At 70.7% G+C, this 56,451-nt stretch carries 48 protein-coding genes and 2 tRNA genes (1 of these 50 only partly in view); 20 read left to right on the top strand and 30 right to left on the bottom strand.

Annotation, left to right across the window (positions count from 1 at the left end; genetic code table 11):
• Together EGM46_RS09250 and EGM46_RS09245 are read right to left on the bottom strand one after the other, a co-directional pair.
• A protein-coding gene (locus tag EGM46_RS09250; protein WP_125099869.1) for an ABC transporter ATP-binding protein crosses the window boundary here: on the bottom strand, positions 1–361 show its start. Its footprint begins 449 nt before the window's first position; the window shows 361 of its 810 coding nt (coding positions 1–361); it begins with the start codon at positions 359–361; its stop codon lies off the left edge, out of view.
• Complete coding sequence (locus tag EGM46_RS09245) at positions 358–1,065, bottom strand: FadR/GntR family transcriptional regulator (RefSeq protein WP_125099868.1); 708 nt, start codon at positions 1,063–1,065, stop codon at positions 358–360. The genes EGM46_RS09250 and EGM46_RS09245 overlap by 4 nt, the downstream gene beginning before the upstream one ends.
• Positions 1,066–1,347: 282 nt before the next feature.
• Here EGM46_RS09245 and EGM46_RS09240 point away from each other — a divergent pair, with 282 nt between their 5' ends.
• The gene (locus EGM46_RS09240; protein WP_125099883.1) at positions 1,348–3,051 is read left to right on the top strand and encodes a 2-isopropylmalate synthase; all 1,704 of its coding nucleotides are present in this window, start codon (positions 1,348–1,350) and stop codon (positions 3,049–3,051) included.
• A gap of 17 nt (positions 3,052–3,068) precedes the next feature.
• Here the strand turns inward: EGM46_RS09240 and EGM46_RS09235 are convergent, their stop codons facing one another.
• A complete protein-coding gene (locus tag EGM46_RS09235; RefSeq protein WP_125099867.1) occupies positions 3,069–3,428 on the bottom strand; it encodes an META domain-containing protein in 360 nt (119 codons plus the stop codon).
• Positions 3,429–3,582: 154 nt separating this feature from the next.
• Here EGM46_RS09235 and EGM46_RS09230 point away from each other — a divergent pair, with 154 nt between their 5' ends.
• Positions 3,583–4,044 carry a VOC family protein gene (locus tag EGM46_RS09230; RefSeq protein WP_125099866.1) on the top strand — a complete coding sequence of 154 codons (462 nt, stop codon included), beginning with the start codon at positions 3,583–3,585 and terminating at the stop codon, positions 4,042–4,044.
• Between the two features lie 68 nt (positions 4,045–4,112).
• On the opposite strand, the gene EGM46_RS09225 is transcribed toward EGM46_RS09230, so the two are convergent.
• Both EGM46_RS09225 and EGM46_RS09220 read right to left on the bottom strand, forming a co-directional pair.
• A tRNA-Cys gene (locus EGM46_RS09225) sits at positions 4,113–4,183 on the bottom strand.
• A gap of 6 nt (positions 4,184–4,189) precedes the next feature.
• Entirely contained in the window at positions 4,190–5,566 is a 1,377-nt protein-coding gene (locus EGM46_RS09220) for an aminotransferase class I/II-fold pyridoxal phosphate-dependent enzyme (RefSeq protein ID WP_241156265.1), read from the bottom strand.
• 70 nt (positions 5,567–5,636) lie between these two features.
• On the opposite strand from EGM46_RS09220, the gene EGM46_RS09215 reads away from it, so the two are divergent.
• Positions 5,637–6,416: a YggS family pyridoxal phosphate-dependent enzyme gene (locus tag EGM46_RS09215; protein WP_125099865.1), complete on the top strand. Its 780-nt coding sequence runs from the start codon at positions 5,637–5,639 to the stop codon at positions 6,414–6,416.
• Between the two features lie 154 nt (positions 6,417–6,570).
• Positions 6,571–6,840 (top strand): GlsB/YeaQ/YmgE family stress response membrane protein, encoded by a 270-nt coding sequence (locus tag EGM46_RS09210; RefSeq protein ID WP_125099864.1) that lies wholly within the window; start codon positions 6,571–6,573, stop codon positions 6,838–6,840.
• 150 nt (positions 6,841–6,990) lie between these two features.
• Here EGM46_RS09210 and EGM46_RS09205 read toward each other — a convergent pair whose 3' ends face one another.
• The 4 genes from EGM46_RS09205 to EGM46_RS09190 form a co-directional block, all read right to left on the bottom strand.
• Positions 6,991–7,308: a hypothetical protein gene (locus EGM46_RS09205; protein WP_241156264.1), complete on the bottom strand. Its 318-nt coding sequence runs from the start codon at positions 7,306–7,308 to the stop codon at positions 6,991–6,993.
• 127 nt (positions 7,309–7,435) lie between these two features.
• Positions 7,436–8,392 carry a restriction endonuclease gene (locus tag EGM46_RS09200; protein ID WP_125099862.1) on the bottom strand — a complete coding sequence of 319 codons (957 nt, stop codon included), beginning with the start codon at positions 8,390–8,392 and terminating at the stop codon, positions 7,436–7,438.
• Positions 8,393–8,508: 116 nt separating this feature from the next.
• Positions 8,509–9,441 (bottom strand): diacylglycerol/lipid kinase family protein, encoded by a 933-nt coding sequence (locus tag EGM46_RS09195; RefSeq protein WP_125099861.1) that lies wholly within the window; start codon positions 9,439–9,441, stop codon positions 8,509–8,511.
• 126 nt (positions 9,442–9,567) lie between these two features.
• On the bottom strand, positions 9,568–9,864 hold the full coding sequence (locus tag EGM46_RS09190; RefSeq protein WP_125099860.1) for a hypothetical protein: 297 nt from the start codon (positions 9,862–9,864) through the stop codon (positions 9,568–9,570).
• A gap of 52 nt (positions 9,865–9,916) precedes the next feature.
• Here EGM46_RS09190 and EGM46_RS09185 point away from each other — a divergent pair, with 52 nt between their 5' ends.
• Positions 9,917–10,375: a MarR family winged helix-turn-helix transcriptional regulator gene (locus EGM46_RS09185; protein WP_125099859.1), complete on the top strand. Its 459-nt coding sequence runs from the start codon at positions 9,917–9,919 to the stop codon at positions 10,373–10,375.
• A gap of 240 nt (positions 10,376–10,615) precedes the next feature.
• Positions 10,616–11,542, top strand: a complete 927-nt coding sequence (locus EGM46_RS09180) for a ribonuclease HI (RefSeq protein ID WP_164512854.1) — start codon at positions 10,616–10,618, stop codon at positions 11,540–11,542.
• Between the two features lie 209 nt (positions 11,543–11,751).
• On the opposite strand, the gene EGM46_RS09175 is transcribed toward EGM46_RS09180, so the two are convergent.
• The 4 genes from EGM46_RS09175 to EGM46_RS09160 all read right to left on the bottom strand — a co-directional run bounded on the left by EGM46_RS09175 (position 11,752) and on the right by EGM46_RS09160 (position 16,259).
• Positions 11,752–11,826, bottom strand: a tRNA-Gln gene (locus tag EGM46_RS09175).
• A gap of 128 nt (positions 11,827–11,954) precedes the next feature.
• Complete coding sequence (locus tag EGM46_RS09170; protein WP_125099857.1) at positions 11,955–12,893, bottom strand: universal stress protein; 939 nt, start codon at positions 12,891–12,893, stop codon at positions 11,955–11,957.
• Positions 12,890–14,446: an amino acid permease gene (locus EGM46_RS09165; RefSeq protein ID WP_241156263.1), complete on the bottom strand. Its 1,557-nt coding sequence runs from the start codon at positions 14,444–14,446 to the stop codon at positions 12,890–12,892. The genes EGM46_RS09170 and EGM46_RS09165 overlap by 4 nt, the downstream gene beginning before the upstream one ends.
• A 184-nt stretch (positions 14,447–14,630) precedes the next feature.
• Positions 14,631–16,259, bottom strand: coding sequence for an aminotransferase class I/II-fold pyridoxal phosphate-dependent enzyme (locus EGM46_RS09160; RefSeq protein ID WP_125099856.1), 1,629 nt, complete (start codon positions 16,257–16,259; stop codon positions 14,631–14,633).
• A 122-nt stretch (positions 16,260–16,381) separates the two neighbouring features.
• On the opposite strand from EGM46_RS09160, the gene EGM46_RS09155 reads away from it, so the two are divergent.
• The gene (locus EGM46_RS09155; RefSeq protein WP_125099855.1) at positions 16,382–17,302 is read left to right on the top strand and encodes a LysR family transcriptional regulator; all 921 of its coding nucleotides are present in this window, start codon (positions 16,382–16,384) and stop codon (positions 17,300–17,302) included.
• 41 nt (positions 17,303–17,343) lie between these two features.
• Here EGM46_RS09155 and EGM46_RS09150 read toward each other — a convergent pair whose 3' ends face one another.
• The 4 genes from EGM46_RS09150 to EGM46_RS09135 all read right to left on the bottom strand — a co-directional run bounded on the left by EGM46_RS09150 (position 17,344) and on the right by EGM46_RS09135 (position 23,250).
• Positions 17,344–18,294, bottom strand: coding sequence for a Ppx/GppA phosphatase family protein (locus EGM46_RS09150; RefSeq protein ID WP_125099854.1), 951 nt, complete (start codon positions 18,292–18,294; stop codon positions 17,344–17,346).
• Positions 18,295–18,312: 18 nt separating this feature from the next.
• Positions 18,313–19,074: a deoxyribose-phosphate aldolase gene (gene deoC, locus EGM46_RS09145; protein ID WP_125099853.1), complete on the bottom strand. Its 762-nt coding sequence runs from the start codon at positions 19,072–19,074 to the stop codon at positions 18,313–18,315.
• A gap of 130 nt (positions 19,075–19,204) precedes the next feature.
• On the bottom strand, positions 19,205–21,817 hold the full coding sequence (locus EGM46_RS09140) for a DEAD/DEAH box helicase (RefSeq protein WP_125099852.1): 2,613 nt from the start codon (positions 21,815–21,817) through the stop codon (positions 19,205–19,207).
• Entirely contained in the window at positions 21,814–23,250 is a 1,437-nt protein-coding gene (locus tag EGM46_RS09135) for a DUF2130 domain-containing protein (protein WP_125099851.1), read from the bottom strand. The genes EGM46_RS09140 and EGM46_RS09135 overlap by 4 nt, the downstream gene beginning before the upstream one ends.
• Before the next feature lie 102 nt (positions 23,251–23,352).
• Here EGM46_RS09135 and EGM46_RS09130 point away from each other — a divergent pair, with 102 nt between their 5' ends.
• From EGM46_RS09130 to EGM46_RS09120, 3 genes are read left to right on the top strand one after another with little or no spacing between them, the layout of a single operon-like run.
• Entirely contained in the window at positions 23,353–24,444 is a 1,092-nt protein-coding gene (locus EGM46_RS09130; protein ID WP_125099850.1) for an NADH:flavin oxidoreductase/NADH oxidase, read from the top strand.
• A 41-nt stretch (positions 24,445–24,485) separates the two neighbouring features.
• The gene (locus EGM46_RS09125) at positions 24,486–25,736 is read left to right on the top strand and encodes a winged helix DNA-binding domain-containing protein (protein WP_125099849.1); all 1,251 of its coding nucleotides are present in this window, start codon (positions 24,486–24,488) and stop codon (positions 25,734–25,736) included.
• 12 nt (positions 25,737–25,748) lie between these two features.
• Positions 25,749–27,479, top strand: coding sequence for a cation:proton antiporter (locus EGM46_RS09120; protein WP_125099848.1), 1,731 nt, complete (start codon positions 25,749–25,751; stop codon positions 27,477–27,479).
• Between the two features lie 157 nt (positions 27,480–27,636).
• Here EGM46_RS09120 and EGM46_RS09115 read toward each other — a convergent pair whose 3' ends face one another.
• Both EGM46_RS09115 and EGM46_RS09110 read right to left on the bottom strand, forming a co-directional pair.
• Complete coding sequence (locus EGM46_RS09115; RefSeq protein WP_125099847.1) at positions 27,637–28,212, bottom strand: isochorismatase family protein; 576 nt, start codon at positions 28,210–28,212, stop codon at positions 27,637–27,639.
• Between the two features lie 66 nt (positions 28,213–28,278).
• Complete coding sequence (locus tag EGM46_RS09110; protein ID WP_125099846.1) at positions 28,279–28,767, bottom strand: Lrp/AsnC family transcriptional regulator; 489 nt, start codon at positions 28,765–28,767, stop codon at positions 28,279–28,281.
• 190 nt (positions 28,768–28,957) lie between these two features.
• Between EGM46_RS09110 and ald the strand changes: the two genes are divergently transcribed.
• The 7 genes from ald (at position 28,958) to EGM46_RS09075 (ending at position 36,396) form a co-directional block, all read left to right on the top strand.
• Positions 28,958–30,085 carry an alanine dehydrogenase gene (gene ald, locus EGM46_RS09105; RefSeq protein WP_125099845.1) on the top strand — a complete coding sequence of 376 codons (1,128 nt, stop codon included), beginning with the start codon at positions 28,958–28,960 and terminating at the stop codon, positions 30,083–30,085.
• A gap of 23 nt (positions 30,086–30,108) precedes the next feature.
• A complete protein-coding gene (locus tag EGM46_RS09100) occupies positions 30,109–30,567 on the top strand; it encodes a hypothetical protein (RefSeq protein ID WP_125099844.1) in 459 nt (152 codons plus the stop codon).
• 49 nt (positions 30,568–30,616) lie between these two features.
• Positions 30,617–32,233 carry a helix-turn-helix domain-containing protein gene (locus tag EGM46_RS09095; protein WP_125099843.1) on the top strand — a complete coding sequence of 539 codons (1,617 nt, stop codon included), beginning with the start codon at positions 30,617–30,619 and terminating at the stop codon, positions 32,231–32,233.
• A 149-nt stretch (positions 32,234–32,382) separates the two neighbouring features.
• Positions 32,383–33,786, top strand: coding sequence for an APC family permease (locus EGM46_RS09090; RefSeq protein ID WP_125099842.1), 1,404 nt, complete (start codon positions 32,383–32,385; stop codon positions 33,784–33,786).
• Positions 33,783–34,349, top strand: a complete 567-nt coding sequence (locus tag EGM46_RS09085; protein WP_125099841.1) for a hypothetical protein — start codon at positions 33,783–33,785, stop codon at positions 34,347–34,349. The genes EGM46_RS09090 and EGM46_RS09085 overlap by 4 nt, the downstream gene beginning before the upstream one ends.
• Positions 34,350–34,370: 21 nt before the next feature.
• On the top strand, positions 34,371–35,486 hold the full coding sequence (locus EGM46_RS09080) for a Zn-dependent alcohol dehydrogenase (protein ID WP_125099840.1): 1,116 nt from the start codon (positions 34,371–34,373) through the stop codon (positions 35,484–35,486).
• 181 nt (positions 35,487–35,667) lie between these two features.
• A complete protein-coding gene (locus EGM46_RS09075; protein WP_125099839.1) occupies positions 35,668–36,396 on the top strand; it encodes an SDR family NAD(P)-dependent oxidoreductase in 729 nt (242 codons plus the stop codon).
• Here EGM46_RS09075 and EGM46_RS14710 read toward each other — a convergent pair.
• The 8 genes from EGM46_RS14710 to EGM46_RS09035 form a co-directional block, all read right to left on the bottom strand.
• On the bottom strand, positions 36,386–37,525 hold the full coding sequence (locus EGM46_RS14710; protein WP_164512853.1) for a branched-chain amino acid ABC transporter permease: 1,140 nt from the start codon (positions 37,523–37,525) through the stop codon (positions 36,386–36,388). The genes EGM46_RS09075 and EGM46_RS14710 overlap by 11 nt on opposite strands.
• Entirely contained in the window at positions 37,522–38,409 is an 888-nt protein-coding gene (locus EGM46_RS09065; protein WP_125099838.1) for a branched-chain amino acid ABC transporter permease, read from the bottom strand. Before EGM46_RS09065 ends, EGM46_RS14710 begins: the two co-directional genes overlap by 4 nt.
• Positions 38,406–39,116 (bottom strand): ABC transporter ATP-binding protein, encoded by a 711-nt coding sequence (locus EGM46_RS09060; protein WP_125099837.1) that lies wholly within the window; start codon positions 39,114–39,116, stop codon positions 38,406–38,408. The genes EGM46_RS09065 and EGM46_RS09060 overlap by 4 nt, the downstream gene beginning before the upstream one ends.
• Complete coding sequence (locus EGM46_RS09055) at positions 39,116–39,925, bottom strand: ABC transporter ATP-binding protein (protein WP_125099836.1); 810 nt, start codon at positions 39,923–39,925, stop codon at positions 39,116–39,118. Before EGM46_RS09055 ends, EGM46_RS09060 begins: the two co-directional genes overlap by 1 nt.
• Positions 39,926–39,933: 8 nt before the next feature.
• A complete protein-coding gene (locus EGM46_RS09050) occupies positions 39,934–41,262 on the bottom strand; it encodes an ABC transporter substrate-binding protein (RefSeq protein WP_125099835.1) in 1,329 nt (442 codons plus the stop codon).
• 104 nt (positions 41,263–41,366) lie between these two features.
• Positions 41,367–43,118, bottom strand: coding sequence for an ABC transporter substrate-binding protein (locus EGM46_RS09045; RefSeq protein ID WP_164512852.1), 1,752 nt, complete (start codon positions 43,116–43,118; stop codon positions 41,367–41,369).
• A gap of 37 nt (positions 43,119–43,155) precedes the next feature.
• Complete coding sequence (locus EGM46_RS09040; RefSeq protein WP_125099833.1) at positions 43,156–43,887, bottom strand: SDR family NAD(P)-dependent oxidoreductase; 732 nt, start codon at positions 43,885–43,887, stop codon at positions 43,156–43,158.
• On the bottom strand, positions 43,884–44,720 hold the full coding sequence (locus EGM46_RS09035) for an SDR family NAD(P)-dependent oxidoreductase (protein WP_125099832.1): 837 nt from the start codon (positions 44,718–44,720) through the stop codon (positions 43,884–43,886). The genes EGM46_RS09040 and EGM46_RS09035 overlap by 4 nt, the downstream gene beginning before the upstream one ends.
• A gap of 198 nt (positions 44,721–44,918) precedes the next feature.
• Here EGM46_RS09035 and EGM46_RS09030 point away from each other — a divergent pair, with 198 nt between their 5' ends.
• Both EGM46_RS09030 and EGM46_RS09025 read left to right on the top strand, forming a co-directional pair.
• A complete protein-coding gene (locus EGM46_RS09030) occupies positions 44,919–46,982 on the top strand; it encodes a hydantoinase/oxoprolinase family protein (RefSeq protein WP_125099831.1) in 2,064 nt (687 codons plus the stop codon).
• Entirely contained in the window at positions 46,979–48,649 is a 1,671-nt protein-coding gene (locus EGM46_RS09025; protein ID WP_125099830.1) for a hydantoinase B/oxoprolinase family protein, read from the top strand. Before EGM46_RS09030 ends, EGM46_RS09025 begins: the two co-directional genes overlap by 4 nt.
• Positions 48,650–48,721: 72 nt before the next feature.
• On the opposite strand, the gene EGM46_RS09020 is transcribed toward EGM46_RS09025, so the two are convergent.
• Genes EGM46_RS09020 through EGM46_RS09010 form a run of 3 tightly spaced genes read right to left on the bottom strand, consistent with a single transcriptional unit; the run spans position 48,722 to position 54,758 of the window.
• On the bottom strand, positions 48,722–49,951 hold the full coding sequence (locus EGM46_RS09020) for a pyridoxal phosphate-dependent aminotransferase (protein WP_125099829.1): 1,230 nt from the start codon (positions 49,949–49,951) through the stop codon (positions 48,722–48,724).
• A 9-nt stretch (positions 49,952–49,960) separates the two neighbouring features.
• Positions 49,961–51,106, bottom strand: a complete 1,146-nt coding sequence (locus EGM46_RS09015) for a hypothetical protein (RefSeq protein WP_125099828.1) — start codon at positions 51,104–51,106, stop codon at positions 49,961–49,963.
• Positions 51,107–51,110: 4 nt separating this feature from the next.
• Positions 51,111–54,758, bottom strand: coding sequence for a TM0106 family RecB-like putative nuclease (locus EGM46_RS09010; RefSeq protein WP_241156262.1), 3,648 nt, complete (start codon positions 54,756–54,758; stop codon positions 51,111–51,113).
• A gap of 309 nt (positions 54,759–55,067) precedes the next feature.
• Here EGM46_RS09010 and EGM46_RS09005 point away from each other — a divergent pair.
• Positions 55,068–56,451 (top strand): DEAD/DEAH box helicase (locus EGM46_RS09005; RefSeq protein WP_431194073.1); only part of this gene is annotated, 1,384 nt, incomplete at its 3' end.

Genomic DNA, 56,451 nt, shown 5'->3' with positions numbered 1-56,451 from the left:
CGTCGTCGCTGCTCGGCTCCCAGCGCAGCGGGAGCTCGATGGTTGCGGTGAGCCCGGTGAGCACGACCTCGCGCATGGTGAGCGGGGTGGTGAGCGGGTGACGCGGATTCACGTGCCCGATCTCGTGTCGCAGCGCCTGCAGGTCGACGCGACCGAGCCGGCGCCCGAGCACGGTCGCGGTGCCCGAGGTGGGGTGCGTCTGCGCGCCGCAGAACCCCAGGATGGTGCTCTTGCCCGCACCGTTCGGGCCGAGCAGGGCCCAGCGCTCACCGGCGCGGACCGTGAGCGTGATCCCTCGCAGAATGTCGGTGCCGCGCCTGCGGAACACCACGTCGTCGAGGTCGAGTACCGGGTCGGTCATGCGAGTCCCTCCTGCAGGGAGTTCAGGTGGTTTCGGCTGAGGCTGGCGGCTCGATCGGGATCGCGGCCGGCAACGGCGTCGGCGAGCTCGGCGTGGACGTCGTGGTCGGCGTCGCTGCCGAACGAGACGCGGATGCGCAGCATGTCGATCATCGCCTGGCGCACGCGCGGGGTGAAGCCGTCGAAGAGTTCGAGCAGGATCGGGTTGTGCGCGGCGGCAACGATCGCCCGGTGAAAGGCGGTGTCGGCGTCCACGTGGTCGGGGATCTCCGCGCGCCGTTCCGCGCGCTGCTCGAGCGCGCGCCGGATGGCGCGCAGATCTGCCGGGGTGCGGCGCTGGGCGGCGAGCGCAGCGGCCTCCGTCTCGATCGCGGCGCGCGCCTCGATGACGGAGACGATGCCGGCGCGTGCGAGCACGGTGTCCCAGTCCTCGCGGGCGTCGAGCGCGGTGACGAACACCCCGGCGCCCTGGCGGGAGGCGAGCACTCCGCGGCCGGCGAGCTGGCGGATCGCCTCGCGGACCGTCGAGCGGCCGACGCCGAGCTGCGGCGCGAGCGTGGTCTCGCCTGGCAGCTTCGCCCCGAGTTCCCACTCGCCGGCGCGGATGCGCGAGAGCAGCAGCTCCGCGGCTTGGTCGGCGAGCGGTGCGCGGCTGAGGGCGGGTGCGACCGCGCGTCCCGTCGCGGCAGCATCAGAGGATGACATGCGCACAGCGTAGCACTCCTCAACTTGTCTGAGGAGTTGTGCTACCGTGATGCCATGCGAAAACGCAGCCTCCTCCTTCGTCGCCACGACGGGGCCTGACCGACCGGCTCCCCGTCGTGGTGTCGACTGCGCCGGTCACCACCCGATCCGCACCCGAGGAGTTCTCCCGTGTCCACCACACACGACGCAGCAGCGTCCACACGCCCCTTCCCCACGATCGCAACGCCGGCCGGCCCCGTCCCCGCCGACGCCCCACCCTGGAACCGGCAGCGCGGCTCGCAGATGCCGAGCCACCGCTACCGCTCCGCGTACGACCGCGTCGAGATCCCGCTCACCGACCGGCACTGGCCGAACGCGCGGCTCACCCGAGCCCCGCTCTGGGTGCCCGTCGACCTGCGCGACGGCAATCAGGCGCTCGCCGAGCCCATGGATCCCGCGCGCAAGCGCCGCTTCTTCGAACTCATGGTGGCGATGGGCTACACCGAGATCGAGGTGGGCTACCCCTCCGCATCGCAGACCGACTACGACTTCGTGCGGCTCATCGCGGAGAGCGAGATCGCGCCCGAGCACGTCACGATCGTGGTGTTCACGCCAGCACGCCGCGACCTCATCGAGCGCACCGTCACGTCGATCCGCGGCATCCGCAACCCGGTCGTCATCCACCTGTACACCGCGACCGCGCCGACCTGGCGCGACACCGTACTCGGGAAGGATCGGCGCGCCCTCGCCGAGCTCATCCTCGCCGGCGGCCGCGACGTGCTCGAACTCGCCGGCGACGCACCGAACGTGCGCTTCGAGTTCTCCCCGGAGGTGTTCACCCTCACCGAACCCGACTACGCGCTGGAGGTGTGCGACGCGATGACCACACTGTGGGACGCCGTGCCCGAGCGCCCGGTGATCCTCAACCTCCCCGCCACCGTCGAGATCGCGAGCCCCAACGTGTATGCCGACCAGATCGAGTACATGCATCGCAACCTGGCGCGGCGCGACAGCGTGATCCTCTCCGTGCACCCGCACAACGACCGCGGCACCGGCATCGCGTGCGCCGAGCTCGCGATCCTCGCGGGGGCGCAGCGCGTGGAGGGGTGCATCTTCGGCAACGGCGAGCGCACCGGCAATGTCGACATCGCGACGCTCGCACTCAACCTCCACGCGCAGGGCGTCGACCCGATGATCGACTTCTCCGACATCGACGAGATCCGGCGCACCGTCGAGCACGCCAATCGCATCGAAATCCACCCTCGGCACCCGTACGTCGGGGACCTCGTGCACACGGCGTTCAGCGGCACCCACCAGGACGCGATCAGGAAGGGGTTCGCGGAGCACCGATCCCGCGCGGCGTCATCCGGCATGCCGGAATCAGAGCTCGAGTGGCGGGTCCCCTACCTGCCGATCGACCCGGCGGATCTCGGCCGCAGCTACGACGCGGTGATCCGCGTCAACTCGCAGTCGGGCAAGGGCGGCATTGCGTACCTGCTGGAGGCCGAGCTCGGCGTCGCGCTCCCCCGCCGCTTCCAGATCGAGTTCGCCCGGCGGGTGCAGCGGCACACCGACGCGAGCGGCTCGGAGGTGGGCGCGGCGGAGCTCTGGGAGCTGTTCGCGCGAGAGTACCTCGCCGACGGGCCAGCGCACTTCGCGCTCATCGCGCACGAGACCGTCGGGGACGGCGCGACGTCGCGGAGCCGGATCGTCCTCCGCGCCGGTGCCGCCGAGCACACGCATGAGCCGGACGGCGATCCCGGAGCCGACGGGGATCACGGGCCGGTTGCCGTCTTGGCCAGCGCCCTCGCCGCGCACGGCACGGCGATCGACGTGCTGGCGTTGCATCAGACGAGCGTCGGCGCGGGGAGCGACAGCGCAGCGCTCACGCTGCTCGAGTACCGCGCGAGGGACGGCCACTCAGCCTGGGCGGCCGGCACCTCCTCGTCGGTACTGGAGGCGAGCCTCGCCGCGGTGATCCGTGCGGCGAACGCGGTGCACGACTGAGGACCGCGCCGGGCGAGCTAGTCCTGTGCGCGCGTGAGCGTGCCGAGCTCGGCGCCGTCGCGATCCACCACGGTGAGCGTGTCGCCGTCCACCGTTGCGGTACCGGCGAGCGAGAGCCAGGTGTCCACGCCCTCGCAGAACTTCCTGGTCGTGGCGAAGCGGCCGAAGTCGAACGTGCCAGCGTCCACCGTGCCAGCGCCCACCATGGTGTTGCAGCCGTCGGAGCCGTTGAACGCGCTGTCCTCGGTGATCTCGAGCGTCGGCGCGTTCTCACCGGTTCCCACCCAGGAACCGGTGAACGAGGGTCCGGCGGCGCAGCCGCTCAGGGCAAGCGCTGCGACAGACACGGCGGCGGCGGTCAGGAGTGCTCGGCGCATGGACAGACTCTTCTCTCGGAGTGGGTTCGGGCTGACGCTCGGGGCGCGGTGTGTACGCCTGTGCATAGTGTATCCACCGCCCCCGACATCGGTGCCGCGGCACGGGCCGCAGGTGCGATTTCCCCTTCTCGTCCGCGCTGCGTACCCTGAGGGCATGGCACTCACCTGGAAGATCGTCATCGACTGCGCGGATCCGCACGCCCTCGCAGACTTCTGGGCTGCGGCCCTCGACTACACCGTGGAGGATCCCGGGGCGCTCGTCACCGAGCTCCGCGAGTCCGGCAGAATCCCGGCGAGCGAGGTCACCACGCACCTCGGGAGCGAGCGCTTCGCGCGGTTCGCCGCGATCCGCCATCCGGACGATCCGTTTACCGAGTTCACGGGCATCGGCGCTGGCAGGCGCATCCTGTTCCAGCAGGTGCCCGAGCCGAAGCAGGTCAAGAACCGGCTGCACCTCGATCTGCACGACGACGGCGGCGATGTTGAGGCGCTGGTGACGCGGCTCGAGGCGTTCGGCGCGCGCCGGATCGAGTTCGTCGACGAGGGCCCTGCCGGTAGCTGGTGGGTGATGGCCGACCCCGAGGGCAACGAGTTCTGCGCCGCCGCGGTGGGCTGATCCGGGGGGGCTGCTGATCCGGCGCGCCTGCGCGCTGCGCGGCTCCGCCCGGGAGTCCGCGCACATCGAGGTGGGGGCAGGATTCGAACCTGCGTGCACGACCTTGCGGGCCGCGACCTCTCCTCTCGGTCACCCCACCGTGTTCTTACGCCGTGCGCGGCACCTCGCGTGCGCCGGCCGCCCAGGCCAGGTCCTCGGCGAGTTGCCGCTGCTCCGGATCACTCAGCGTGTGTACGGTGAGCCGCACCCAGCGCTCGTGGCCGCCCGCGAGCGCGAACTCGCTGCCGGCGCGCGCGTGCCAGCCGCGCGCCCGCAGGCGCGGCAGCACGGTGGCGGCGTCGACCCCGGCGTCCGCCCACACGTTGAGCCCATCGCGCCCCGCGCCGCGGAGGCCCACCCGCGCGAGCTGCGCGGTAAACGCTGCCGCGCGCTCCGAGTAGTGTGCGGCAGCTGCCGCGGCGCGCGCGTCGGCGCCCGGCGCGGTGAGGAGCGCGTGACTCGCCCGCTGCAGGAGGTGACTCACCCAGGTGTTCCCCCCGTTGAGCCGGAGCGCGAGCTGCTCGGCGGTGGCGGGATCGCTCGCGACGATCGCGAGGCGCAGATCGGGCCCCAGCACTTTGGACACCGAGCGGACCAGGGCCCACCGCCACTGCGACGCCGGGACAATCGTCTCCGGACTCGACGTGGACAGCAGCGCGAAGTGGTCGTCCTCGATCACCAGGACACCGGGGAAGTCCACCAGCACCTCCCGGAGTTCGGCGGCGCGCCCCGGGGTGAGGCTCGCGCCCGTCGGGTTGTGCGCGCGGGGGGTGCATACGATCGCCCGCGCTCCGCCGGCCAGGGCCGCGCGCAGGCTCTCGGGGCGCATGCCGGCCTCGTCCATCGCCACGGGCAGCGGGCGATAGCCGGCGTGCCGCACGGTGCTGATGCTCGTGAGGAAGCAGGGATCCTCGAGCGCGACGGCGTCACCCGGCAGGAGCGCCTGCGAGAGGAGGCGCTCCACGGCGTCCACCGCGCCAGCCGTCACGGTCACCGCGAACGGCCGCGGCTGGTCCGCCGCGATCCACTCGGTGGCCCAGGCCGCGAGATCCGGATCGATAGGCTCCTCGCCGTAGAGCCGCGGCCGCGCTACCGCGAGCGTCACCGATGCTGGATCAGGCAGCAGCGCCGGATCGGGGTTGCCGTCCCCGACGTCGCGGAGCGGCGCGCCAGCGCCTCCGTCCGTGCGCCCCTCGGCGGGAAGGACGCGGAGCGGATCGATCAGGATCGTGCCGCCGCCCCTGCGCGTCTCCGCGAGGCCCGCGCGCACGAGCACCCGATACGCCGCGAGCGCGGTGTTGCGGTTCACGCCGAGCTGCTCGGCGAGCGCGCGCACCGGCGGCAGCGTGTCGCCCGGCGCGAGCGCGCCACGATCCAGCTCGGCCCGAACGCTCGCCGCGATCTCCTCGGCCGTGGTGCCGCGCAGCCCGGCCGAGGAGATCGCTGCGAGCCCGGGTGCCGCGCTGCGTCGCTCGTGTGGCACTGGTACTCCTCTCGGCCGGCGTGATCCTCGGTTCTGTACGACGAACACGAGCCATGCTACGGTTTGACCTATGACAAGTCAACCGGGCGCGGAGCCGCCGATCCACGACTTCCCCATCGCGACCGGGGTGGCCGACTTCGTGCACAACATCGCCGCGGTGCGCAGCAAGATCGCGGCCGCCGCGGAGCGCGTCGGGCGGTCGCCGCACGACGTGCGACTCCTTCCCGTTAGCAAGACCGTGCCGGAGGAGCGCATCCGCCTCGCCGTGCAGGCCGGCTGCCGGGAGCTCGGCGAGAACAAAGTGCAGGAGGCCGCGCGCAAGGCGACCGCGCTCGCCGAGCTGGGCGTGAAGTGGTCGGTCATCGGCCACCTGCAAACAAACAAGGCGCGCGACGTCGCCGCGTTCGCGCACGAGTTCCAGGCGCTCGACAGCGAGCGCGCCGCGGCCGCGCTCGACCGCCGCCTCCAGGCCGCTGGCCGATCGCTCGACGTGTTTGTGCAGGTGAACACCTCGGACGAGCCCCAGAAGTACGGGCTCCCGCCCGAGGAGGTCGGAGCATTCCTCCGCGCGCTCCCCCACTACTCGGCACTGCGGGTGCGCGGACTCATGACCCTCGCGATCTTCAGCTCGGACACGGAGCGCGTACGCGCGTGCTTCTCCCGGCTGCGCACCCTGCGCGATCACCTGCGCGAGAGCGATCCCGATCTGCTGGGAGACGCCGGGCTCTCCATGGGGATGTCCGGCGACTACGAGGTCGCCATCGAGGAGGGCGCCACCTGCGTGCGCGTCGGCCAGGCCATCTTCGGGGCGCGGCAGGTTCCCGACAGCCACTACTGGCCTGGGCTCTAGATTCAGCAGGTACCGTGGATTCCCCAGAATCCAGAGATTCGGCGCAATACTCCCCGCAGCCGGAATTCACAACCCCCTGCTCAGAGGCAAAAACTGAGGGTATCGTGTGGCGCACACCCGAGCGAAGTTCGCTGGGCCGAAAGGAGCTGACATCATGAGTTTCCTCGCGTTTCTGATCCTCGGCTTGATCGCTGGAGCCATCGCAAAAGCGATCATGCCGGGCGAGCATGGCGGCGGCTGGTTCACCACGCTCATCCTCGGCGTCGTTGGCGCCATGCTTGGCGGCTGGCTGGGCGGGATGATCTTCGGGGCTGACATGAGCGCGTTCTGGTCGCTCCAGTCCTGGCTGCTCGCGATCGGCGGGTCCGTCCTCGTGCTGCTGATCTTCGGGCTCTTCAGCCGCGGCAGGGAGGCGACCCGCTAGCCCCCGCTCCGCCCGCCCGGCCCCCGCGCCCGCCCGGGCTCCGCACCCGCCCGGGATCGGGGTCACTTGGGCAGGGTGTCGCGCCAGCACGAGCGACGACACCCTGCCAGAGTGACCCCGATTCGGTGTGACAGGCGGGTCGGCGGGCGGCTAGGCGAGGTCGGGGTACTGGCGCGCGAACGCCTCGGCGTCCTCCTCGCTCAGGATCGTCAGCCCGCGCGCGGTGTGCGAACGCGCGGTCAGCACACGCACCCACGTCGGGTTGAGCTCGGGCGAGCGGCTCCCAGCGAAGCGGAAGCCGATCGGCACATGCGGTGACAGCCACAGCGAGACGCGCCCACTGCCCTGCTCGGGCGTCTTGCTCCAGTTCAGGAAGAAGCTCTCCTGCGTGCGCAGTTTCTGGCCGATGACGACCTTGAGGTGCGCAAGCAGGCGGTCCTCGAACTCGTACTCATGCGTTCCGTGCATCAGATACCCCATGCCCCGATCATTGCACGGCCGCGCCGCTTTTGCGCGGATGATCCGGACTTTCTGCGCGCACGCCGCGCCCAGCCACTTCAGCGGATCTACACGACCGAGACGTAAGTACGTGCGTCTACTGGTCTTCGAAGAAGTCTCGATCCACATGGAAAACGGTGTACTGAGTCCGGGCTTCAACGCCGACACCGTAGTTCAACATGAGTGACGTGAGCGCGATACCGTCGATCAGCACGATCTTGCCGGCAAACTGCTCGGCGGCTTCAACCGCCGCTCGAGAGAACGAGGACGTTGTAATGAAGACGCCGCGGTCCGCACCCCGCCGGTGAAGTGCCCCATAGAAACCATTGATATCGGGACTCCCAACGGTATTCCCGTCGGCATAGCGCTTTGCCTGTACATACACCTTCTGCAAGCCAAGCGGGTCCTGTCGGATGACCCCATCAATCCCACCGTCGCCAGTGCACCCCTGGTGCTCGATGCCGCCCAGCTTGCCGCCATACCCCATTGCCCAGAGTACTTCCAGCACTGCTCGCTCAAAGAACTCTGGCGAGGAGGCCTGCAGCAGCCCTCTCAGTTCAGTCTCGACTTCCGCATTCACGCCGTCCACGCGACGCGAGATCGCGTCAAGCGGATCCTCATCCGCATCGGTCGCGCGTCCTGCCAGCTCGTTTCCATCCGCATGATCTTTCCGGGAACGAGCATCGCGTTCTCGAAGCTCCGCTCGGTAGGCGGACCACTTCGGCCACTCCAGCATGTCGTTCTCGCTGTACTCAATGAGACCGCGCGCATTCACTGCGCGCCCTTCTTCGGTGATCTTGTACCAGCCTCGGCGCACCTTCTCTACGAGGCCTGCCTGATTGAACGACGAACACGCCCAGCCAACTCGGTTCTCGAGACGCCCCTGCCCCGAGCTGAGTCGCTGGGCAACGACGTGATCAGCGAGGTCCATGATCGCTGCTACGCCGGAGATGATGTCCTTCAGCTGGTGGGTCTCTCCATCCGCGAGAAAACGCAACACAACGGGCCTGCACCCATCGATTGTTGGAACACCATCGGGGGCAAACTGTGCCATTGTCGTCCTCTCAGAGATCCATGCAGGGCAGTTCGAGATTCCGCTCAAGCATGCGTGCTCACTGTACTCGACCCACGTATTGTGCATGCGAGGGCGACGGTGAGCGAGCCACGCGACTACCGCACCCGGAGGGCACCCGCCTGCACCGACACCTCGATGCGCACCACCTCGCCGAGCTCGTCGCCGTCCACCTCGAAGACCCGCGGCTCGTCGAGCGCGACCGTGAGCGCCGTGAAGCGCTCGTGCGCCGCGCTCTCGCTGCTCTCGGCGGACTCGCCACCCGTGAGCGCACGCTTCAGCCCGTTGTCCCACACCATGTTGCGGAGCGTGTCCGCCCACCCGACGACCCCGTCGGCCCGGAGCAGGAGCAGGTCGAGCTCGCCGTCCCCTGGATCCGCGTCGGGGAGCAGCGTGATGCCGCCCTGCAGCATGCCGCAGTTCCCCACGATCAGGGTGTGCGCTCGCTCGCCGGCCGCGGCTCCCCCATCACGGGCGACGCTCAGCTCGATCACTTCGCTCGCCGAGAGCGCGCGGCCGAGCGACTCGACATACGCGAGCCACCCCGCACGCGCCTTCAGCTCGTCGTCGGTCTCGGTAATCATGTTCGCGTCGATGCCGAAGCCCGCCATCACGGCGAAGGCGTGCCGCTCCGCGCTGCCGTCCGCGCGCGTGAGGTCCACCCAGCCGACGTCGATGGCGCGCCCCGCCGAGCCGAGCGCACGCTCGACCGCCGAGGCGGCATCCCCCAACGGCACACCGAGATTCCTGGCCAGCAGGTTTCCCGTACCGAGGGGAATGATCCCCAGCTCGGCCGCGCCGGACTCCGCGAGCTCCTCGGCAACCGCGCGCACGGTGCCATCGCCGCCGGCTGCCAGCACGAGGTCGGCCCCGGCCTCGATCGCCGCGCGCGTCGCCGCGCGCCCCGGGTCGTCCGGGCTGGTCTCGTGCCAGCTCAGCTGGGCCGGCTGCGAGCCGGCGAGCGCGCGCTCAAGCGCGTCGCGACTCGTCTTCGATGGATTCCATACGATCCCCACGCGCACAGCGTTCACCGCCCCATCCCTCCGCTCGTGGCGGCCGCCGCGGCACCGGGTCGCAGCAGATCACCCGCCTGATCTGAGCTTATGATGCCTGGGCTCGCACGGCAAAGCGTTCCAGCGGATGAGTCGAACGGAGTGCTACTCCCCCCGCACCCCGGAGGCGGTGGCTTCCGCCGCGACCGGATCCTTCGGGCAGCGCAGGTGAGTCGGCTTCCCTGGCCCGCCACGGTCGATGCGGTGCAACTTCATGGAGTGACTGCAGACCGGGCAGGCGGGATCAGCCGGCCGCACGTATGCCGGCTCGTCACGCTCGCCCAGCTGGGCCGGCCCTTCGAACTGGTAGAACAGCCGCTGCACGGCGGCGTAGAAGCCAGGCACCCCGTCGTAGGGAGTCTTGTGCCAGAGATGATACTTTTCCCGCTTTTGTTTGCGCACAAACAAAATGCTAGCACAGAACGTTTGTGCACGAATGAGCTAGGATTCCACCATGGCGACCGAGTCAACCCCCGAAGACCTCCTGCAGCTCGACCGGCAGGTGTGCTTCGCGCTCGCCGTGGCGAGCCGCAGCGTGATCGGCGTCTACCGGCCGATCCTCGAGCCGCTCGGCCTGACTCACCCGCAGTACCTCGTCATGCTGGCACTCTGGGAGCACGCGCCGATGCGATTCCGAGATCTGGCCGATTCGCTTCGCCTCGATCCCGCGACGCTCTCCCCGCTCGTCAAACGGCTCGAGGCGCTCGGACTCATCGCGCGCCAGCCGGTCGCCGACGACGACCGCACCTTCGCGCTCGCCCCCACCGCCGAGGGCCACGCGCTGCGCGAACGCGCCCTCGACGTGCCACCAGCGGTGATCAGCCGGCTCGGACTGCCGCTCGAACGCCTTGAGGCGCTGCGCGACGAACTCACGACCATCATCGCCGCGGTCGACGCGGGCCCGGCGCACTGACCGACTGAACGCGGGGAGCCGCCCCGCATCTCCGTGAATGTCGGTGGCATCGAGGAACCTATTCGCATGAACGATGCCCGGGCACTCGATCCCCTCCTGTTTTCTCCAATGCGGTCTTCTCCATTGCGACGCGATCTCGAGGCCACCCCACGCGTGCCAACGGCAGCCATGTCGGCAGCGCCGGTGCACGTTGCCATCGCCACATACTCTCAACCGAGGTCAGATCTCACGAGTGGCCGCGTGGTGGGGTGGACCATTGTCGTATCGCCGGAGGACGGCGAGACGAAGATTCATCTGGGCCGGACGGTGGGCTCGACACCGGTAGAACTGATCATGACGGATCTCGACCTCGCGCTGCAGACCGTTCAGGATCCGGTATGGATCTCCGTGCCGAAGAAGCGGCGCGGACTCGCCGCGTCACTGCGAAACGCCGGGTTCAGCGTGTCCGTCGGGCTGGGTGTGGGGAGCCGGGCCGAGCCCGAGCTCCGCGAACAGATCGCCCTGCAAACACGACGGTTTTTCCTTGAGGCGTCGCAGGCCGACGCGATCCCCCCTGAGAATCGCGCGCAGAAACAGGGACTGCCAGAACCGTTCTCCACGGTGTACTGGCTCCCAACGGAGCGGCGGATCGCAGCACGCGCTAACTGCGACATGGTCCAGATCGCGACCGATGCGTCAGTGGAGAGCGCGGCGTACAGCCGCCTGTTCGCTGCCGTCGCGGTCAGCGATCAGGGTGACTGCGTCTTGGATTCCGGGTTCACGCAGACGCACTCGGGCGAGATCGAATTCCTCGCGATCATCCATGCGCTCGAACTGGTAGTCGCGACGGCTCCACGGAACGCCGTCATCATGAGCGACAGCGTGCAGGCTCTCACCGTCGCCAACTGGCTCAGTCGCGGCGCACATCATCCGGCCGATATCCCCGAGGCGCGCAACATCGAGCACACTGTTCGGTCACGATTCGAGCGTGCGTGGTGGCAGGCGCACACACATACCGAAGTGACGCTTGAGCACGTCATGGGACATTCGGGGCACCCGCTCAACGAGGCCGCGGACGCGATCGCACGCACTGCCCGACGGGCGGCGACGGTGCCCGAACTGGAGAGCTCACTGGCGCTCACCGAACTCATCGAGAGAACGCTCGCAACGGCGAGCACCTGCGACTGAGTGCCCACCAGCCGTGCGTCCGGTCGAACCTGCGGTCGCCCCAACCCAAGTGATTCTGCGTAACCAAGCCCGAATCGCGGATTCCGGCTGTGATTCGCCGAATCGCTTGGGTTGGGAGGCTGTGGCAGCCGGCCTGACACCCGCACAACGCCCACTCAGCCCGCAACGCACAACGCCCCGATCTTCCGCAGAAGATCGGGGCGTTGTCGTGGCTGGGATACCAGGACTCGAACCTAGAATGACGGTACCAGAAACCGTAGTGTTGCCAATTACACCATATCCCACTGGTGGAAACCGCACTCCCGAGGAGCGCCGCACCGAGAGTTAACTTTACCCGCTTGTCCCCCGGAACACCAAACCGGGCGGCGGGAGCGGGATCCCGGGCGCGCCTCGACGCCCGGGATCCCGGCACCTACGTGATGCTCGTGTGCGCGGCGTACTCGTCGGCCGCGCCACGCGGCACGAGGATGACGGGCACGGGCGCATGCCGCACAATCTTCGCGGCGTGCGAGCCGAGCGAGATGCGCGCGAGCGCACCGACGCTGCTCGAGCCGACGAGGAGCACCTCCGCCGACCCCCACGGGATCGCGCGGAGCGCGGCGTGCCAGTCCTTGCCGGCACCGACCACGACCTCGGCGCTCCCCGGCGAGGGGTCGAGGCGCGCGATCTCGGCGTCGAGGCCTGCGGCGCGATCGCGAATCAGCGTCTCCCACTCCGCAATCACCGCGTCCTCCGCACCGAAGCCGATGGCTGCGCCCAGCAGCCCGCGCGGCCGCGGGTGGAACGACGCGATCCGGATCCCGGCGCCCGCCTGCGCGGCGACCCCGGCCGCGCCGAGCACCAGCTCGCCGGACGTCTCCGAGCCGTTGTACGCTGCGGTGATCCGATCGAGGCGCGCCCCGGCAGGAGCGGTGAAGCCGTGCGGCGCGATCCCTACTGGCAGCTCGGCGCTCTGCAGCAGGCCGATTCCCACGGAGCCGAGCACGATGCCGTCCCCTGAGGCGGCGTGCGGCTCCCCCGCCGCGCCGATCACGAGCCGCACCGCGTCCTCGGCAGCGCACACGTCGAGCAGCCCACGGCGGGCGCTCGACGCCGGGTGCACCGCGGTGCGCACGGTGAGATCGGCAAGCGCCTCGGCGCACTCGACCCGCACCGCGGCGAGCGCCTCCCCCGCGGCGCTCGCAAGGAATCGCTGGTACTCGCCGTCCACGCCGCCACCGCCAGGCGTCCACCCGGCCGGCGTGATCGCGGCGAGCACGAGCGGCTGCCCGTACGAGCGGGCGAGCAGCGCACCCAGGTGCACCGCCGCTGCCGCCGGATGCCCCGGCGCGACGCCGACGACGACGGTCATCGGGTGCCCCGATCCGGATCCCGCGGTGCGCCGTCGCGCTGCAGCCCAGCGTCGGCCGCGGCACTCGCGGCGAAGTCGTCCTCCGAGCTCTCGGTGAAGCCGTCGGCGTAGCGGTACTTGCCCGGGCCCGTGAGGACGATCATGCCGGTGTCGATGCGGCGCCCGAGCACCGAGTTCTTGCGGCCGGTGAAGTAGTACCAGACGAGCACGAGGAGCGTCCACACCGCGAACACGATGATGGTGATCGAGCGGAGGTCCTTGATGATCCAGAGGCAGCCGATGATCGAGAGGATCGGGATCACGGGGTACAGCGGCACGCGGAACTTCCGCTCCAGATCCGGCTCGCGGCGGCGCAGCACCATCACCGCGATCGAGACCACGAGGAACGCGGCGAGCGTGCCGATCGAGGTCATCTCCGCGAGGAAGTTGATGGGCAGCACGCCCGCGAGGATCGCAACGATCACCGAGACGATGATCGTGTTGGCGATCGGCGTCATCGTGCGCGGGTTGACCTTCTGGAAGATCTTGGGTGCCATGCCGTCGCGGCTCATCGCGAAGAGGATGCGGGTTTGGCCGTAGAGCACCACGAGGGTGACGCTGAAGATCGAGATCACCGCGCCGGCCGCAACGACCGTGCCCGGCCAGGTCGCGCCGACGATGTTCTCCAGGATCGCGGAGAGGCCAGCACTCTGCCCCTCGAAGTCGCCAGCGGCCTGCGCCCCCAGCGCGGTCACGGCGACGAGCACGTACACGGCGGTCACGACGATGAGTGCCGTGATGAGCGCGATCGGCAGGTTGCGGCGCGGGTTCTTCGCTTCGTCGCCCGCGGTCGCGACCGCGTCAAGCCCGACGAAGGAGAAGAAGATGATGCCGGCGCCCGTCATGATGCCGGTGAACCCGAATGGCGCGAAGTTCGCGAAGTGATCGGCGTTCCAGCCGGTGATGCCGACCGCGACGAAGAACAGCAGCACGGCGATCTTCGTGAGCACCATCAGGGTGTTCGCGATGACGGACTCCGAGGTGCCGCGAATGAGCAGCAGGCAGCAGAGGCCGATGAGGATCACGGCTGGCAGGTTGATGATGCCGCCCTCCTCCGGCGCGTAGAGTAGCGCGTGCGGCAGCTCCAGCCCGAAGAGGTTGACGAAGAGCTGGTTCACGTACTGCGACCAGCCCACCGCAACGGCTGCGGTGGAGACCCCGTACTCCAGCAGCAGACACGCGGCGACCCCCATCGCGGGGAGTTCCCCGAGCGTGCTGTATGCGTACGAGTAGGAGGAGCCGGACACCGGGACGCTGCTCGCGAGCTCCGCGTAGCAGAGCACCGAGAGTCCGGCGACGAGGCCGGCGATCACGAATGACCAGAGGACCGCCGGGCCGGCGATCGGCACCGCCTCGGAGAGGATGAAGAAGATGCCCGTGCCGATCGTGCCGCCGACGCCGATGAGCGTCAGCTGGAACAGGCCGATGCTGCGCTTCAGCTCGCTGCCGCTCTCACCGCCATCTCTCGGAACGGGCTTCACTCGGAAGAGCTGCTGTCGCAGGGTGCTCGCCATGTCAGTCTTACTCCAGACTTCGTTGTCTCACGCGGCGGGGGCCGCGATCGGTCGAACCCGACGCCGGGGTGCCGGCGCCGGTGTGATCCAGGGGGCGGATCACGCGGGGGCGGCGTGAGCGCGCCGTGACCCCGCAACGCCCCGATCCGGATCAAGCCCGGACCGGGGCGCAGGTGTGTGGGAATTAGGGGGTACGGATCACGCGGAAGCGAGAGACCGCCGGGTCGACCGCGCCGCGGACGTAGCCCGTTGGGGACGCCGCGACCGCGTGGAGGAACTCCACCGCCTCCGCGGTGATCTCCTCGCCAGGCATGACGTTCGGGATCCCCGGCGGGTACGCGGCGAGCGTGTCCGCGGAGATCCGGCCGACCGCGTCGGCGGCGGCGACGAGCTCGCTCTCACCGAAGAAGCCCTCGCGCGGCGACAGGCGGCGCGCGCCGGGTGCCGGCAGCGCAGGGAACGCCTCGACGCCGGCCTGCGCGGCGCGCTCGGCCGCCGCTTCGGGCGACTCGACCGTCGCGACGAGCGCGGCGACCACCGCGTCGACGTCCGGGCTCTTGCCCGCGCCGATCACGGCAACGATCGACGTCGCGGTGGACATCTCGAAGTAGAGCGCGTGGTCGGCGATCAGCCGGTCGCGCACCCAGTGCCCGGAGAGCCCGGTTGCCGACACGTCGATCGGCACGCGGAGCGCGTCGGTGTCCACGATGTCGGGGAACGCCCCGAAATGATCGCTCACCACGTCGAAGCGGGCATCGGCGCGGAGCAGCTCGCGCAGCCGCTCAGCGGTCGCGACGGAGCGGCTGATCGCCTCCTCCCCGGTGACGAGCGCCGCGCGCGCAATGTCCAGCGAGGCGCGCAGGATCGCGCTCGTCGAGGTCGATGCGGTCATCGAGAGGGCGCGCTCCACGAGCGGCTCCAGCTGCGCAGCGAACGGCCCATCGCCGAGGTGGAGCATCGCCGACTGCGTGAGCGATCCCGCGAGCTTGTGTGTGCTCGAGATCACGAGGTCGGCGCCGAGCCGTGCCGGCGACTCGGGCAGGGCGGGGTGGAAGCCGAAGTGCGGGCCCCACGCGCCGTCCACGATGAGCGGCGCGCCGTGCGCGTGCGCCACCTCGGAGAGCCCGCGCACGTCGGACACCGAACCGAAGTAGCTCGGGGAGATCACGTAGACGGCGGACGCCGGGCGCCCGTCGGCGGCGGCCTCGGTGAGCGCGCGATCCAGCGCCTCCGGCGTGACGCCGTGCGCCATCCCGTTCACGTGGTCCACCGCGGGGAACACGTACGAGGGGGTGATCCCGGCGAGCAGCACGCCGTCGCTGAAGCTCGAGTGCGCGCTGCGCTGCGCGAGCAGGTGCTCGCCGAGCCCGCGCGCGGCGAGCGCCGCGGTGCGGTTCGCCTGTGAGGCGCCGTTCGTGAGGAACCAGGTGCGCTTCGCGCCCCACGCGTCGGCCGCGAGCTCAAGCGCCTCATCGAGCGGGGAGTCGCTCTCGAGGTCGAGGCCGTCGAGCAGCATCGGGACGTCGAGGCGCAGCGCGCGCTCCCCGAGGAAGTCGGCGAGGCGGCCGCTGATGCCGCGTTCGCTGCCGCCGTGCCCCGGCACCATGAGCTGGGTCGGCTCGCGCGCAATGTACTGCTCGAGTGCGTCGGCGAACGGGGTGCGCTCGTGGCGGCGGATGCGGTCGGCGCTGGTGGTGTCGGCGTCGCCGGCTGCGCTGGCGGCGTGTGCGCGGTTCGCGCCGGGGGCCGCTGCGATGTCGGCGGCCTCGTGCGTGGCGAGCCGCGTGCCTGCGGTGGGGTCTTCGTGAAGCATGAGTTCCATCATGGCGGCGGCGTCCGGGCAGCAGAATCCTCAGATTCCTCGGAGCCCACATATTCAGTATGTGACAGAATTGACCTCAGTAGGAATGCACACTATATGGGCTAGGTGGCCAGATGATTGATCTTCGCCAGTTGCAGGCGCTGCGCGCGGTCCACGCCACGGGGTCGGTGACGCAGGCCGCGCGCAGCCTGGGGTGGAGCCAGCCGACCGTCGATCACCACCTGCGCAACCTCGACGCCAGCGTCGGTGCGCCGCTCCTCGAGCGCAGCTCGCGCGGCAGCACGCTCACCCCCGTCGGACATTTGGTCCTCGACCGCGCGCGCGAGATTCTCACGCTGAGCGAGCGGGCGCTGCGCGATGCGCGCGAGTTCACCCAGATCGGGCAGACCCGGCTGCGCTTCGGGACCTTCCCGACCGCGGCCGCCCGCCTCCTGCCCGCCGTCGCGGCGCAGCTCGCCGATCTCAGCATCGAGCTCGACGCGGTGCTCGAGGAGGTGTCCCCGCTCGTGCGCGACGTCAACCGGCGCGAGCTCGACGCCGCGCTGCTGTATTCGGTGCCCGGGCACGACCTGCCGTTTCGCGCCGACATCGCGACGGTCGAGGTGCTGCGCGATCCGCTGATGCTCGCCCTGCCCGTCGGTCACCCGCTCGCCGAGCAGGCATCGATCAGCATGGAGACGCTCCTCACGCTGCACCGCGAGCGCTGGCTGCTCGGCGCGACGGAGAACGATCCGATGGACGCGGTGGTGGTCGACGCCTTCGCCGACGCCGGCTACGAGCTGGAGGTGGCGATCCGCTCCGACGACTTCCAGGTGATGCTCGGCATGATCGCCGCGCGCATGGTGATCGGGCTGGTCGCGCAGCTCGCCGCAGGCCACACCCACCCCGGCGTGATCCTGAAGCCGATCGACGATCCGGCGTTCGCGCGCTCCGTGCTGCTCGCCGCTCCCACCGATCCGAGCACGGGCCGCCCGTCAGCCGCGGTGCGCCAGCTCGCGCTCGCGATCAGGCACGCCGTCGCTGAGGCGGAGTAGCCCCGCGAGGAGCTCCTGCGTCGGCTCCGCGCCGCGACGAGCTACTGCGTCGGCTCCGCGCCGCGGCCGTCGAGCGCGTCGATGTAGCGCAGCACGATGCCCTCGCGCAGCGCCCACGGCGAGATCGTGAGCGTCGACACCTCGAACACCTTCATCGCGGTGCGGAGCACGACCGCGCCGGCCATGATCTGGTACCCGCGCTCCGGGGTGATGCCGGGGAGGTACTCGCGCACGTTCGACGGCATGTCGCGGAGCGTTGGCTCCCACTCGCGCAGACCCGCGTAGTGCAGCGGGGCGAGGTCGCCCGTCTCCGGGTCGGGCGGCCCACCGATCAGCCTCGCGAGTGAGCGAATGGTCTTCGATGTTCCCACCACGCGCTTCGGCCGTGGCCGGTCGAGGAAGAGCTCCTCGCGCACCCGCGTGAACTCGGCGCGCGCGTGCGCGCGCAGCGCGGAGACCGCCTCGCGGCTCGGCGGATCCTGCGGCAGGTAGTTGATGGTCGAGCGGCCAGCGCCGAGCGGAAGCGACACCTGCACGTCCGGATACTCGTCGACGCCCTGCGCGATCTCGAACGAACCGCCGCCAATGTCAAAGAGCAGGATCTCCCCCGCCGACCAGCCGAGCCAGCGGCGCACCGCGAGCATCGTGATGCGGGCCTCGTCCTCGCCGGAGAGCACGTCGAGCACGACGCCGGTCTCGCGGGTGACACGCGCGAGCACCTCCTCGCCGTTCGGCGCCTCGCGGATCGCGCTCGTCGCGGTGCAGATCAGGTCGTCGACGCCGATCTCCTTGGCCGTGCGCACCGACTCGGCGATGGCCGCGATGATGAGCTGCACGCCCTCCTCGACGATCGCCCCGCTCGCGTCGAGGTACCGCATGAGGCGCAGGATGGATCGCTGCGAGTGGTACGGGTTCGGACTGGCCCCGGGGTGCGCGTCGACCACCAACAGGTGAACGGTGTTGGAACCGACGTCAATCACTCCGAGGCGCATGTGCTCAGTCTAGGCCGCTCAGTACGCGCTCCCCGCACCGGGGAGCCGGATCGCGCCGGTCGCCAGTGACACGCCGGCGGATCCCGCCGCGGGTGAGGCCTGGTGGCCCCAGCTCTCCAGGATGCTCGCGGTCCCCGACACGCCGAAGCGGGTCGCTCCGGCCGCGGCGAGCTCGCGCACGGCGGCCGCGGTGCGGATCCCGCCAGAAGCCTTCACGCCAAGCCTGCCGCCGACGGTCTCCGCCATGATCCGCACGGCGTGCACGGTCGCACCACCGGCGGGGTCGAAACCCGTCGAGGTCTTCACGAAGTCGGCGCCCGCGGTCTCCGCGGCGCGGCACGCGGCAACGATCTGCGCGTCGCTCAGCGCTGCGGTTTCGAGGATCACCTTCAGCACGACGCCGGGAACCGCCTCGCGCACCGCGCGGATCTCGGCCTGCACGCCGGCCCAGTCGCCCGCGCGCGCGAGGCCGCGGTTCATGACCATGTCGATCTCGGCGGCACCGTCCGCGACGGCCTGCGCCGCCTCCGCGGCCTTCACCTCCGCGGTGTGCACGCCGCTCGGGAATCCCACGACCGTGACGATCTGGATGGGGCTGCTGCGCAGGGGCCCAGCGGCGTCCTCGAGCAGCGTCGGGCTGATGCAGACGCGCCCCACCCCGAGCCCGCGCGCGTCACGGAGGAACTGCTCGAGTTCGGCCGCGGTGGTGCCGGGGGCGAGCAGCGTGTGGTCTGCGTTCGCGAGGAACGTTTCGGTCGTGAAGTCGGTGGCGGTCGTCATCAGATCTCCGTCTCTCGGGGCCGATCAGCTGGGGTGTCGAACGGCGGGTGGCTGCGTGGCCGAAGCGCCGGTGTGCCGGGTGGCCGTCGCTCGTGTGCACGATACACGACCCCGCGCAACACGCTCGGAGCTAGGCGAGCAGCGCGCCGTGCGCCTCTGCGCCGGTGAGCGGCCCGACGCGCTGCACGCGCACGGCCGGCTCGCCGTCCGCCTCGGACGCCGCGAGGTCGATGACGCCCTCGATCCCCCAGTCGCGATCCCCTGCCGGGTCGAGGAGCACCTGGCGGAAGCGCCACTCGCCGGCCGCCGCGGTGCTGCGATCGATCTCGAGCAGCGCCGCCGCGCGCGCATCGGCGTCGGTGCGGATCTCCTCGTACTCGGTGTAGTAGCCGGCGAGCGCGTCGCGCCAGCGCTGCTCACCGAAGCCACTGCCGCCGTCGAGCTCCGCCAGCTCGGCGTAGCGCTCGAAGGCCGCGGCCTGCACACGCCGGAAGAGCGCGTTGCGGAGCATGACCCCGAAGGCCCGCTCGTTGGCGAGCACGGAGCGCGCTGGCGGGGCGAGGTCCACGGTGTCGGCGTGCGCGGCCGCGTGCGCCTCGGGGTCGGGGTGCGCGAGCTCCTCCCACTCGTCGATGAGGCTCGAGTCGACCTGGCGCACGAGCTCACCGAGCCACTCGATGAGTTCCTCGAGCTCCGGGCTCTTGGCCTGCTCCGGCACGGTGCGCTCAATGGCGCGGTATGCGTCGCTCAGGTAGCGCAGCACGCCGCCCTCCGCGCGCCCCAGCTGGTAGAAGGAGACCAGATCGCGGAAGCCGAAGGCGCGCTCCACCATGTCGCGAACGATGGACTTGGGCCGCAGCTCGTAGTCGCGCGCCCACGGCACCTCGGCGACGTAGGCGTGGTACGCCTCGTCGAGCAGCTCCTTCAGCGGCTGCGGGTGGGTGATCTCTTCGAGCAGCTCCATCCGCTCCTCGTACTCGATCCCCTCGGCCTTCATCGCGGCGACCGCCTCGCCGCGCGCACGGTGCTCCTGGGCGCGCACGATGGCGCGCGGGTCCTCGAGCGTGGCCTCGATGATCGAGATGACGTCGAGCGGGTAGGTCTCGGACTCGGGGTCGAGCAGCTCGATCGCGGCGAGCGCGAACGGGGACAGCGGCTGGTTGAGCGCGAAGTTCGCCTGCAGCTCGACGGTGAGTCGGAGCAGGCGCTGCCCGCGCGCGTCCTCGTGCACCTCGACGATGCCGCCGTTGCGGAGGGTCCGGAAGATCTCGAGCGCGGTGCGCGCGTGCGCGAACTGGCGCGCACGCGGCTCGTGGCTGTCGAAGATGAGCATCTGCATCGTGTTGAGGGCCTCGCCCTCCCACTCCTCGCCGCGGCCGATGACGCCGAGCACCATGGAGTGCGTGATCCGCATCCGGCTGACGAGCGGCTCGGGCTCGGACGCGACGAGCTTGTCGAGTGTCTGCTCGCTCCACGCAACGAAGCCCTGCGGCGGCGCCTTCTTCTTCGCCGGCTTGGCCTTCTTCCCGCCTTTCCCGTCGGCAGCCTTCGCCGCCGCCTTGGCCGCGGCCTTCGCGTTCTCGATCTCGTGCTCGGGGGCGAGCGCGATGACGTCGCCCTCGGTGTCGTAGCCGGCCCGGCCAGCCCGGCCGGCGATCTGGTGGAACTCGCGCGCGGAGAGGCGACGCATCTTCTCGCCGTCGAACTTCGTGAGCGCGGTGATCACCACGGTGCGGATCGGCACGTTGATGCCGACGCCGAGCGTGTCGGTGCCGCAGATGACGCGCAGCAGCCCGCGCTGCGCGAGCTGCTCGACCAAGCGCCGGTAGCGCGGCAGCATCCCGGCGTGGTGCACCCCGATGCCGGAGCGCACGAGCCGCGACAGCGTCGTGCCGAACCCGGTGGAGAACCGGAACTCACCGATGGCCGCAGCGATCTCGTCGCGGCCGGCCCGGTCGACGATCTTGATCGAGGCGAGCGCCTGCGCCTGCTCGACCGCGTGCGACTGGTTGAAGTGCACGAGGTACGCCGGCACCTCGCGGTCGGCGATCAGCTGCTCGACGACCTCGTGCGCCGGCGCCACCTCGTAGCTGAAGCTGAGCGGCACCGGTCGCTCGACGCCCGTCACGAGCGCCGTGTCCCTGCCGGTGGCGTCGCTCAGGTCCGCCGCGAGCTCGGTCACGTCGCCGAGCGTCGCCGACATGAGCAAGAACTGCGCGTCGTGCATGAGGAGGAGCGGCACCTGCCACGCCCAGCCGCGATCCGGGTCAGCGTAGTAGTGGAACTCATCCATGATGACCTGGGTGATGCCGCCCGTCTCCGGGTTGTCCACGTTCTTGTCGCGGATCGCGAGGTTCGCGAGGATCTCCGCCGTGCAGCAGAGGATCGGCGCGTCGGGGTTGATCGAGCTGTCGCCGGTCACCATGCCGACACGCTCGGCCCCGAAGATGCCGACCAGGTCGAAGAACTTCTCGCTCACGAGCGCCTTGATCGGCGCGGTGTACACCGTCCGACGCCCCTCGGCGAGGGCGATGAAGTGCGCCCCGATCGCCACAAGCGACTTCCCCGTGCCCGTCGGGGTCGCGAGGATCACATTGCTGCCGAGCGTGATGCCGAGGATCGCCTCCTCCTGCGCCGGGTAGAGCCGCAGCCCCCGCTCCGTCTCCGCCCACTCCTCGAACGCGGCGAACGCCTCGTCTGCGCCGCCCGCGCGCGCGGCGGCGAGTGCCTTGTCGAGGCTCATCTCTCGGTGTGCTCCTTCTCGGTCGGTGCGCTGCTGCGCTCGCGTGCGGCCCCCAGCTCGGCGAACTTCGCCTGCATCGTCGGGTTGCCGCGCGTCAACTTCTTCACCGTCACCCCCTGCGCCTTGTCGTTGGCCAGGCGCAGATTGTTCTCCGACTTGAGGAGCTGCTCACGCACCTTCTCCATCTCGCGAATCGAGGTGTCGATGCGCTTGATCGCCTCGTGGAACTGCGTCGAGGCGAGCTCGAAGTTGCGACCAAACGCGCTCTTGAACGTGTCGAGTTCGCTCTCGAACTCCGTGATGTCGATGTTCTGCGACTTCACGTGCTCGAGCTCGGTCTTGAACTGCAACGCGTTCAGTGCTGCGTTGCGCAGCAGCGTGATGAGCGGGAGGAAGAACTGCGGGCGAACCACGTACATCTTGGGGTAGCGGTGCGACACGTCAACGATACCGCTGTTGTAGAGCTCGCTCTCCGGTTCGAGCAGGGACACGAGCACCGCGTACTCGCAGCCCTTCTCACGCCGATCCTTGTCGAGCTCCTTGAGGAAATCCTCGTTCTTCTTCTTCGTCGCGGTCTCGTCGGCCTCGTTCTTCATCTCGAACATGATCGAGACGACCTCGATGCCCGCGGCATCGAAGTCGCGGAAGACGTAGTCGCCCTTACTGCCGGTGCGCGCGTCGTTGTCCTTCTCGAAGTACGCGTGCGGAAACGCGGTCGCGCGGATCTGATTGAAGGTGTTCTCGCAGTGCAGCTCGAGCGTTTCGCCGATCATCTTCGTCGAGAGCTTCGCCTTCATATCGCGAATGCGCACGATCTCATCGTTGCGGTCCTTCAGCTGGATCTCGTACCGCTCCGTGAGCGAGCGCTCCGCGAGCTCCTTCTCGAGCCGCGCCTGCGCGAGCCCGCTGCGCGCCTCGTCGCGCTCCTTCTCCACGCGCCCCACCGCCTCGCTCACCGCGAGCTGCTGCGCGGTCGTGGCCGCCGCCAGCTCCGCGCGGAGCTCGGTGAGCTGCTGCGCCTGCTCCGCAACCGCGTCGCGCATGGCGGCCTCGTGACGCTCGCGAGCGAGCTCCTCAGCGGCCTGCCGCTCCCGCTTCGCGGCGGCGAGCTCGGCGGCGAGCGCGTCCCGATCCTTCTCGAGCTGGCTGCGTGCCTCGGCGACCGCGAGCCGCTGCGCGGACTCCCCCTCGGCGAGCCGCGCCTGCAACTGCTGGATCTCCGTGTCCTTCGCAGCCTCGGCCTGCCGCAGCTCGCCATCGGCCGTGACCCGCGCGAGTTCCAGCGCCGCCGCCTTGTCCTGCTCGGCGAGCTGCAGACGCTCGTGGAGCTGCGCCTCGAACTCGCTGTCGCGCACCTGCTTGAGAATGTCCGCGTACCCCGCCTCGTCAACGGTGAACGCCTTGCCGCAGTGCGGGCACTTGATTTCGCGCATCTGCGCCTCCTTCGGGAACTCGCGATCCTGATCCGCTGTGCACCAGCCTGGCACAGGCCTCCGACATTGGGTGGGCGCCTGGCCGCCGCTACACTGACCGGCATGGCTGATCCCCTGCTCTTCCGCCCATTCCGTCTCCGCGAGCTCGAGGTGCGCAACCGCCTCTGGGTGTCCCCCATGTGCCAGTACTCGGTGCGCGAGACCGACGGCGTCCCGACCGACTGGCACCTGCAGCACTACGGCGGGCTCGCGCGCGGGGGCGCCGGGCTCGTGATGGTGGAGGCGACCGCGGTGCGCCCAGAGGGTCGGATCTCCCCGTACGATCTCGGGCTGTGGAGCGACGCGCAGCTGCCGGCGTTCGCGCGCATCGCTGAGCTCGCGCACGCGCATGGCGCGCGGATCGGGGTGCAGCTCGGGCACGCCGGGCGCAAGGCGTCGACGTACCCGTGGCTGCCGGATCAGCCGACCGGCTCGGTGCCGACGAGCGACGGCGGGTGGGAGACCGTCGGCGCGTCCGCCATCGCGTTCGGCGAGCTCTCCGCCCCGCGCGCCCTCGCGCGCGAGGAGCTGCCGGGGATCACCGAGGCGTTTGTCGCTGCGGCCGGCCGCGCGGTGGCCGCAGGCTTCGACGCGGTGGAGGTGCACGCCGCGCACGGCTACCTGCTCCACTCCTTCCTCTCCCCGTTCTCGAACCACCGCGACGACGAGTACGGCGGCGGGCTGGCCGGCCGCGCCCGACTGCTCCGCGAGACCGTCCGCGCGATCCGGGCCGCGCACCCCGAACTGCCCATCGTGGTGCGCGTGTCGGCGACCGAGTGGCTGCCTGGCGGCTTCTCACTCGAGGAGTGCGCGGAGGTGGCCGCGTGGCTCGCCGCCGACGGCGCCGATCTCATCGACGCGTCGTCCGGGGCGAACGTGCCGGACGCCAGGATCCCGATCGGCCCGTCCTACCAGGTGCCGCTCGCTGCCGGGCTGCGCGGTGGCCAGCTGCCCGTCGGCACCGTCGGCATGATCACCGAGGCGGCGCAGGCCGAGTCGATTCTCCTGACCGGCCAGGCCGACATCGTGTCGCTCGGCCGGCCGCTCCTCGCGAGCCCGCACCTGCCGCTCAGCTGGGCGCGCGAGCTGCGCGCCCCGGCCGCCGATGCCCTCACGCCGGGGCCGTACCACCGCGCGCGGTTCGCGGCCAGCTGACTGCCGTCCGGACTGTCGGTGGCTCGGTTTATGCTGACCAGATGACCGAGATCCTCAGCCAGGACGACCTGCTGCGCCTCCGCATGCGCGCCCTCGGGCTCGGGGCGGAGGGGCAGGACGCTGCGCCCGGATCCGGATCGAGATCGGGAGTGGAATCCGGAGCTGGAGCGAATTCCAGATCGGGATCGGATCGCATCGCGGCCACCGCACGCCGCATGCTGGCCGTGCAGGGCCAGGACTGGCGCTCCTCGCGCTGGGCGCTCGGGGTGCGCACCCCGGGCACGACGGTCGCGGATGTGCACGAGGCCTTCGAGCGTGGGCACCTCGTGCGGTCCTGGCCGATGCGCGGCACCATCCACGTGGTCGCCGCGGAGGACATCGGCTGGCTGCAGCGCGCGACGCAGCACCGCGTGCTCGCCGGCGCTCCCAAGCGGCGCGCGTTTCTCGGGCTGAGCGACGCGACGCTCGAGCGGCTCGTGGAGCTCTCGCTCGCGGCGCTCGCCGGCGGGCGGGCGCTCAGCAGGGACGCGCTCGCCGAGACCTGGGAGGCGGCCGGGGTCGAGGTGCAGAGCGGGTGGCGCTACCACGTGATCTGGTGGCTGTGCCAGACCGGGCTCACCACCTTCGGCCCGCTGCGCGGCGGGCAGGAGCCGCTGCTGGTGCGCACCGACGAGTGGATCACGACCGCCCGCTCGCTCGCGGGCGACGACGCGCTCGCCGAGCTCACCGCCCGTTACATCTCGGCGCGCGGGCCGGTGGCCGCGAAGGATCTCGCGTGGTGGACGGGGCTCACCGTGCGCGAGGCGCGGCACGCGCTCCGGCTCGCCGAGGCGCAGGGCACCGCGCAGCCGGTGCGGCTCGGCGCGGCGGACGGTCCCGAGCTGTGGCTCGCGCCGGAGCAGCTCGGCGCGCCGCTCCCCGCCGCCGGGGTGGCGGCAGCGGCCGAACCTCGGCCCTGGCTGCTGCTGCCCGCGTTCGATGAGCACCTGCTCGGCTACACGGAGCGCGACGCGCAGCTCGATCCCGCGCACTTCGCGCAGATCGTGCCGGGGCGAAACGGGATGTTCCTCGCGACCGTCACGGAGCACGGCCGCACACGCGCCACCTGGCGGCGCAGCACGCGGGCGGCCGGCGGCCTCGAAGTGACGCCGCTGCCCGGTGAGACCGTCGATGCGGCGGCCCTCGCACCCCGGCTCGCCGAGTGGTGCGACTTTCACGGCGTCGAGCAGCTGCCGCTCACCGTGCTGGGCGCGCACGGAACATCCACACCGACACCGCACACCCGAGCATGAGAGTGTAGACGCATGGAAGTTGCCCTCGTCGCGGTCCTCGCGATCGTCATCCTGGTCGGCGTGTCCATCCTGGGCGGCCGGATCGGGATCGCGGCGCCCCTGCTGCTCGTCGTCGTCGGCATCGGGATCGGCTACCTCCCCTTCATCCCCCTCGTCGAGGTTGACCCCGAGCTCATCCTGCTCGGGGTGCTCCCGCCGCTGCTCTACGCCGCGGCGGTCAACGTGCCGCTCGTCGACTTCCGGAGAAACCTGCGCCCCGTCGTCGGTCTCTCGGTGCTCCTCGTCCTCATCACCGCCGTCGTCATCGGGGCCGTGCTGCACTTCGCCGTGCCGCAGATCCCGCTCCCGGTCGCGATCGCGCTCGGCGCGGTGATCAGCCCAACCGACGCGGTCGCCGCGACCTCGATCGGCAAGCGCCTCGGCATGCCGGACCGCGTGGTGTCGATCCTCGAGGGCGAGAGCCTCGTGAACGACGCCACCTCGCTCGTGCTCCTCAAAACGGCGGTCGCCGCGGTGGCCGGCAGCTTCGTGTTCTGGGAGGCCGCGGGGTCGTTCGCGTTCTCCGTCACGGCAGCGATCGTGGTCGGCGGCCTCATGGGCGTGCTCACCGTGTGGCTGCGCTCGAAACTGCGCAACCCCGTCTACGACACCCTCGTGTCGTTCACCGTGCCCTTCGTCGCGTTCATTCCCGCCGAGGCCATGCACGCGTCGGGGGTGCTCGCCGTGGTCATCACGGGGCTCTACACCGGCCACCACGCCTCCAAGCGGTTCAGCGCGACCGCGCGCATGAACGAGCGGCTGAACTGGCGAACGCTGCAGTTCGGGCTCGAGAACGGCGTGTTCCTCCTGATGGGGCTCCAACTGCACGCGCTCGTCGAGCACGTCGGGGAGAGCCCGATCCGGCTCGAGCACGTCGCACTGATTGCGCTCGCGCTCGTCGGCGTGCTGATCGGCTGCCGCGCACTGTTCATGTTCCCGCTCCTGTTCTCCATGCGCGGCGCGGCCAGGCGATACGAGCAGCGCAGCAACGGCTTCTCGCGGCTCGCGCGGCGGGCGCGCGCGAGCGAAGACCCCGACTCGCGGCGCGTGCAGCGCGTCGAGCTCCTCGCCGAGCGCTCGCGCGCGGACCTCGAGCACGAGCGCACCCAGCCGCTCGGGTGGCGCGACGGGGCGGCCCTGTCCTGGAGCGGCATGCGCGGCGTGGTGACACTCGCCGCGGCGCAGTCGATTCCCGTCGGCATCCCCTACCGCGCGCAGGTGATCCTCATCGCGTTCGCGGTCGCGGTCATCACCCTGCTCTTGCACGGACTATCGCTGCCCCTCGTCATCAGCAAGCTCTGGCCCAACGGCTCCGGCGCGGGAGCCAGCAAGGCCGAGCTCGTCTCGCTGAAGACGGACCTCGTCGAGGCCGCCAACGCGGCGATCGACGACGCGCTCGCGAACCAGGACGCCGAGCACCCCGAGGTGCCGGGCGACGTGGTGCAGCGCGCGCGGGCGAGCGCGAAGATCAGCCTCACCCCGATCACGCTCACGCACGGCGGCACGGGCGGGGTCATCCTGCCGAGCGAGGAAACCCCGGCGCGCGCGTACATGCGCCTCAGCAGGGTCGGGCTCGAGGCGCAGCGCGCGGCCCTCCTTGAGGAGCGCGCGATCGGCCGCTACAGCTCGCACGCGCTGCACGCCGCGGAGCTCGCGCTCGACGCGCACGAGACTAGGCTCACCCCGCCGGGCGCCCACGGCTGAGCCGGGCGTTCTCGGGCTGGGCGCGGACTACGTGGCTGGGCGCGGACGGGTTGGGCGCTCTGCCGGACCGGCCAAACTGCAACAAAGTGAGAGTACGGGCCGGTTCGGAGGCCGCGGACCGGATCAAACTCGCTGCTAACCGGCGGGACGGGGCGGGCTAGCGGAGCTCGACGCCCGCCGCCGCCAGCTCGCGCAGCGCCGCCACCGAGGTCTCCGGCGCAACGCCGGCGATCAGCTCCGTGCGCACGCGCACGCTGAGGCCCGCGGCGACCGCGTCCAGCGCGGAGGCGCGCACGCAGTAATCCGTCGCGATCCCCACGACGTCGAGCGCGTCGATCCCGCCGGCGCGCAGCACCTCGCCGAGCGTGCGACCGTCGAGGGTCACACCCTCAAACGCGGAGTAGGCCGGCTCCCCAGCGCCCTTCCGCACGTGGACATCGATGTGACCGAGGTCAAGTGCCGGATGGTAGTCGGCACCGGCGGTGCCCTGCACGCAGTGCGGCGGCCAGGTGCTCGCAAAGTCTGGCTCAGCTCCCGGCGCGGCGAAGTGCCCGCCGTTCGACGAGTCCGACTCGTGCCAATCGCGCGAGGCCGCGACCAGGGCGTACCGCTCGGCCGCTGCGGCGAGCAGCGCGGTGATGCCGGCGGCGACCGCGTTGCCGCCCGCCACGCCGAGCGCGCCGCCCTCCGTGAAGTCGTTCTGCACATCGACGATCAAGAGCGCACGGGACACGGCCCCTCCAAGATTGCGGGAGAACAGCTGACCCCCTCAGCCTACGCGGCGCGCGGGGCCAGGGCACTAGCTTGCGCGCACCGGATTCTGGTGGTGGCTGAACACGATGCTCGTGCGCGTGGACGACACCGCGGGGTCGGCCGACAGGTGCTCGGTCACGAAGTCGCGCACGTGGTCCGAGTCGCGCGCCGCGAGGTGGATGATGAAATCCTCAACGCCGCCGAGGAAGAACAGCTGCATCACCTCGGGCAGGCCGCGCAGCTCGTCGCTCAGCTCCGTGATCCGCTGGCGGGCGCCCGAGCGCACCGTGACGCTGATGAGCACCTCAAGCCCGAGCCCCATCGCGCGCGGGTCGACGGTCGCGGTGAAGCCGGTGATGATCCGGCGGGAGACGAGGCTGCGCACGCGCGCGATGCAGGTCGAGGCCGCCACGCCGACACGCTCCGCGAGCTCGGCATTCGTCATGCGTCCGTTGGACTGCAGCTCGTCGACGATCTTGCGGTCAATCTCATCCAAATCCATCTCTGGGCGCAGATTCTTCGATCCCTCAGACATTGCTCACCGCTCTCACTCGCAGAAACCTCACCGTCACGACGAATTCCGAAGAGAATTCACCTTTTTCCGACTGATTACGAATATACTGCACAATTAGTAGGTTCCACCGCATCGTACGACGTGCACCCATGTCCAAGCTGAGGCGGAACTCACCTCCCACACACATCCGCTGATTTCTATGGAGCATGTCATGCGCGTCGGTATTCCCACCGAGATCAAGAACAATGAGAACCGCGTCGCCATCACTCAGGCTGGCGTCTTCGAGCTGACCCGTCGCGGGCACGAGGTACTCGTGCAGGCCGGCGCTGGCCTCAACTCGGCCATCACCGACGCGGAGTACGCCGCGGCCGGCGCACAGATCGTGGAGGGCGCAGACCAGGTTTGGGCTGAAGCCGACATGATCCTCAAGGTCAAGGAGCCCATCGCTCCCGAGTACGCGAAGATGCGCAAGGGGCAGGTGCTCTTCACTTACCTGCACCTCGCCGCTGACCGCACGCTCACCGACGCGGTGCTCGCATCGGGCACCACGGCGATCGCGTACGAGACCGTGCAGCTCGCGAACCGCGGCCTGCCGCTGCTCGCCCCGATGTCCGAGGTCGCTGGTCGCCTCTCGGTGCAGGTCGGCGCGTACTCGCTCATGAAGGCAAACGGCGGCCGCGGCGTGCTGCTCGGCGGCGTCACCGCGACCCGTCGCGGCAAGGTCGTCGTGATCGGCGGCGGCGCTGCCGGCGAGCAGGCCGCGCGCATCGCGTACGGCATGGGCGCTGAGGTCACGATCATCGACATCGCGATCCCCCGTCTGAAGCAGCTCGAGGACGAGTTCAACGGTCGCATCCAGACCCGCACCTCGAACGCGCACAACATCACCGAGGCGCTCAAGGACGCCGACCTCGTGATCGGCTCCGTGCTGATCCCGGGTGAGAAGGCCCCGAAGCTCGTCACCGACGAGATGGTTGCGCAGATGAAGCCGGGCTCCGTGCTCGTCGACATCGCGATCGACCAGGGTGGCTGCTTCGAGAACTCGCGCCCCACCACGCACGACGACCCCACCTTCGCCGTGCACAACTCGATCTACTACTGCGTGGCGAACATGCCGGGCGCGGTCCCCGAGACCTCGACCGCAGCGCTCACGAACGCCACCCTCCCCTACGTTGTCGCACTCGCTGACAAGGGCTGGGTCACGGCACTCAAGGCTGACGAGGCGCTCGCGAAGGGCCTGAACGCGCACGACGGCGTGGTCACCTTCAAGGGTGTCGCCGACGCGTTCGACGGCCTGCCGTTCTCCACCGTCGAGGACGTGCTCGCAGCCAACGCGTAAGCACAGGGCGTACTCTGGATCCCATGGATCTGAAGTTCACTTTCGGAGGGGCGTCACCGGATCAGCACGATCACGGTGGCGCCCCTTCGGGCGTCTCCCCGCTCCCCCTGTCCGCGAAGCCGGTGTCGCTCGGCCCGACGAGCACGGTGCTCGACGTTGTGCTGCGCCGCGGGGGCGGCGAGCTCGTCGCCGAGGCGCTCTCGGGCGATGGGGTCAGCTACGGCCGCGCCGCCGTGGCGGACGCCGTCGCGAGCGACTCCGCGGCCTTCGCGAAGGCGCTCCGCTCCGCGCTCTCCCGCGTGATCGCGGAGCTCGATAGCCCGCTCTCGGACTCGGTGACGGCGCTCGTGCTGGATCTCGGCGCGGACACCGATGCGGCACGCGAGGCGCTCGGGATCGATGCCGCGGCACCCGTCGTCGACGCCGCGCTGCAGCGCCGCTGCGGAATCGCCATGGGCACCCCGGTGCGGCTCGGCGCGTAGCGCGCCCGCCATGCAGTAATCCTGGGACACGCCCCCTAGCATTGGGGGCGTGTCTCTCAGTCTCCGAAAACTGCTCCTCAACCCGTCACTGCACCTGCGCCTCGTGGTCGGCGGCGCGGAGGGCACGCCGGACGAAGCAGCGCTCGATCGCGACTTCGAGTGGCTGCACGCCACCGACATGATCGACCCCACCCCGTTCCTCGGCCCCGCCGAGGTGATTCTGACGCTCGGCTGGCAGTTCCCGGTCACCGAGGCGGCGGACCCCGCGGTTCCCGAGGTGCGCGTCGCCCCCGGGCGGCTGTCGCGCATCTACGACGATTACGCCGCGCTCGTCGCCGCGCACGGCGTCATTGGTATCGGCTTCGGCAGCGACGTGCTGCACCGCGGCGTGCCGCAGCAGCTCGCGCAGGCGTGCAGGAAGCACGGGCTCATCCTGTTCGACGTGCCGTACGAGATCTCGTTCATGGACCTCCTGCAGGAGGCCGCACGGGTCCTCAAGCGCGATCAGACCGAGCGCTATGGCCGCTCGCTCCGCGCGCAGAAAGCCATCGCGAACGCGGCGACGCGGCGTGACGGCCTGAACGCGACCCTCCGTGAGACCGCGCGGCAGCTGGGGTGCGGGGTGGCGCTCTACGATCCGCTCGGCCACCCGGTGACCGTCATCGATGCGCCGGAGGGGCGGCGCGTCGCCGAGTCGCAGCTCACCACCGCGGTGCAGGAGACCCTCGCGCAGGGGCAGCGGTTCCGATCGGTGCAGGTCACGCCGGAGGTGGAGGCGGTGCTGCAGTTGCTCGGCGAGCCGGGCGACCCGAGCGGGATGCTGGTGCTCACGCTCAGTCAGGCCTTCGACGACGTGTCGCGCAACGTGCTCTCGAGCGTGCTGGCGCTCGTGAGCGTGTCGCTCGAGCAGAACCAGGCCCTCGAGGGCCTGCACGGGACGCTGCGCGAGGCGCTCCTGCAGCTTCTGCTCTCCGGCAACGTCGGCGTGACCTCGCACATCGTCGAGAGCGTGTGGCGGCCGCTGCCGCGCCTCCCGCTCGTCACGCTCGTTGGCGTGCCGCAGCACTTCGACGCCGCGCGCGTCATGCCAGCGCTCGAGACGCTCCAGGCGCAGGAGGATCTGCGCATCTTCTTCGCGCGGTATCGGAGCGACGTGGCGATTCTGGTCAGCGAGGCCGACGCGGATCGGGTGATCGCTCACCTGCAGGGCTTCTCGCTCACCCTCGGGCGCTCACGCTGCGACCGCTGGGACGGGCTCGCGCTCGCGCTCGATGAGGCGAAGAAGGCCGCGGAGTTTGGGCTCCGCAGGGACGCCTCCGATGTCACTGCGTTCCCAGATATCTGGCGCGCCGGCGTCTCCGACCTGATCGATTCCTCCGATGCGAGCCACGTCGCACGTCGCCTCCTCGGGCCGCTGACCGAGCACGATGCCGCGCACGGCACGGAGCTGTTTCGCACGCTCAGCGTGTGGCTGCGCCATCACGGTCGGCCGCTGCCCGCGTCGCGCGAGCTCGAGGTACACCGCCACACGCTCGCGCACCGGCTCCAGCAGATCTCGCTCCTCACCGGAGCAGATCTCGAGGACTTCCAGCTCCGGGCAGAGTTCGCCCTCGCGCTCCGCTACCTCAGGGCCGAGCAAAACGTCGAGAGCAGCTCCCTCGGTTAGACGTTTTGTCACGCGCTTCCGCGCGGGCTCCCCCGACGGATCGTCGATCCCGATCAGATTCTTCGACCATCTGGTCAGTGCGCCGCTCGGCCGCAGCGCCCATGCTGGTGAGTGGCCCGTCCGCGGCCCGACACGCAAGGGAGCGATGTATGACAAAACTCAAGAGAAGCCTGGGATTCGGTGCCGCGTACGCCGCATCGACCGGGCTCGTGGTCTCCGGCACCGCAATGGTGTCGCTCGGCAACGGTTTCGGCACCGGCGGCCTCGCGTTCGCGATCCCCGCCTTCATCGGCCTCATCATCATCACGATGGTCGCGATCTCCTACGGCGAGCTCGCGTCCATGCTGCCGGGCGGCGGCATGGTGGGCGAGTACACGCTGCCGGCGCTCGGCCGGCTTCCGGCAATCCTCGCGGTGCTCGGCGGCTACCTCGTGCTCGTGTCCGCAGACGGCGGCACCCAGCTCATGGTCGCCGGCGACTCGTTCGAGAGCCTCACCGGCTTCCCCGCCGCGGCGTTCTCCTTCATCCTGCTCGCGATCCTGCTCGTCCTCAACATCTCGGGCGTCGACATCTTCGCTCGCGTGCAGATCCCCGTGGTCTTCGGGCTCATGGGCATCCTCGCCGTCATGGGGCTCGCCGGCGTCTTCGGCTTCACGAGCCAGACGCCCGTCGACAATCCGGTGCTCAACACCGACTGGGGCACGCTCGCCTCGATGGGCGCCGTCGCGATCTGGCTCTACATCGGCATGGAGTTCGTTGCCCCCCTCGCTGAGGAGGTCAAGAAGCCGTGGAAGACGATTCCCGCCGCGATGATCATCGGCGTCACCACGATCTTCGTGGTCGACGTGCTCTTCGGCTGGGGTGCGACGCGATTCGCTGACCTCGCCGAGATGGCCAGCTCCTCGATCCCCCACGTCGTCGGCGCGACCGCGATCTTCGGCGCGACCGGCGGCGTCATCATGACCGTCGTGACGATCCTCGCGTCGTTCTCGACGGGCAACTCGTACCTCGCCGCGATCCCGCGCATGCTCTACGGCCTCGCGAACGAGGGCCTGCTGCCGAAGTGGCTCGCGAAGGTGAGCCGCCGCACCCGGGTGCCGTGGGCGGGCATGCTCGTCACCGCGGCGTGCATGGCCTCCGTGCTGCTCTACTCGACCTTCGCGCAGGGCGGCATCGAGCTGATCCTGAACCTCATCAGCATCGCGTGCACCACCTGGCTGTTCAGCTACATCATCGCCCAGGTCGACGTGATCGTGCTGCGCCGTCGCTACCCGAACGCGCGCCGGCCGTTCAAGACCCCGTTCTACCCGCTGCCGCAGATCCTCGGCATCGCGTCGTGCGTCTACCTCATCGTGTTCATCGTCCCCGACATGAGCCAGCGCATCGTCATCTGGTCGAGCGCCGCCATCATCCTCGGCGCGATCGCCCTGTTCGCGGTGATCTGGCTGAAGCGCAACCGGCTTCCGCTGTTCACCCCGACGGATCTGACGCACACCCAGAACAACATCGTGGTGCGCTCGGAGAGCCTCGACGACGAGGAGGTGGCCCGGTGAGCCCGACGAAGGCGCGCACGCACCCGCTCGCGGGCAGCGGGCCCATCGTCGACCGAGCGAGGGCAGCGCTCCGCCGCACCGCCGCGGAGTTCGGCGAGATCGTGCGCAGCGAGCAGACGAGCGTGACTGTGCGCACCGACGACGGGATCGAGGTGACGCTGAGCTACGACGGCGGCAACTTCATCTTCTCCCGCGTCTACAATCTCACGCTCACCACCACCCTGCCAGCCGACTCCGACGTACCGACGGGGCTGGCGCTCTCCCACCGGGAGCGGAGCGGCCCGCGCCTCGTCCGCACGGCCGATCGCGGTGGTGCGCCCGACCCGCGCCTCGCAGCGCTGCACGAGGCCGTCGGCGCGCAGCTCGGCGCCGTCGACCTCATCTCGGCGGCCGTCGCAGGCCCGCGCAGCGCACGGCGCCTGACCCTCACCCCGATGGGGGGCTCGTACGTCTGGGTGCTCATCCCGCCGGTGTTCAAGGCCACCGCGTTCCCGGCTGGTGAGCCCGAGCGCCTGCTCGACATCGTTCGGGCGCTCCGCACCTGGTCCCCCATCTCCGCCTAGCTCCCCGAAAGGACTCACGCAATGATCACCATGAACGCGGCCGTGTTTGTCGGCCCGAACCAGCCACTCGAACTCCGCGAGCTCACCATTTCGAGCGAGCCGGGACCGCAGGAGGTCCTCGTGAAACTCGCCGCGTCCGGGGTGTGCCACAGCGACCTCCACGCGCTGGACGGCGACTGGGACACCCCGGCGCCGCTCGTGCTCGGCCACGAGGGTGCCGGTGTCGTGCAGGCCGTCGGCTCCGAGGTCACGGAGTTGTCGGTCGGCGATCACGTCATTCTGTCCTGGACGCCCTCCTGCCAGAAGTGCGAGTTCTGCGTGTCCGGCCGGCCGGTGCTCTGCCAGCTCGCCAACGAGACCGCGTACCAGCACGTGTTCTTCGACGGGCGACCGCGCCTCCACGACGGCGAGCAGGAGGTGAAGAGCTTCCTCGCGGTCGGCTCATTCGGTGAGTACGCGATGGTGCCGGCCTCCGCAGCGATCCGGATCAGGAAGGACGCCCCGCTCGCGCAGGCCGCACTCGTTGGCTGCGCCGTCACGACCGGGATCGGGGCGGTGACGAACACCGCTGGCGTTGAGCCAGGCAGCACCGTGCTCGTCGTGGGCTGCGGCGGCGTCGGCCTCAACGTGGTGCAGGGCGCGCGGCTCGCCGGCGCGAAGCAGATCATTGTCGCCGACGTCAGTGCCGACAAGCTGGAGCTCGGGCGCACGTTCGGCGCAACCCACACGATCAACAGCCGGGAGGTTGACCTGCTCGACACGGTGCGGGAGCTCACGGGCGGCCGCGGCGTCGACTACGCGTTCGAAGCGATCGGGCTCCCCTTCACGATCGAGGCCTGCTACGAGGCGATCCGGCGCGGGGGCACCGCGGTCGTGGTCGGCCAGGTCGCCGACGGCGTGAAGGTCTCCATCGACCCCTTCGTCATGAGCGACCAGGAGAAGCGCCTGATCGGCTCGAACTACGGTTCCAGCAGGCAGTCCATCGATTTCCCGAAGATCATCGATCTCTATATGGCTGGCCTGATCGACCTCGACTCGATGGTCACCGACCGGATCCAGCTCGGCGAGGTGAACGAGGCGTTCGCCGAGATGCGCAAGGGGCGCGGTATCCGCTCCGTCATCGAGTACGGCGCGTAGCGTCGCAGCGCCCACGGCCCCCGGGCATCGCCACGCGCGACGCTCGGGGGCCGAGTGCTGCCTCCGGCACTCGGTCAAATCACGGAGGCGCCGCGCCGTCGAGTCTGGTGTGATCGCAGTGCACGCAGTTTCGCCGTGCACACAGTGCACACAGCGCACGCAACACACCCCAGGGGGCAGCATGGATCTCACCGCAACACTTCCGCGCCGAGTCATCGTCACCGGCGCGATGTCCGGCATCGGCCGCGCCGTCGCCGAGGGCGTCCTCGCGAGCGGCGGGCGCGTGCTCAGCCTCGACCGCGGCGACGCGCAGTGGGCCGCAGCCGGCCTCACCGCCCGCACCGTTGACGTCACCGATCCCGCCGCCGTCGACGCCGCGCTCCGCGGCGCGGCTGCCGCGCTCGGCGGCGCCCCGGACGCCCTGGTCCACTGCGCGGGCATCTACCGCTGGGCGCCGCTCGCGGAGACCACGGTCGACGAGTGGGATCGGGTGCTGCGGATCAACGCGACCGGCGCGTTCATCGTCGCGCGCGCCGCGGCCGCCGCGATTCCGGCCGGGGCCATGGTGCTGCTCTCCTCCGTCGCGTACGCACGCGGCGACGAGCTCGAGCCGGGCGCCGCCTACTCGGCGAGCAAGGGCGCCGTGGTGAGCCTCACCCAGCAGCTCGCCGCAGAGCTCGGTCCGGCGGGGATCCGGGTGAACGCGGTGGCCCCCGGGATGATCGATACCCCCATGCTGACGCTCGGCGACGATCCGGCGGCGGTGACCGCGCTGACGGATCGCCTCCCTGCGCGACGGCTCGGCACCGCCGCCGACGTTGCAGCTGCGTGCCTGTTCCTGGCGAGCGGCTCGGCCGCGTACATCACCGGAACGACGCTGCACGTCGACGGCGGCTACCTCATCTCGTAGCGCCGGCCGCGCCCGCGGCACCCGCGGCACCCGCGGCGTCGGGCGCGTCCTCGTCGTCCTCGTCGTCCTCCGCCATCCAGGCCTCGAGCTTCGCCCACTGCGCGCTGAAGAACGGCAGGAGCCCGCGCGGCATCGTGAGGATCACGACGAGCAGCACGACGCCGAGCGCCGCGAGCCGGATCTCCGGGAGATCCTGCAGCTGCATCTGCACAAACGAGAGCAGGAGCGTGCCGATGATCGGGCCGGTCACCGTGCCGAGCCCGCCGACGACGAGCATCGTGACGATGAGCGTCATCGGGCTGAGCCCCATGAGGGTCGGCGACGCGACAGCGAACACGTGCGCGTAGAGCGCCCCGGCGACCCCGGCGAGGAATCCGGAGATCGCGAAGACGAGCATCTGGTACGTCTGCTGCCCCACGCCGCGCGCCGACGCGAGCGCCGGGTTGTCGCGCATCGCGATCATTCCGTTGCCGAGCGGCGAGCGCACCAGCACGAACACGATGAGGGTCGTCACGACCGCGGCGGCGAAGCCGATCCAGTAGTTGAGGCTCAGCGCCCCCGGTCCGGTGAACCCGAAGCCGGGAAAGCCGGAGAGCCCGTAGCTGCCGCCCGTCACGCCCGACTGATCGGCGACGATGAGGAGGCGAACCACCTCGGCGAATCCGAAGGTCAGGAGTGACACGTAGATGCCGCGCAACCGCAGGATCGGGATCGACAGGAGCAGCGCGATCCCGCCGGAGACCACCCCGGCGATCGGGATCGAGAGCCACACCGGAACGGGCAGATAGATCGTCACGAGCGCCGCAGAGTACGCGCCGAGCGCGTAGAACGCGAGCTGCCCGAAGTTCCAGACACCGCCGTAGCCGAGCACGAGATTCCAGCTCTGGGCGAGCGTGAGCGTGATCATCGCGAGGGTTGCGACGCTCAGCCAGCTCCGGTCGGGGGCGATGACCGGGAACACCGCGCCGATCAGCAGCGCGATCACGATGAGCAGCGGCCGCGGTCGCGGCCACCCCATCGCCTTCGCGTCCCACCGCGCGAGCACGGGCGAGCCGCTGTGGGCCGTTGCGACCCCGACGACCGCCGCGCCGGAGCGCAGCGGACCGGTACGTGTGGTGTGGTGCGTCATAGCCTTGCCTCCTGCGGCTTCCCCGCGATCCCGAACGGTCGCACGATCAGCACGACGACGATGAGCGCGTAGAGGACGGGCATCGCGTACGTCGAGCTCCAGAAGATGGAGACCGCCGCGAGCACGAAGCCAATGATGTATGCCGCGATGATCGTGCCGCGCGTGCTCCCGAGCCCGGCGAAGATCGCGACGATGAGCGCCTGCAGCATGGGGAGCTCCCCCATCGTCGGCGACACGAAGTACACGGGCGCGAGCAGCACCCCGGCGAGGCCAGCGAGACCGGCCGCGAGGCCCATCGCGAGGACGTACGCCCGGCGCGCAGGAATCCCCATCAGCCGTGCGGCGTCGAGGTTCTGCGCAACAGCAACGATCGCGAGACCGTACCGCGATCTGCTGAGGAACCAGCCGAGCGCGAGCAGCGTGACGATCGCGATCCCCGCGGTGAGCACCTGCTGCCAGGTGATCGAAACGCCGTCGGTGAGCTCGATGCGCCCGGGCACGAGTGCCGGGAAGTCCTTCTGGCGCGGCCCGTAGATGAGCTGCACCACGCTCTGCACGATCGACGCGATCGCGAAGGTGGAGATGAACGCCGTCATCTCGAAGTCGACGCCCGCCCGGCCGATGAGCCGGCTGATGCCCACCCCGTACGCGAGCATGCCGAGCGCAAACGTGACGAGCACGGCGAAGAGCATGCCGAGCCACGGTGAGGCGCCGGTGCCGGTGACGAGCGTCCACGCGGCGACGCCGCCCACCATCACCATCACGCCCTGCGCCATGTTGAGCACGCGGAGTGTGCCGTACACGAGGCTCATGCCGATCGTGATGAGGGCCAGCATCGACCCCTGCACGATCGCGCTGACGAGGGTCTGCAGGATGAGGTTCATTCGGTCACCCCCAGGTAGGTTTCGCGGATGCTGCGCTCGTCGAGCACCTCATCGCCTGATCCGGATCGCACGATGACCCCGTTCTCCACGAGGTGGATCTCGGTGGCGAGGCTGCGCGCGCGTGTGAGGTTCTCCTCCACGAGCAGCACCGTCATCCCCGACTCGACGACGCGGCGGATCTGGTGGTAGACCTCGTCGACGATCACGGGTGCGAGGCCGAGGCTCGGCTCGTCGATCATGATCATCTTCGCCTTGCCCATGAGCCCGCGGCCGATCGCGAGCATGCGCCGCTCGCCGCCGGAGAGGGTGCGTGCGCGCTGCGCGCGCCGCTCGAGCAGTCGCGGGAAGATGTCGTACACCTCGTCCATGCGGGCCGCCGCGCCCTTCGCCGCCGCGCGGGTGAAGGCGCCGAGCGTGAGGTTCTCCTCAACGGTCATGTCCGGGAACACGAGGTCGCCCTGCGGCATCTGGATGAGCCCGCGCTCCACGATCTTCTCGGCCTGCTCGCGGGTAATGTCCGCGCCGTCGAAGCGCACCGTGCCCGAGCGCACGCGCACGAGCCCGCTGATCGCGCGGAGCAGCGTGGTCTTGCCGTGGCCGTTCGGGCCGACAAGCGCCGCGCAGCTCCCCGCCTCGACCCGCAGCGTGATCCCCTGGACCACGGCGGATGAGCCGTACCCGGCCACCACGTCTGTGACGTCCAACATCAGCGTTCCTCCTTTCGCGCGACGCGGATCGCCGCGGTACTCGCGGCCTCCTCGGCCGAGGAGCCGAGATAGACGCGCACCACCTCTGGGTCGCTCATCACCTCGCCGGGTTCGCCCTGCCGCAGCGTGCGCCCCTGGTCCATGATGAGCACGCGATCGGCGAGCGCCATGAGCGCCCGCATCACGTGCTCGATGAGCACGATCGTGATCCCCGACTCGTTGATGCGCTCGAGGAGCACGAGCAGCGCCTCGATCTCCTCGTCGGTGAGCCCGCCGAACGGCTCGTCGAGGAAGAGCATGCTGGGCGAGCTGGCGAGCGCAGAGGCGATCATGAGCCGCTTCTTGTCGTACACCGGAAGCGGGCCGGAGAGCTCATCGGCGCGCTCGGCGAGACCAACGAACTCGAGTGCCGCCTGCGCGCGATCCCAGACCTCGGGGTCGCGGCGGAGGCTCTTCCACCACGGGGTGCCTGCGCCGAAGTGCGCGCCGACGACCGCGTTGCCCATCACCGTCTCGCTGTCGAACACGGAGGGCTTCTGGAAGGTGCGCGTGATGCCGCGGTGGCAGATCTCGTGGATCGAGGAGCGGTGAATCGGCTCGCCCTCGAAGCGCACCTCGCCGCTCGTTGCGCGCACCATCCCGGTGACGAGGTCGAAGAGCGTGGTCTTTCCCGCACCGTTCGGCCCGGCGATGCCGAAGATCTCGCCGCGGCGCACCTCGAAGCTCACGCCGTCCACCGCGGTCAGCCCGCCGTAGCGTTTCGTCGCTGCGCGCACCTCGAGCTGGATCTCGGCTGCGTTCGCGCTCATCGTCTCGCTCACAGCCACTTCGGCAGTTGGAAGTCACCCTTGCCGTAGGGGGCCGGGGAGAACAGCACCTGTTCTCCGTCCTGGATCTGGTAGGTCAGGTGCGGCATGCCGAGGCTCGGGTCGTCGGTCGCGTCGGGGTACGGGATCGCGGTGTGGTCGTTCGGGTCGAAGCGGTACGTGCCGACCACCCCGCGGAACGTGAGCGCCGAGACCGCAGCGGACACCGCCTCCGAGTCGTACGGGTCGCCGGCGCGCGAGGCAGCCTGCGCCCACAGCCGCACGATGTCGTACTGCGCGCCCGACTGGCTGAGCCCGGCCTCGGTGCCGTAGGTCTTCAGGTAGCGCTCGCGGAACGCGAGTCCGATGTCGTCCGGGAGCGTGCCGATCGTCGTCGACCAGATCACGCCGTTCGCCGCGTCGCCCGCGAGGTCGAGGTACTCGGGCACGCTCGGGCCGTACTGCTGGTAGAGCAGCGACGGCGTTGGCGAGGTGGCGAACTGCTTCGCGAAGCTCGCGAGGTCGCCGGCGAGGTAGTCGGTCACGAAGATGAGCCCTGGCGGGTTGTTGCGGATCTTCGAGAGCTGCGGACCCCAGTCGGCGTAGGGCACCGACACCTCCTCGGTGAGCGTGATCTCCCAGCCGAGTTCGCGCAGCCCCTGCTGCACCACCGACGCGATCGACAGCGAGTAGGAGTCGTTGCTCGAGATGATGGCGGCGGTCTTCGAGGAGGGCACCCAGGTGCCGTCATCGATCCAGCCCTGCATCAGCTGCAGGAACCCGCTCGCGTACCACGGCTCGGTTGGGCAGCACTGGAAGATGTTCGTGATGCCGTGCTCGACGACGTAGTCGGTGTTGGCCTGCAGCGTGTTCGTGTGGAACAGGGGAACCCCGGCCTGCGCGTACGTGTTGAACTCCACCGACGTCGCGGTCGTGTACCCGCCGGAGGCGGCGGCGACTCCCTCGCGCGACACCAGTCGCTCGGCCACCTGGATGAAGTTCTCCGGGGCCTGATCCGCGATGTCTCCGACCACGAGCTCGACCTGGCGCCCGAGCACCCCGCCAGCCGCGTTGATGTCCTCGACGGCAAGCTCGGCGCCGCGCACCATCTCCTGCCCGTCACCCGAGTAGGGGCCGGTCACGGGGGCGACGATCCCGAACTTGATCGTCTCACCGCCACCGGCCGCCGCGCTGCCGCCCGCGCGACGCGGCGAGAGGAAGTATCCCCCAGCCCCGCCGCCGAGGAGGCCGACGGCGCCCGCGATGCCGATCCCTCGCACGAGGTCGCGACGCGTGACCCGCTTGCGCGGGGTCGGCGGGCTCGCTTGCGTGTCACTCATAACCACTCCTTTGTGATGGGCCGCCGGCTCAGCAGGATCTGCGTGTGGTCGCCGGGGTGTCTCAGCACCTCACGGTAGGCGAGGCGCTGCACCAGGAGCATGCGTCATTTGACGGATTCTGGCCCCGGAGTGCTCCACGTCGGCAGCTCGAACGCGGCGATGTCGCCAAACGGCTGCGGATCGAGCAGCACGTGCGTGCCGCCGAGGATCTGGTACACCTGGTGCGCCTGGCTGAGCGCCGCGTCTGGCGTGGTGTCGGGGTACAGCTTCGGCGCCTGCCCCGTCTCCCCGAAGTAGTAGACCCCGTTGACCCCGCGATACGGCCACCGCCTGAGGTAGCGCACCACGTCGGTGGTGTTGCGCGCGTCGACCGAGGACCACGCCGCGGCGAGCATGCGCACCTGATCGTAGACGGCGCCCGCGATCGACCAGCCTGGGTCGTGGCGGAACTTCGCGCGGTACTGCGCACGGAACCTCCCGCCGAGCTCGTCGTCGTAGGTGCCCGTGGTGGTCGACCAGATCACGCCGTTCGCCCGTTCGCCGAGCTCGTGGACGAAGCTCGGGTTCGACGGCGAGTAGATCCCGTAGACGAGCGCGCGGAGCCCGCTCCGCAGGAACGCCTCGTGGAAGGCGATGAGCTCGCTGTCGATGTAGTTGGCGATGAGGATCACGTCGGGATCGTGCGCAGCGATCCCGCGCATCACGGCGTCCCAGTCGGTCTCGCCGACGGGCGAGTACACCGCATCGGTGACCCGCCAGCCCGCGGCCTCCGCCTGCTCCCGAAACGCCGGCGACGCGACGTTCATGCTCTCCGAGGGCATCTCGATCGGCACGACCGTGCGGCTGGCCGGGCGCCAGCGCTCCGCGCGCTCCAACTTGTCGAGCAGCCGGAGCATGCCGGCGCCGTAGTACGTCTCCGAGGCGCAGGTCTGGAAGATCATGCCGTACTTCCACGGCGCCTGCTCGGCGCGCTTCACGTCGGCCTCGAAGGTGGCCGTGTGCAGGAACGGCTTCCCGTACGCCGCGATCTCCTCCATGAACCCGGGGTGCTCGGCGCTCACGTAGCTCGAGATGATCGCGTCGACGTCGGCGTCGAAGAGCCGGTGCAGCGCCGCGCGCACGTCGCCCCAGTCGAAGGTGCTCACCACCTCGGTGATCGGCTCGATCTGGCGACCGCCGATCCCGCCTTGCTGGTTGATCTCCTCGACCGCGAGCAGCGCCCCGTTGAGCGTCTGCTCACTGTCCGACGGCGAGTGATTCGGCACCACGATGCCGAGGCGGATCGGGATCCGGGTGAGCACGTGCTCGCGGATCGGGAGGTAGCCGCGGTCGAGCCGGTGCTGCACGGCGCGCTCCAGTTCCGCGACCCCGATCCCGGTGCCGCCGCCATCCGGTACCCCGCCAGGCAGCGGCAGCCTGAGCAGTCCAAGGTCGACGGCGAGCGCGGCAAGCCCGCCGCGCGTGCTCTGCCCGAGCTTCTCGAGCAGGCGTTCGAGCTGACTCGACACGGTGCGCGCCGAGGTGCCCAGCCGCTCCGCAACCCCGATGTTCGTGAGCCCGAGCGCGAGCAGCGTCAGCACGTCGAGCTCGCGCACCGTGATCCCGCGCGGCATCTCCACCTGCTCGATGCGCACGTTCACGCGGTCGGGCGCGGGCTGCGGCGAGCCGAGCGTGCTCTCGCGCGCGAGCTGCACGTCGAGCCAGTGCTCCTCCGATCGCCACAGAAAGCGCAGCGCGGGGCGACCGATCAGGAGGAACGCCTTTGCGTACCCCCAGATCTCGTGCGGCACCTGCACCGGCAGGATCGCCTCCGGCGTGTCCGCCGTGATGGTGCGCTCGACTGCCCACTCTGACATGCTGACCCCCGGTCCTCGTGCCCTCACCAACGCACCATCAGGTGGCGAGGAACCCGCCATCTGCTGCGAGCGCGACGCCCGTAATGTATGAGGAGGACCTGCTGATCAGATAGTAGCAAGCCGCCGCGATCTCCTCGGGCGTGCCGGCGCGGCCGAGCGGGAGGCGCTGCGTCACGCTCGCTGGCGGCTGGCCGTCGCCGGCGACGTGCCCGACGCGCAGGAGGTTCACGCGCACGCCGTACGGGCCCCACTCCACCGCGAGCTGCCTGGTCATTCCCGCGAGTCCGGCCGCCGCGGCGCCGGGCGAGACGCGCGGCAGCCCCGCGATCCCCCGGCTGGCCGAGGCGTCACCGAGAAACAGCACGGCACCGTCGTCCACCGGCGCGCCGCCGCGGAGCCGCAGCATCTCGCGCACCCCGGCCTGCGCGAAGAGGAACGCGGCGCCCAGCTGGCGCTGCACCTCACGCCAGCCGGCGACGGACTCGGTGACCGCGGCGACGGCGTGGTCGATCTGCGTGGCGTAGACGAGGGCGTCGGGCGCGCGCCGCCACTGCGAGCTGAGCTGCGACAGCACCGACTCCACCCCGTCGGGATCCCCCGGTGGGAGCACGTGGCACTGCGCGCCGAGCGCGGCGAGCTCCGGCTCCGCCGCGTGGCCGAGGTACGCGACGCGCCAGCCGCGCTCCACCGCGAGCGCAACGAGCGCCGTCACGACGGCGTCGGCCGCCCCGGCGATGACGAGGCCCGGCGAGTCCTGGCACTCGGTCATGCGAACGTCACCCCGCCGCTCACGGAGAGCTTCTGCCCGGAGACATACCCGCTCTCCTCGCTCGCCAGCCAGGCCACCGCTGCCGCGACGTCGTCCGGGGTGCCGTGCCGGCCAACGGGCACCTCTGCGCGCAGCTCGGCGTAGCGCTCGGCGGCGGTGATTCCGCGCGCTGCCGCCTGAAACTCCACCTCCTCGGCGTGCATCGGGGTGAGGATGTAGCCGGGCGCGACCGTGTTGCACGCGATGCCGTCCAGGCCCAGCTCGAGCGTGAGCACGCGCGTGAGCGTGTGGATCGCGCCCTTGCTCACGCAGTACGGCGCTCCCCCGATCACCGGCTCATCGCCGAAGAGCGAGCCGAGCGTGATCACCCTGCCGGCTGGCGCCGCACGCAGGAGCGGGATGCACTCCTGGACGAGCGCGACGACCGCGACGACGTTGATCTCCAGCGTGCGGCGCAGCCCGGCGAGGCTGAGCCGCTCCACCTCCGCGGACTCCCCGCCCGTCGCCGCGTTGTTGACGAGCACGTCAAGCCGCCCGAACCGGGCTGCGATCTGGGCGAGCAGCTCGGATCGCGCGGCGGCATCCGTCGTATCGCCCACGACGGCGACCACCCGCCCGGCTGCGAGCTCGGCCGCGAACTCCGACGTGAGCGCCGGCGAGAGGTCGCACACCCCGAGGTCGAAGCCGTCGGCGAGGAGGCGCCGCGCGGTCGCGAGCCCGATCCCCGAGGCCGCCCCGGTCACGAGCGCGACGGGCGCGGTGTGGTGCCCGTGCGGTGCTGGTGTCCCGGCCGCCTGCCGTTCCAGGTGCGGTGCGGAATCGGTGTCGGGCATCGCGGCTCCTTCGCTCGTGCGTGTCCCCTCACTCTCTCGGGCATCCGCTCGGCGCTCATCCGTCAAATGACGGATCACCCCGCGCCGCACGGCGACTCCCCATCCGTCGAATGACGCATGCCCGGCCCGCGCGGGAGTTCGCACAATGGTGGCACCCGGGTGATCCCGCCCGGCCACCGCATTCAGTGAGGAATCCCGATGAACACGCTCCAGTGGACGCTCAGCATCGACGCGGGCGGCACGTTTACCGACGCGATCGCGCGCCGCGCAGACGGCGAGGTGCGCGAGGCAAAGGTTGCCTCCACCCCCGATGACCCGTCGCGCGGGCTCCAGAACGCCGCGACCGCGCTCGCCGCGCTCGGCGTGCCGCTCGACCGCACCGCGCTCGTCTGCCACGGCACCACCGTCGCGACGAACGCCACCCTGACGGGCGCGCTCGGCCGCGCCGCGCTCGTCACCACCGCGGGATTCCGAGACGTGCTCGGCTACCGCCAGCAGAACCGCCCGGAGGTGTACAGCCTGACCCCGGAGCGCCCAGCCGAACTGGTGCCGCGGGAGCTCCGCTTCGAGGTGACCGAACGCCTCGATTCCGCCGGCGAGGTCCTCACCCCTGTCGACGAGTCGGAGCTCGCCGCACTGATCGAGCGGATCCGTGCGGCCGAGCCCGAGGCGATCGCGGTCTCGTTCCTGTTCAGCTACCTGAACGACGCGCACGAGCGACGCGTCGGCGAGGCGCTGCGCGCCGCGTTCCCCGACCGGCCGGTGACCCTCTCCTCCGAGGTCGCGCGCGAGTTCCGCGAGTACCCGCGAACCGCGACCACCGCGATCAACGCGGCACTGCGCCCCCTCGTCGAGGACTATCTGAACCGGGCGAGCGCGGCGCTCGCGGCCGCCGGCGTGAGCTCCCCGCTGCTCGTCATGCAGTCCAACGGCGGCAGCGTCCCTGCGGCGCGCGCCGGCCAGGACGCCCACCGCCTCGTGCTCTCCGGGCCGGCTGGCGGCGTTGCCGGGCTCGCCGCCCTCGCCGAGTCGCTCGCGGAGCCGAACCTCATCAGCCTCGACATGGGCGGCACCTCCACCGACGTCTGCCTGCTCCGCGACGCGACCATCCCGTTCACCACCGTGCAGGAGATCCAGGACCACACGCTCCTCGCCCCCACCGTGGACATCCACACGATCGGCGCGGGCGGCGGCAGCATCGCCTGGCTCGATCAGACCGGCAGCCTCAAGGTGGGTCCGCTCTCCGCGAAGGCGGTGCCCGGGCCGGCGTGCTACGGCCGCGGCGGCGTCGAGCCCACGATCAGCGACGCGCACGTGGTGCTCGGCACGCTCGGTGCCGGTGAGCTCGCCGGCGGCCTCGTCATCGACCGCGAGCTGGCGGTGCAGGCCGTGCGTCGCATCGCCGAGCCCCTCGGCATGACCCCTGAGGAGGGCGCTGAGGCGATCCTCGCGATCGGCCTCGCGCACATGATCCGCGCGGTGCGCAAGGTGAGCGTGGAGCGCGGGCTCGACTCGCGCGAGTTCAGCCTCGTCCCCTTCGGCGGCGCCGGCCCGCTCCACGCCGGCATGCTCCTCCACCACATGGCGCTCAAGAACGTTATCATCCCGCTGCGGCCCGGCCTGTTCTCCGCCGATGGGCTGCTCGTCGCCGGGTTGAAGATCGACCGCTCGCAGACGGTGCTCCGCGACGCGGACGCCGACGCCGAGGCCGAGCTGAGCGCCTGGTTCGCCGCGACCGCAGCGGAGTCCGCCGCGCAGCTCGCACGCGATGGGATCGCCGCCGACGCGGTACGCACCGAGGCGTCGGTCGATTGCCGCTACCGCGGGCAGGGCTTCGAGCTCAACATCCCGATCCCCGACTGGAGCGCAGCGACCCTCGCGGAGCTGCCGAGCCGCTTCCACGCGGCGCACGCGGAACGCTACGGCCACGCCAACTCGGCCGAGCCGGTGGAGATCGTTACGGTGCGGCTCACCTCGACCGGCGAGGTGAGCCGGGACCGGCAACGCGCGGTGCCCATCGCGGCGCAGCCGCTCGACGAGGCCGCCGTGCTCGGCGTGCGCGACGTCCTCCTCCCCGGCTTCGGCTCGGTCTCCACCCCCATCCTCGATCGCGCGCGGCTCACCCCGGGCACCGAGTTCACCGGCCCCGCCATCGTGCAGCAGATGGACGCCACCTCGGTGATCCTGCCCGGCCAGCACTGCGCGGTCACCAGCACGCTCGACATCGTTGTCACGGAACCAGGAAAGCAGGAGTCACGATGACCCCCACCAGCACCACCCCTGAGACGATCGCGCTCGACGCGGTCACGTTCGAGGTTGCCGCTGCCGCGCTGCAGTCCGCGGCCGAGGAGATGGGCAGCGTTCTGAAGCGCTCCAGCTACAGCCCCATCATCCGCGACATGGACGACTTCTCCTGCGCGATCTTCTCCGCGAGCGGCGAGCTCGTCGCCCAGGCCGACTACATCCCAGCGCAGCTCGGCGCGATGTCGCTCGTCGTGAAGTCGATCCTCGCCCGCTGGGACGGGCGGATCCAGGAGCACGACGCGTACATCTGCAACCACCCCTACCAGGGCGCCATGCACCTGCCCGACGTCAACATCGTGATCCCCGTCTTCCACGACGGCGCGCTCATTGCCTGGGCGGGCACCGCGGCGCACCACATCGACGTCGGGGGCGTGAACCCCGGCAGCGAGGGCCCGGAGCTCACCGAGCTGTTCGGCGAGGGCGTCGTGTTCCCGCCCGTTCGCCTGTCCATCGCGGGCGTGGAGAACGAGGACCTCGTCGCGGTGATGTCCGAGAACTTCCGCGACCCGCTCTCGACGCTCAGCGATCTCCGCGCGCAGCGCGCCTCATGCAGACTCGGCGAGGAGCGGGTGCACGAGCTCATCGCACTGTACGGACGCGACGTGCTCCTCACCGTGATGGAGCGCATGCTCGACACCGTCGAGACCGCGGTCACCCGACTGCTCGAGCAGCTCCCCGATGGGGTCGGCGAAGCCGAGGGCTCGCTCGACGACGACGGCCGCGGCGGCGACCCGACCCGCATCCACGCGCGCATCGAGAAGCGTGGCGGCCGGCTCCACATCGATCTCTCCGGCTGCGACCCGCAGACGGCCGGGGCGATGAATATCCCGTGGGCGAGCGCGCGCGCTGGCCTCGTCTACGCGGTGCGGTGCGTGATCGCGCCGGGGCTCAGCTCGAACGATGGTCTGCTGCGCACGCTCGACATCACCGCGCCGCAGGGCAGCGTCGTGAATCCGCTGCCGCCCGCCGCAGTGTCGATCAGGCACAACTCGTGTCAGCGCCTGGCCGACACCCTGATTCGCGCGATGCAGGCGATCTGGCCGGATCGCGCCGTCGCGTCGAGCACGGTCTCCTTCTTCAGCTTCAACGTCGGATCGACGCACCCGCGCACCGGCCGCGCCTCGGTGATGGCCGACGTGGTGGGCGGCGGGACGGGCGCCACACCGACGGGCGACGGCATCGACGGCGTGGACACCTATATGTCGAACGTCGGGGTGATGCCGACCGAGGTCGTCGAGACGAACTACCGCATCCGCGTGCGGCGCACCGAGTTTCGACCGGGATCGCAGGGACGCGGCGAGTACAACGGCGGCCTGGGGCTCGTGCGCGAGTACGAGATCCTCGACCACCCGCAGCACGCCACCTTCTACGCGGAGCAGACTGACGCCCGGTTCGCGCCGGCTGGCGCCGCCGGAGGCGAGGCGGCCGCCCCGACGCGCATCACCGTCTTCGACCCCGACGGCGCGGTCGTCGATCACCCGATGAAGACGTCCAGGGTGCTGCCCGCAGGCGCGGTCGTCCGCGTGGAGACCGCTGGCGGCGGTGGCTACGGCGATCCGGCGGCTCGGAGCGGCGAGCTGCGCGCGTGGGACGCGCGCGCGGGGCGGCTCGAGCCGGGCGAGTAGCCGGGCCGGGGCGCGCAGTCCGGCCTGGGCGCGCAGTGCGCGTCGGTGGGTGCGTCCGCACCCGCCGACGCGCTACGCCTGGAAGCGGAGGATCCGATCGAGCGCCTCGGCGACCGCGCTCTCCCCCGCCGCGTATGAGAGGCGGACGGCGCGGTGCCCGGCGACCGGGTCGAAGTCGGTGCCTGGCACCACAGCGACGTCGCCGCGTTCGAGGAGCGCGCGGGCGTATGCTGACGAGTCCGCGAAGCGCTCGAGCTGCGGCCCGAGCTCGGAGTAGTAGTAGAACGCGCCGTCCGACGGCGCGGCTGCGCCCCAGTTCAGCGCGGGGGCCGCGTCGAGGATGAGGGCGCGCGCACGCGCGAAGCCGGCGACGATCGCGTCGCGCTCCGCGTAGCTCTCCGCGGTGAACGCGGTGAGCGCGAGCTCCTGCGCTGGCGCGGGTGGCGACAGCGCGAAGTTGGAGGCGAGCGCCTCGACGGGACCGATGAGCGTCTGCGGCAGCACCGCCCAGCCCAGCCGCCAGCCGGTCATCCCCCAGTACTTCGAGAACGAGTTGATCACCACCGACTCCGGGTCGAGCTCGCGCAGCGTCACACCGCGCGGATCGGGATCGCCCGCCTCGGGGAACGTGATGCCGTGGTAGATCTCGTCGCTGATGATGCGCACGCTGTTCGCAACGCACCAGTCGACGAGGCCGGTGAGCGCGCTGCGTCCGAGCATCGTACCGGTCGGGTTGGCCGGCGAGGCGAGCACGAGCCCGGCGAGCGCGCCGTGCTCCGCGGCTGCGGCCGCGAGCAGTTCGGGGGTGGGCTGGTAGCGCGTGTCCGGCCCGGTGGGGATCTCGATCACCTGGACGCCGAGGGCGGTGAGGATGTTGCGGTAGGCGGGGTACCCGGGGCTCGCGAGCGCGACGCGGTCGCCCGGATCGAACGCCGCGAGGAATACCAGTTGGAAGGCCCCGGACGAGCCGGTGGTCACGGCGACCGAGCCGGGATCGACGTCAACGCTGTACCAGGACCGGTAGTGGCCGGCGATCGCCTCGCGGAGCGGTGTGGTGCCGAGCGGACCCGTGTAGCCGGCCGGCTTGAGCGTGCCGGGCGCGGGGCGCGCGCTGGGCTCGCCGGCGCAGAGCGAGACGATGTCGTGTCCGGCCGCGCGGCGGCGCGCGACCTCGTCGGTGATCTGCATGACCTCGAAGGCGGGGATGTGCGAGCGCGCCGAGGCTGCGAGCTGCGGGCCGACGGGCGACGCGGGGAGCCGTCGCGGCGGCGGGGTCTTGAAGGGGCCACCTGGTGTCATCATGCCTCCACGTTATCCTGCATCGACCGCGCGTTCGGGGAGCTGCTGGCTGTGCGGCACGGCGGCGTCGAGGTGGCGGAGGAAGATGACGAGCCAGGCGAAGATGATGCCAGCGGCGACGAGCTCGAACGCCGCCAGGTTGTAGTAGCCGATGGGCCAGAAGAGCAGCGCCGAGAACGCGATGCCGATGAGCGTCACGTCGGAGAACAGCAGGAAGGTGCGGGAGAAACCGTCGAGGATCCAGCGCAGGCCGATGAGGAGGGCGCCGAAGACCACCGCCATGCCCGTCGCGAACGTGTTGTGCGCGATCAGGCTGACGTTCACGGGAACGAGCCCGACGCCGGCGAGCCCGATGCCCACCCCGACGAAAGCGAGCTGCACGAGACGCACATTCCGGGTGCGGCTCGGCGGCGCTGCGCTCGCCCACACGCTCAGCGAACTTGCGATGAGCGAGCCGAGCGAGGCCATGAGCATGCCGCCGACGATGAGCGTGGCGTTGAATACGGTGCTGCTCAGGCTGTCCCCGACCCCGAGCTCGCTGAAGTGCAGGCGCCACCATTCGGCGTCGCTCGTGCTGAGCATCGCGACGAGCACGCCGCCGGTCATGAACACCGCGAACAGTGTGGAGAGTCGCGAGGTGGTGAGCTCGCCCCCCGAGAGCGTGCCGGCGTACGCTGCTGCCGCGCCGAGCAGCACGGTGATCATGACGCTCGTGAACGCGTCGACCTCGAGCCCGGTGAAGCCGCGCATGAGGACCGCGATGGTGAGCCCCACCGCGAGGACCGCGATACCGGCGTGCACGAGGGCAATGGCGAGCGCGTTGACGATGGCCTGCGCGCGGACCGCGCCGCGCGGCCAACCGGGCACCGGCGGGATCGGCGCGCGGAGGGACTCGGCCACGGCGCCGCCTGCGGCGGCGCACGCGGCGAGGATCAGTCCGATGCTGCCCGGCGACACCGCGCCCCAGATCGGCACGGGGCCGTGAAACGCGATGAGGCTCGTGACCAGCCCGAGCAGCCCGGCGATCAGCGCGGCGACGAACGCGCGACCCTCGCGGCGTGTCTGCGCCGAGTCCCGAATACTCTCCTGTCCGGGGTACAGGACCTCGAACAGGGTGTCGAGGGCGCGCCGTGCGCGCTTCGTGGTGACGGAGTTCATGGGCTCAGTGTATGGCCGCCTCGGCGCGCTCGGTGAGGCGGAGATATCCCGAGAGCGCAGCGAGCCCCTCGGCAGTGCCGGGGAGGCCATCGCCGAGCCGATCCGAGGACACCAGGTGCGCGGCCCACTGCGCGCGACTGAGCGCGACGTTCAGCCGGTTGCGCATGAGCAGGAATTCCAGGCCCCGCGGCACGTCCTCGGGGCTCGACGCGGCGAGCGTGACGATCGCGAGCGCCGCTTCCATGCCCTGGAATCGGTCGACGGTGCCGACGCGCACCCCGGCGATCCCTGCAGCAGCGAGCGCGTCGGACACGCACTCGACCTGCGCGTTGTAGGCGGCCACCACGATGATGTCGCTCGTGCTGAGCTGGCGCGGCTGGGCGGCGCCCTCGGTGAGCGTGCCAGCGCACGCGGCACGCACGAGCGCGACCACGGTGTCGGCCTCCTCCGGGGAGAAGGTCGCGTTGCCGCGGTGGGCAACCGGGTGCCACACGAGGCCGGCCGGCCCCGCGCCGTCTACGCTCCGCGCGCTCGCACTCGGGTGCGCGTGGAGTCGCCCCTCGTACGACAGTTCGGAGATCACCTCCGTGAGCTCCGGGCGCATGCGCCGGGTCTCCGCGAGGAAGTAGCCCTGTGCGGCCGGGATGGTGTCGTGGTCGCCGATGAGCCAGGCGAGCGCGGAGGTGTCGACGGGTTCGGGGTGCGTGCCCTGTGAGACCTGCGGCAACTGCTGCGGGTCGCCGAGTAGGAGAAGCCGCTGCGCGGCCACGGATGCCGCGATCGTCGGCGCGAGCGAGAACTGCCCGGCCTCGTCGATGACGAGCAGGTCGAGCCCGCGGCGCGGGAAGCGCGCGCCGTTGCTGAAGTCCCACGCGGTGCCGCCGACCACGCAGCCGCGCCCCAGCTCCGCGTTGTCTCGGAGGAAGGCGCCGTGCCCGTTTCTCCCGAGCACGGTGTACGGCGGTTCCGCGGCGTCGGGCGCGAGCGCGCCGCCCTGCGGCACTTTGCCGACCGCCCCGGGGTGAAGTCCTGCCGCAACCACACCCTCGAGGACGTTCTCGACGACACGGTGCGACTGGGCCACCACGCCGATGCGCCAACCGTCGCGCTCGACGAGCGTCCGAATGACGCGCGCGGCCAGGTAGGTCTTCCCCGTGCCGGGCGGCCCCTGCACGGCGAGCGCCGACCGGTCGAGCCGGCGCAGGCTCGCGATCACCGCGCCGATGGTGCGCGCGCTCTCCTCGCCGCCCCCTGCGGTGAGCGCCTCGTCGGAGGCCGGCTGGATCAGCGGCACGCCGCCCGTGAGCCGCGGCCGGTCCCGGCGCAAAAGCCCAACGACGGGGTCCGCGAGCTCATACCCTGCCGCGAGCGCGTCGGCGTATTCCTGCCCCCACTCCTCGATGGCCACCCGCTGCTGTCCCTCGTTGGGTGGCGGCCCCGGGGTCACCGCGATGGGCAGCGTGGCGTACTCCGCAGCGTCGCGCGGCAGCGTCTCCGCGACGAGGAGGCCCCGCTCGTCGCGGTCCAGGACGCGAGCGAGCCGCGCGGTGCGCTCGCCAGGGCCGGTGCGCGGATCCCGGAACGGCGCTGGCGCGGCGTACACCAGGAACACCTCGCCGCCGGACTTTGCCGAGCTGCCCGGCGCGAGCTCCCCGGCGAGGCGCAGGGTGCGCCGCTGCACGCGGCCACGTGGCGGGGTATGCCATGATTCCTCGACGCGGCTGAGCGCGGGGTCGACGACCAGCACGTCCCGGGTGTCCGCCCACTCCTCGATCGGCTCGACGAGCCGTGCGAAGTGCTCCCACCAGAACGACTTGCGCTCGCGCGCGTGGTAATCGATCGCGCTGCCAGCGAGGGCCGCGGCCACCCGGTCGCGCGGGTCGGGGGCGTGGCTGGCGTGCCGGGTGAGCGCCTGCGCGAGCCCGCTCACGTCGAACTGGTGCTCCGCGTCGGCTTCGGCCCGGGGCGCCGGCGAGACCCCGTGCTGCCGCGCGATGCCGAGGAGCCAGTCACGCAGGCGCAGCGTCGAGACGCAGTCGTAGCGGTTGTAGTCGGCGATGGCGTCGAGCCGAGCCGCGCCGGCGGCCCGCGCCGCAGGATCAGCGCTCGCGAGCTGCGCGGTCGCGTCGGCGTACTCCGTGACCGATTGGGCCGCGGTGGTGACGCCAGCCTCGTCGCGGAGCTCGTCGCCCATGTGGAGCGGTTCGAGCTTCTTGATCGAGTACGAGCGGGCCCCGACGAGAAGCGCGCGGCGCACAATCGGGAAGAGGTCGATGAGCACGTCGTCGCGCAGCAGCGCATCGACCTCGGTCTCGCCGACGCCGTGGCGCGCGGCGATGCTGAGGAGGTGCGTCCGCTCGTACGCCGCGTAGTGGTAGATCCGCATGCCGGGGTACGCGGCGCGGCGCTCGGCAACGAGTGCAAGGAACCGCTCGAGCGCCGCGCGTTCCGCGGCGAGATCGTGCGCCCAGAGCCCGGTGAAGCGCTCGCCAACGTCAACGAAACCGAAGAGGTAGTCGATGCCCCAGCGCGCGGATCCGGCGTCCCCCGGCTCCCGGTAGAGCGGGTCACCCTCGAAGTCGAAGAACAGATCGCCGGGGTTTGGCTCGGGGATCGCGGCGAGCGCCTCCGGCGCGACGACGCGCACGGGCGGCGGCCCGCCGCTCACGGCGCCCACCTGCGCTTCGGCCTGAGCGGCGAGCTTCGTGAGCGTGGCCTGACGCACGCCAGCCACAACGGTTTCGCCGGCCACCACGCGCGGCAGCTCCGCAGCGACGAGCTCGATCGTGGTGAGCCCGGCGGCGCGGAGCGCGTCACGTTGGGTGCCCCGGATGCCCGCGATGAGCAGCGGATCCCGCGTGCGCTCGATCTCCGGTGCGCACACCTCGCACCGCCCGCACGCGGTGACCCCGTCCGTACCCCACGCGATGGGCCGCGCACTCGCGCGCGTGCCGTCCGGTCCGACGGCGCTCGCACGATCGAGGATGAGCCGGTGCAGGCGCGCGCGGCGCGCGCGAAACACGGGAGCGATGTCGGCGATGCGGTGGCGTGAGCGTGCGCCGTCGCCCAGGATGAGCGTGGCCTCCGTCTCGACGGGAACCCCGATGCGCGCGAGCTGCTCGGCATATGCCGCGAGCTGCATGAGCGCGCTCACCCGCGCCCGGCGCGCAAGTTTCGTGTCCTCGACCTCGTACGCGCCGTCCACCGTCCGCCGCAGGAAGTCGGCGAAGCCGACGAAGCCGATCTCCATCTCGCCAGCGGCGGCCCTGCGCTGCGCTGGATCGAAGAACGTCGCCTGAAACACCACATCGGCCGCCCCGGCCAGCGCGGAGGCGGTGAGCGCCGCGACCGCGCCGAGGTCCGCCTCGCCGACGCTCTCCGGGCGCGGAATCTCCACGACACCACCCGCGCGACCGATGGATCCCGCGCCGAGCTCACGCCGGTACGCGTCGAGCGTTCGCTCCTCGTGCGCATCGCCGAGCCGCGCGGCGCGAGCCAGCATCGGATCATCGTCAGGGGGCACCACGACGTCCCGGCCGAACTTCGCGTCCGCGCGCCGGAGAAAGGCAAACTCGCACGCGCTGGCCGCTGTCAGATCGCTCGCGCTCGTGACGACGCGCTCGCCACCGTCCGTTCGCTGCTGCAGAAACACGGCGCCCCTCTCGTGTGTTGGTTCGATTCTGGTGGATGGGTTCGATCGTGGTGTGTGGCTCGGCCGGGCAGTCTCGGCCGTCGTGATGACGCTACCGCGCACCGCAGACATTCCAGAGAATTTCCCGGTCCACCGAGGTTTCACTGCGACACGCGCTAGACTGTGTCACTCAGGGCGTGTTCTTCCCGCCCAGCGTCGCTGACGTTCAGCCGCTCGCACCAGTTTCGCGGGCCGCAGGAGCATTCGCGGCGAACGACTGCGCGATCCCGCGCACTCGCCGATTCCCGCAGCCCGCGTCCGCCCCTCGGCATGGCATCCGTCCGCAGCGCGCTGCATCACTGCAGAAAGGTCCCAGTGACCGAGAACACCACTCCATCGTTCGCCTCGCTCGGCGTGCCGGCTCCCATCGCCGACGCGCTCGCGAAGAACGGAAAGTCCGCGCCGTTCCCGATTCAGCGCGACACCCTCCCCGACACCCTGGCCGGCCGCGACGTGCTCGGCCGCGGCCGCACCGGCTCGGGCAAGACGATCGCCTTCGGCATCCCCCTCGTCGCGAACCTCGCCGAGGATGTCGTCGCGAAGCGGCGCCCCAGCCGCCCGCGCGCCATCGTGCTCGCCCCGACCCGCGAGCTCGTCACCCAGATCGCCGAGACCATCAAGATGCTGGCGGATCCCGTCGGTGTGAAGGTCACCACCATCTTTGGCGGGATCCCGCAGCGCCGCCAGGAGGTCGCGCTCGAGGGCGGCGTCGACATCGTGGTTGCCGCGCCCGGCCGCCTGGACGACCTCATGAAGCAGGGGCTCGTCTCGCTCGACGGAGTCGAGATCACCGTGCTCGACGAGGCGGACCACATGGCCGACATGGGCTTCCTCCCCGTCGTGACGCGGATCCTGAACAAGACCCCGCGCGTTGGGCAGCGCCTCCTCTTCAGCGCCACGCTCGACAACGGCGTTGACGCGCTCGTGAAGAAGTACCTCCACAACCCGATCCTGCACTCCGTCGACTCCGCCGAGTCTCCGGTGCCGCAGCTCACGCACCACGTGTTCGAGGTGGCTGGCAAGGACGACAAGGACGCGCTCATCGAAGCGCTCGCCTCCGGCACCGCGCGCCGCATCTTCTTCACCCGCATGAAGCACCAGGCCAAGCGCCTCGCGAAGCAGCTCACCGCGCGCGGGATCCCCGCCGTCGAGCTGCAGGGCAACCTGTCGCAGAACGCGCGCGACCGCAACCTCGCCGAGTTCGTGAGCGGCGAGGCGAAAGTGCTCGTCGCAACCGACGTCGCCGCGCGCGGCGTCCACGTCGACGGCGTTGAGCTCGTGGTGCACATCGATCCCCCGGTCGAGCACAAGGCGTACCTGCACCGCTCCGGGCGCACCGCGCGCGCGGGCAACGAGGGCGACGTTGTGACGCTCGTGCTGCCTGAGCAGCGCGGCGAGATGCGCCAGATCATGCGCGCGGCGAAGATCCGCGTCACCCCGCGCCCGGTCAACCCGAACGCGGCGAGCATCGATCCCGAGGTGCTGTCGCTGATCGGCGAGGTTGCGCCGCGCGTCGACCCGCGTGAGACCGAGCGCCGCCGTGCCGAGGCGCAGGCCGCGCAGCAGCGCGCGGCCGGCCACAACCCCGCAGGCCAGGGCTCGTCCACCGGTGCCAACGCGAAGCGGAAGCGCTCGCGCGGCGGCCGTGGGCGCG

Origin of the sequence: Leucobacter chromiireducens (genome assembly GCF_003917135.1) — a bacterium.
GTDB lineage: Bacteria > Actinomycetota > Actinomycetes > Actinomycetales > Microbacteriaceae > Leucobacter > Leucobacter chromiireducens_A.
The sequence above is the reverse complement of the archived record's forward strand: the minus strand, read 5'-3'. Positions and strand labels throughout refer to the sequence as shown.

Excerpts from the sequence above, each read along its gene's own strand:
- deoC (WP_125099853.1), bottom strand. The coding sequence starts at position 19,074 with ATGACGACCGCCACCGACTTCACGACCGAAACGTTCCTCGCGAACGCA.
- EGM46_RS09245 (WP_125099868.1), bottom strand. The coding sequence starts at position 1,065 with ATGTCATCCTCTGATGCTGCCGCGACGGGACGCGCGGTCGCACCCGCC.
- EGM46_RS09040 (WP_125099833.1), bottom strand. The coding sequence starts at position 43,887 with ATGACCGAGTGCCAGGACTCGCCGGGCCTCGTCATCGCCGGGGCGGCC.
- EGM46_RS09140 (WP_125099852.1), bottom strand. The coding sequence starts at position 21,817 with ATGAGCCTCGACAAGGCACTCGCCGCCGCGCGCGCGGGCGGCGCAGAC.
- EGM46_RS09130 (WP_125099850.1), top strand. The coding sequence starts at position 23,353 with ATGGCTGATCCCCTGCTCTTCCGCCCATTCCGTCTCCGCGAGCTCGAG.
- EGM46_RS09160 (WP_125099856.1), bottom strand. The coding sequence starts at position 16,259 with ATGCTTCACGAAGACCCCACCGCAGGCACGCGGCTCGCCACGCACGAG.
- ald (WP_125099845.1), top strand. The coding sequence starts at position 28,958 with ATGCGCGTCGGTATTCCCACCGAGATCAAGAACAATGAGAACCGCGTC.
- EGM46_RS09025 (WP_125099830.1), top strand. The coding sequence starts at position 46,979 with ATGACCCCCACCAGCACCACCCCTGAGACGATCGCGCTCGACGCGGTC.
- EGM46_RS09120 (WP_125099848.1), top strand. The coding sequence starts at position 25,749 with ATGGAAGTTGCCCTCGTCGCGGTCCTCGCGATCGTCATCCTGGTCGGC.
- EGM46_RS09050 (WP_125099835.1), bottom strand. The coding sequence starts at position 41,262 with ATGAGTGACACGCAAGCGAGCCCGCCGACCCCGCGCAAGCGGGTCACG.
- EGM46_RS09205 (WP_241156264.1), bottom strand. The coding sequence starts at position 7,308 with ATGCACGGAACGCATGAGTACGAGTTCGAGGACCGCCTGCTTGCGCAC.
- EGM46_RS09015 (WP_125099828.1), bottom strand. The coding sequence starts at position 51,106 with ATGAACTCCGTCACCACGAAGCGCGCACGGCGCGCCCTCGACACCCTG.
- EGM46_RS09020 (WP_125099829.1), bottom strand. The coding sequence starts at position 49,951 with ATGATGACACCAGGTGGCCCCTTCAAGACCCCGCCGCCGCGACGGCTC.
- EGM46_RS09090 (WP_125099842.1), top strand. The coding sequence starts at position 32,383 with ATGACAAAACTCAAGAGAAGCCTGGGATTCGGTGCCGCGTACGCCGCA.
- EGM46_RS09235 (WP_125099867.1), bottom strand. The coding sequence starts at position 3,428 with ATGCGCCGAGCACTCCTGACCGCCGCCGCCGTGTCTGTCGCAGCGCTT.
- EGM46_RS09055 (WP_125099836.1), bottom strand. The coding sequence starts at position 39,925 with ATGAGCGCGAACGCAGCCGAGATCCAGCTCGAGGTGCGCGCAGCGACG.
- EGM46_RS09075 (WP_125099839.1), top strand. The coding sequence starts at position 35,668 with ATGGATCTCACCGCAACACTTCCGCGCCGAGTCATCGTCACCGGCGCG.
- EGM46_RS09155 (WP_125099855.1), top strand. The coding sequence starts at position 16,382 with ATGATTGATCTTCGCCAGTTGCAGGCGCTGCGCGCGGTCCACGCCACG.
- EGM46_RS09135 (WP_125099851.1), bottom strand. The coding sequence starts at position 23,250 with ATGCGCGAAATCAAGTGCCCGCACTGCGGCAAGGCGTTCACCGTTGAC.
- EGM46_RS09060 (WP_125099837.1), bottom strand. The coding sequence starts at position 39,116 with ATGTTGGACGTCACAGACGTGGTGGCCGGGTACGGCTCATCCGCCGTG.
- EGM46_RS09080 (WP_125099840.1), top strand. The coding sequence starts at position 34,371 with ATGATCACCATGAACGCGGCCGTGTTTGTCGGCCCGAACCAGCCACTC.
- EGM46_RS09185 (WP_125099859.1), top strand. The coding sequence starts at position 9,917 with ATGGCGACCGAGTCAACCCCCGAAGACCTCCTGCAGCTCGACCGGCAG.
- EGM46_RS09035 (WP_125099832.1), bottom strand. The coding sequence starts at position 44,720 with ATGCCCGACACCGATTCCGCACCGCACCTGGAACGGCAGGCGGCCGGG.
- EGM46_RS09065 (WP_125099838.1), bottom strand. The coding sequence starts at position 38,409 with ATGAACCTCATCCTGCAGACCCTCGTCAGCGCGATCGTGCAGGGGTCG.
- EGM46_RS09210 (WP_125099864.1), top strand. The coding sequence starts at position 6,571 with ATGAGTTTCCTCGCGTTTCTGATCCTCGGCTTGATCGCTGGAGCCATC.
- EGM46_RS09150 (WP_125099854.1), bottom strand. The coding sequence starts at position 18,294 with ATGCGCCTCGGAGTGATTGACGTCGGTTCCAACACCGTTCACCTGTTG.
- EGM46_RS09200 (WP_125099862.1), bottom strand. The coding sequence starts at position 8,392 with ATGGCACAGTTTGCCCCCGATGGTGTTCCAACAATCGATGGGTGCAGG.
- EGM46_RS09100 (WP_125099844.1), top strand. The coding sequence starts at position 30,109 with ATGGATCTGAAGTTCACTTTCGGAGGGGCGTCACCGGATCAGCACGAT.
- EGM46_RS09110 (WP_125099846.1), bottom strand. The coding sequence starts at position 28,767 with ATGTCTGAGGGATCGAAGAATCTGCGCCCAGAGATGGATTTGGATGAG.
- EGM46_RS09125 (WP_125099849.1), top strand. The coding sequence starts at position 24,486 with ATGACCGAGATCCTCAGCCAGGACGACCTGCTGCGCCTCCGCATGCGC.
- EGM46_RS09165 (WP_241156263.1), bottom strand. The coding sequence starts at position 14,446 with ATGGCGAGCACCCTGCGACAGCAGCTCTTCCGAGTGAAGCCCGTTCCG.
- EGM46_RS09230 (WP_125099866.1), top strand. The coding sequence starts at position 3,583 with ATGGCACTCACCTGGAAGATCGTCATCGACTGCGCGGATCCGCACGCC.
- EGM46_RS09240 (WP_125099883.1), top strand. The coding sequence starts at position 1,348 with ATGCCGAGCCACCGCTACCGCTCCGCGTACGACCGCGTCGAGATCCCG.
- EGM46_RS09170 (WP_125099857.1), bottom strand. The coding sequence starts at position 12,893 with ATGACCGTCGTCGTCGGCGTCGCGCCGGGGCATCCGGCGGCAGCGGCG.
- EGM46_RS14710 (WP_164512853.1), bottom strand. The coding sequence starts at position 37,525 with ATGACGCACCACACCACACGTACCGGTCCGCTGCGCTCCGGCGCGGCG.
- EGM46_RS09045 (WP_164512852.1), bottom strand. The coding sequence starts at position 43,118 with ATGTCAGAGTGGGCAGTCGAGCGCACCATCACGGCGGACACGCCGGAG.
- EGM46_RS09215 (WP_125099865.1), top strand. The coding sequence starts at position 5,637 with ATGACAAGTCAACCGGGCGCGGAGCCGCCGATCCACGACTTCCCCATC.
- EGM46_RS09030 (WP_125099831.1), top strand. The coding sequence starts at position 44,919 with ATGAACACGCTCCAGTGGACGCTCAGCATCGACGCGGGCGGCACGTTT.